At 38.9% G+C, this 57,671-nt stretch carries 46 protein-coding genes and 2 pseudogenes (2 of these 48 running past the window's edge); 4 read left to right on the top strand and 44 right to left on the bottom strand.

Annotation, left to right across the window (positions count from 1 at the left end):
* Nucleotides 1–247, top strand: the final stretch of a protein-coding gene (locus tag ACYP5M_RS01880; protein WP_459734892.1) for a divergent PAP2 family protein. 278 nt of this gene lie to the left of the window's left edge; only the last 247 of its 525 coding nucleotides appear in the window; the start codon falls outside the window, past its left edge; it ends in the stop codon at nucleotides 245–247.
* A gap of 172 nt (nucleotides 248–419) precedes the next feature.
* Here the strand turns inward: ACYP5M_RS01880 and ACYP5M_RS01875 are convergent, their stop codons facing one another.
* The 12 genes from ACYP5M_RS01875 to ACYP5M_RS01820 all read right to left on the bottom strand — a co-directional run bounded on the left by ACYP5M_RS01875 (nucleotide 420) and on the right by ACYP5M_RS01820 (nucleotide 14,149).
* Entirely contained in the window at nucleotides 420–1,127 is a 708-nt protein-coding gene (locus ACYP5M_RS01875; RefSeq protein WP_101221797.1) for a GntR family transcriptional regulator, read from the bottom strand.
* Nucleotides 1,128–1,406: 279 nt separating this feature from the next.
* The gene (locus tag ACYP5M_RS01870) at nucleotides 1,407–2,459 is read right to left on the bottom strand and encodes a YeiH family protein (RefSeq protein WP_101221796.1); all 1,053 of its coding nucleotides are present in this window, start codon (nucleotides 2,457–2,459) and stop codon (nucleotides 1,407–1,409) included.
* Between the two features lie 45 nt (nucleotides 2,460–2,504).
* Complete coding sequence (locus ACYP5M_RS01865; protein ID WP_459734564.1) at nucleotides 2,505–3,254, bottom strand: PIG-L family deacetylase; 750 nt, start codon at nucleotides 3,252–3,254, stop codon at nucleotides 2,505–2,507.
* A 150-nt stretch (nucleotides 3,255–3,404) separates the two neighbouring features.
* On the bottom strand, nucleotides 3,405–4,757 hold the full coding sequence (locus ACYP5M_RS01860) for an aminotransferase (RefSeq protein WP_260357971.1): 1,353 nt from the start codon (nucleotides 4,755–4,757) through the stop codon (nucleotides 3,405–3,407).
* Nucleotides 4,758–4,905: 148 nt separating this feature from the next.
* Nucleotides 4,906–6,669 (bottom strand): sulfoacetaldehyde acetyltransferase, encoded by a 1,764-nt coding sequence (gene xsc / locus ACYP5M_RS01855; RefSeq protein ID WP_101221794.1) that lies wholly within the window; start codon nucleotides 6,667–6,669, stop codon nucleotides 4,906–4,908.
* A 173-nt stretch (nucleotides 6,670–6,842) separates the two neighbouring features.
* Entirely contained in the window at nucleotides 6,843–7,673 is an 831-nt protein-coding gene (gene phnX, locus ACYP5M_RS01850; protein WP_459734563.1) for a phosphonoacetaldehyde hydrolase, read from the bottom strand.
* Between the two features lie 71 nt (nucleotides 7,674–7,744).
* The gene (locus ACYP5M_RS01845; RefSeq protein WP_459734562.1) at nucleotides 7,745–8,191 is read right to left on the bottom strand and encodes a hypothetical protein; all 447 of its coding nucleotides are present in this window, start codon (nucleotides 8,189–8,191) and stop codon (nucleotides 7,745–7,747) included.
* A gap of 168 nt (nucleotides 8,192–8,359) precedes the next feature.
* On the bottom strand, nucleotides 8,360–9,772 hold the full coding sequence (locus ACYP5M_RS01840; RefSeq protein WP_101221791.1) for an amino acid permease: 1,413 nt from the start codon (nucleotides 9,770–9,772) through the stop codon (nucleotides 8,360–8,362).
* A 371-nt stretch (nucleotides 9,773–10,143) separates the two neighbouring features.
* Entirely contained in the window at nucleotides 10,144–10,776 is a 633-nt protein-coding gene (locus ACYP5M_RS01835; RefSeq protein WP_202190545.1) for a YitT family protein, read from the bottom strand.
* A gap of 498 nt (nucleotides 10,777–11,274) precedes the next feature.
* A complete protein-coding gene (tatC, locus tag ACYP5M_RS01830; RefSeq protein ID WP_402903739.1) occupies nucleotides 11,275–11,976 on the bottom strand; it encodes a twin-arginine translocase subunit TatC in 702 nt (233 codons plus the stop codon).
* A gap of 147 nt (nucleotides 11,977–12,123) precedes the next feature.
* Entirely contained in the window at nucleotides 12,124–12,336 is a 213-nt protein-coding gene (locus ACYP5M_RS01825; RefSeq protein WP_096338675.1) for a twin-arginine translocase TatA/TatE family subunit, read from the bottom strand.
* A gap of 70 nt (nucleotides 12,337–12,406) precedes the next feature.
* Nucleotides 12,407–14,149, bottom strand: coding sequence for an alkaline phosphatase D family protein (locus tag ACYP5M_RS01820; protein ID WP_434169379.1), 1,743 nt, complete (start codon nucleotides 14,147–14,149; stop codon nucleotides 12,407–12,409).
* A 487-nt stretch (nucleotides 14,150–14,636) separates the two neighbouring features.
* Between ACYP5M_RS01820 and ACYP5M_RS01815 the strand changes: the two genes are divergently transcribed.
* Nucleotides 14,637–14,789, top strand: a complete 153-nt coding sequence (locus tag ACYP5M_RS01815) for an aspartyl-phosphate phosphatase Spo0E family protein (RefSeq protein ID WP_098371763.1) — start codon at nucleotides 14,637–14,639, stop codon at nucleotides 14,787–14,789.
* 477 nt (nucleotides 14,790–15,266) lie between these two features.
* Here ACYP5M_RS01815 and ACYP5M_RS01810 read toward each other — a convergent pair whose 3' ends face one another.
* The 3 genes from ACYP5M_RS01810 to ACYP5M_RS01800 all read right to left on the bottom strand — a co-directional run bounded on the left by ACYP5M_RS01810 (nucleotide 15,267) and on the right by ACYP5M_RS01800 (nucleotide 19,558).
* The gene (locus tag ACYP5M_RS01810; protein ID WP_434169378.1) at nucleotides 15,267–16,253 is read right to left on the bottom strand and encodes a 2-hydroxyacid dehydrogenase; all 987 of its coding nucleotides are present in this window, start codon (nucleotides 16,251–16,253) and stop codon (nucleotides 15,267–15,269) included.
* Between the two features lie 21 nt (nucleotides 16,254–16,274).
* Nucleotides 16,275–17,573: an MFS transporter gene (locus ACYP5M_RS01805; RefSeq protein WP_098371761.1), complete on the bottom strand. Its 1,299-nt coding sequence runs from the start codon at nucleotides 17,571–17,573 to the stop codon at nucleotides 16,275–16,277.
* 1,064 nt (nucleotides 17,574–18,637) lie between these two features.
* Entirely contained in the window at nucleotides 18,638–19,558 is a 921-nt protein-coding gene (locus ACYP5M_RS01800; protein WP_459734561.1) for a patatin-like phospholipase family protein, read from the bottom strand.
* Nucleotides 19,559–20,523: 965 nt separating this feature from the next.
* Between ACYP5M_RS01800 and ACYP5M_RS01795 the strand changes: the two genes are divergently transcribed.
* Entirely contained in the window at nucleotides 20,524–21,027 is a 504-nt protein-coding gene (locus ACYP5M_RS01795) for a DinB family protein (protein WP_434169375.1), read from the top strand.
* Between the two features lie 179 nt (nucleotides 21,028–21,206).
* Here the strand turns inward: ACYP5M_RS01795 and ACYP5M_RS01790 are convergent, their stop codons facing one another.
* The 27 genes and pseudogenes from ACYP5M_RS01790 to ACYP5M_RS01660 all read right to left on the bottom strand — a co-directional run bounded on the left by ACYP5M_RS01790 (nucleotide 21,207) and on the right by ACYP5M_RS01660 (nucleotide 53,599).
* On the bottom strand, nucleotides 21,207–23,594 hold the full coding sequence (locus ACYP5M_RS01790; RefSeq protein ID WP_434169651.1) for a heavy metal translocating P-type ATPase: 2,388 nt from the start codon (nucleotides 23,592–23,594) through the stop codon (nucleotides 21,207–21,209).
* Nucleotides 23,595–23,696: 102 nt separating this feature from the next.
* Nucleotides 23,697–23,903 (bottom strand): copper chaperone CopZ, encoded by a 207-nt coding sequence (copZ, locus tag ACYP5M_RS01785; protein WP_076368959.1) that lies wholly within the window; start codon nucleotides 23,901–23,903, stop codon nucleotides 23,697–23,699.
* 16 nt (nucleotides 23,904–23,919) lie between these two features.
* Complete coding sequence (locus ACYP5M_RS01780; RefSeq protein WP_230176591.1) at nucleotides 23,920–24,258, bottom strand: metal-sensitive transcriptional regulator; 339 nt, start codon at nucleotides 24,256–24,258, stop codon at nucleotides 23,920–23,922.
* Between the two features lie 436 nt (nucleotides 24,259–24,694).
* Nucleotides 24,695–24,885 (bottom strand): annotated as a pseudogene (locus ACYP5M_RS01775) (nucleoside transporter C-terminal domain-containing protein); the annotation flags it as partial.
* A 272-nt stretch (nucleotides 24,886–25,157) separates the two neighbouring features.
* The gene (locus ACYP5M_RS01770; RefSeq protein ID WP_434169374.1) at nucleotides 25,158–26,045 is read right to left on the bottom strand and encodes a S8 family peptidase; all 888 of its coding nucleotides are present in this window, start codon (nucleotides 26,043–26,045) and stop codon (nucleotides 25,158–25,160) included.
* A 748-nt stretch (nucleotides 26,046–26,793) separates the two neighbouring features.
* Nucleotides 26,794–27,978, bottom strand: a pseudogene (locus tag ACYP5M_RS01765) (FMN-binding glutamate synthase family protein); the annotation flags it as partial.
* A gap of 320 nt (nucleotides 27,979–28,298) precedes the next feature.
* Nucleotides 28,299–28,451: a YfhD family protein gene (locus ACYP5M_RS01760; RefSeq protein WP_098373080.1), complete on the bottom strand. Its 153-nt coding sequence runs from the start codon at nucleotides 28,449–28,451 to the stop codon at nucleotides 28,299–28,301.
* A 147-nt stretch (nucleotides 28,452–28,598) separates the two neighbouring features.
* Nucleotides 28,599–29,021 (bottom strand): hypothetical protein, encoded by a 423-nt coding sequence (locus tag ACYP5M_RS01755; RefSeq protein ID WP_459734560.1) that lies wholly within the window; start codon nucleotides 29,019–29,021, stop codon nucleotides 28,599–28,601.
* 243 nt (nucleotides 29,022–29,264) lie between these two features.
* Nucleotides 29,265–29,423 (bottom strand): hypothetical protein, encoded by a 159-nt coding sequence (locus ACYP5M_RS01750; protein WP_260357422.1) that lies wholly within the window; start codon nucleotides 29,421–29,423, stop codon nucleotides 29,265–29,267.
* Nucleotides 29,424–29,701: 278 nt separating this feature from the next.
* Nucleotides 29,702–30,004 carry a hypothetical protein gene (locus tag ACYP5M_RS01745; protein ID WP_459734559.1) on the bottom strand — a complete coding sequence of 101 codons (303 nt, stop codon included), beginning with the start codon at nucleotides 30,002–30,004 and terminating at the stop codon, nucleotides 29,702–29,704.
* A gap of 133 nt (nucleotides 30,005–30,137) precedes the next feature.
* Nucleotides 30,138–31,388 carry an ABC transporter permease gene (locus ACYP5M_RS01740; protein WP_459734558.1) on the bottom strand — a complete coding sequence of 417 codons (1,251 nt, stop codon included), beginning with the start codon at nucleotides 31,386–31,388 and terminating at the stop codon, nucleotides 30,138–30,140.
* Nucleotides 31,381–32,280, bottom strand: a complete 900-nt coding sequence (locus ACYP5M_RS01735) for an ABC transporter ATP-binding protein (protein ID WP_459734557.1) — start codon at nucleotides 32,278–32,280, stop codon at nucleotides 31,381–31,383. Before ACYP5M_RS01735 ends, ACYP5M_RS01740 begins: the two co-directional genes overlap by 8 nt.
* A gap of 404 nt (nucleotides 32,281–32,684) precedes the next feature.
* Entirely contained in the window at nucleotides 32,685–33,446 is a 762-nt protein-coding gene (locus ACYP5M_RS01730) for a DeoR/GlpR family DNA-binding transcription regulator (RefSeq protein ID WP_101221779.1), read from the bottom strand.
* A gap of 119 nt (nucleotides 33,447–33,565) precedes the next feature.
* Nucleotides 33,566–34,861, bottom strand: coding sequence for a class II aldolase/adducin family protein (locus ACYP5M_RS01725; protein ID WP_459734556.1), 1,296 nt, complete (start codon nucleotides 34,859–34,861; stop codon nucleotides 33,566–33,568).
* Nucleotides 34,862–34,876: 15 nt separating this feature from the next.
* Nucleotides 34,877–36,340, bottom strand: a complete 1,464-nt coding sequence (gene rhaB / locus ACYP5M_RS01720; RefSeq protein WP_434169369.1) for a rhamnulokinase — start codon at nucleotides 36,338–36,340, stop codon at nucleotides 34,877–34,879.
* Entirely contained in the window at nucleotides 36,340–38,004 is a 1,665-nt protein-coding gene (locus ACYP5M_RS01715; protein WP_434169368.1) for a ribulokinase, read from the bottom strand. Before ACYP5M_RS01715 ends, rhaB begins: the two co-directional genes overlap by 1 nt.
* Before the next feature lie 95 nt (nucleotides 38,005–38,099).
* Nucleotides 38,100–39,137 carry an autoinducer 2 ABC transporter substrate-binding protein gene (locus tag ACYP5M_RS01710; protein ID WP_048677830.1) on the bottom strand — a complete coding sequence of 346 codons (1,038 nt, stop codon included), beginning with the start codon at nucleotides 39,135–39,137 and terminating at the stop codon, nucleotides 38,100–38,102.
* 68 nt (nucleotides 39,138–39,205) lie between these two features.
* Complete coding sequence (locus ACYP5M_RS01705) at nucleotides 39,206–40,180, bottom strand: ABC transporter permease (RefSeq protein ID WP_434169367.1); 975 nt, start codon at nucleotides 40,178–40,180, stop codon at nucleotides 39,206–39,208.
* 15 nt (nucleotides 40,181–40,195) lie between these two features.
* Nucleotides 40,196–41,179 (bottom strand): ABC transporter permease, encoded by a 984-nt coding sequence (locus ACYP5M_RS01700; RefSeq protein ID WP_098186552.1) that lies wholly within the window; start codon nucleotides 41,177–41,179, stop codon nucleotides 40,196–40,198.
* Entirely contained in the window at nucleotides 41,176–42,723 is a 1,548-nt protein-coding gene (locus tag ACYP5M_RS01695; protein WP_459734555.1) for a sugar ABC transporter ATP-binding protein, read from the bottom strand. Before ACYP5M_RS01695 ends, ACYP5M_RS01700 begins: the two co-directional genes overlap by 4 nt.
* Nucleotides 42,724–42,746: 23 nt before the next feature.
* Nucleotides 42,747–43,718, bottom strand: a complete 972-nt coding sequence (gene rbsK / locus ACYP5M_RS01690; RefSeq protein ID WP_459734554.1) for a ribokinase — start codon at nucleotides 43,716–43,718, stop codon at nucleotides 42,747–42,749.
* A complete protein-coding gene (rpe, locus tag ACYP5M_RS01685; protein WP_459734553.1) occupies nucleotides 43,715–44,404 on the bottom strand; it encodes a ribulose-phosphate 3-epimerase in 690 nt (229 codons plus the stop codon). Before rpe ends, rbsK begins: the two co-directional genes overlap by 4 nt.
* 191 nt (nucleotides 44,405–44,595) lie before the next feature.
* Nucleotides 44,596–46,209, bottom strand: coding sequence for a response regulator (locus ACYP5M_RS01680; protein WP_459734552.1), 1,614 nt, complete (start codon nucleotides 46,207–46,209; stop codon nucleotides 44,596–44,598).
* Nucleotides 46,175–48,046, bottom strand: a complete 1,872-nt coding sequence (locus ACYP5M_RS01675) for a cache domain-containing sensor histidine kinase (protein WP_459734551.1) — start codon at nucleotides 48,044–48,046, stop codon at nucleotides 46,175–46,177. The genes ACYP5M_RS01680 and ACYP5M_RS01675 overlap by 35 nt, the downstream gene beginning before the upstream one ends.
* Nucleotides 48,036–49,073, bottom strand: a complete 1,038-nt coding sequence (locus tag ACYP5M_RS01670) for an autoinducer 2 ABC transporter substrate-binding protein (RefSeq protein ID WP_459734550.1) — start codon at nucleotides 49,071–49,073, stop codon at nucleotides 48,036–48,038. The genes ACYP5M_RS01675 and ACYP5M_RS01670 overlap by 11 nt, the downstream gene beginning before the upstream one ends.
* Before the next feature lie 1,019 nt (nucleotides 49,074–50,092).
* Nucleotides 50,093–51,346, bottom strand: a complete 1,254-nt coding sequence (gene rhaA / locus ACYP5M_RS01665; protein WP_459734549.1) for an L-rhamnose isomerase — start codon at nucleotides 51,344–51,346, stop codon at nucleotides 50,093–50,095.
* 183 nt (nucleotides 51,347–51,529) lie between these two features.
* Entirely contained in the window at nucleotides 51,530–53,599 is a 2,070-nt protein-coding gene (locus ACYP5M_RS01660) for a bifunctional aldolase/short-chain dehydrogenase (RefSeq protein WP_459734548.1), read from the bottom strand.
* A 662-nt stretch (nucleotides 53,600–54,261) separates the two neighbouring features.
* Between ACYP5M_RS01660 and ACYP5M_RS01655 the strand changes: the two genes are divergently transcribed.
* Nucleotides 54,262–55,020, top strand: a complete 759-nt coding sequence (locus tag ACYP5M_RS01655; protein WP_101221767.1) for a GTP cyclohydrolase II — start codon at nucleotides 54,262–54,264, stop codon at nucleotides 55,018–55,020.
* 823 nt (nucleotides 55,021–55,843) lie between these two features.
* On the opposite strand, the gene ACYP5M_RS01650 is transcribed toward ACYP5M_RS01655, so the two are convergent.
* The gene (locus ACYP5M_RS01650; protein ID WP_459734547.1) at nucleotides 55,844–56,071 is read right to left on the bottom strand and encodes a hypothetical protein; all 228 of its coding nucleotides are present in this window, start codon (nucleotides 56,069–56,071) and stop codon (nucleotides 55,844–55,846) included.
* Between the two features lie 995 nt (nucleotides 56,072–57,066).
* Nucleotides 57,067–57,671: the 3' portion of a bifunctional metallophosphatase/5'-nucleotidase gene (locus ACYP5M_RS01645; protein WP_459734546.1), read on the bottom strand. The gene runs 409 nt beyond the window's last position; 605 of the gene's 1,014 nt are visible here — the last part of the coding sequence; the start codon falls outside the window, past its right edge; it ends in the stop codon at nucleotides 57,067–57,069.

Raw genomic sequence — 57,671 nt, 5'->3', positions numbered from 1 at the left:
AATTGCTAAGCTTGTGAATGACCTTGAAGATAATATGGCGAAATTTTCGGGAGAGTTTCCGAGCTTTGAGTTTGTGGAGCGTGAGAAGGAACTGAATGAACTGCTCGGACATCAGCCTGTGGAAGTGGGAGCAGGTGCGTTGCTTGGAGTGGTACTTGGGCTTATCTCAGCTAAATTGGAGGATGACAAGCCCTCAAAAACCAAACGACTGAAAACGTTGGTCAAGCATAGATATTCTAGATCTTGAAATAAGGTATGTAATTTGATCATAACAATAGATTATATTAAAACATGCCTTTGTTATAAACATAGACAAACTCTCCATTAAAAGTCGTATCATAGTATATACTGGTAGGATTTAAAATAACCTAAGCCTCTCTACTTCTTAGAAAGGCTTAGGTTATATCATGTCCCCAAAATCAATTCTTCCGGGACATTTTCATTGCGAATGAGTACATATCAGATCGGAATAATCCTTTGTAATACTCTACTAAATTACCATCAGAATCAAAAATCATTCGTTCTGTAATCAACAAGCACATCGTTTCGGCTATACCTAAATGTTCTGCATCTTCTTTTGTTGGAAAGCCGCAGGTTATGATTTGTTCCGCCTCACAAAAGTCAATGTTTAGATCACCTTCGAGTGCATCATACAATACGGTTGTACTTAAATCGAATTTCGTCAATTTTTTTCCTAGGTCCAAAGAATAATAATGCAATTCAATGGCTATGGGGACATCTCCCTGTAACCGCAGCCTTTTAATATGGTAAGATTCATCTTCGAACCCATTTGCATCAGCAATATTTTCAGGTGTCATTACACGGCCATGATCTAGTAATTTAATTCCCATGCTTTTAGTTGTTTCAGTGAAACTTATCATCTTTAGCCATTCTTGTACAGGTTTAAGGGAAACGAACGTTCCCTTTCCATGCCTCTTTTCCAATATTCCCTCACGAACCAGGATGGATACGGCTTCCCGTACAGTACTCCTGCTGACAGAATACATATCCATGAGTTCCCTTTCACTAGGGATTTTGTCTTTATAATAACCTTCCAAAATCTGATTTTCCAATATGGTTTTCAATTGAGCATGTAAAGGGATTGGATTTTTAAAGTCTAACTCCATAAAATTTCCTCCAAACAGAAAAAGACATCGTAATGTTCGTATCAGTTCTTATATTTCTTATATTGTAAACCAAATAGTTATAATATTCAAACATGTCAACACTTATTTTTTTCCTTAAATTAGGATTTGATCAAATTTCCACTCCTACATTTCCAAAAACGTTTTCTTCGAACGAATAAAAAAAACCTGAATAGATTAATATATTCAGGGCTATCCATATGCATTATTCATCACATTTTTAGGCTTATCTAACTGGGACATCAATGGAAAGCTTATATATTAAACGATAAAGTACGAGATGATGGAAAGCAGCAAAGAGGTAATGGTCATGGCTAAAAGAGGACGCATGGCTTTTGTCCGCAGTGCCTGCAGGCTTACATTCAGTCCAAGACCGATCATGGCCATTGTCAATATAAATGTAGTCGTTTTGGAAATGCCATCCATTACAAGAGGAGACACCGTAATATAAGTTCCAAACACATAACTTCCTATTAAACTCATGATTATAAAACCAACGAGGAACCATGGAAAATCAATTTTAGCATCATGCCCCATCTTCCCGGATGTGCGTTTTTTCATCCAATACATAAAAATGAAACATAATGGGATAAGTAAAAAGACACGGCCTAATTTTGCGAGTAGTGCAATCGCTAGCGCATCTTCACCAGCCGGTGCACCTGCCAATGCAACATGGGCGATTTCATGAAGGCTGATCCCAGACCAGATTCCATAATCCAAAGCAGACAGCGGAAGAATCGGACGTAAAAGGGTATATATAATCGAGAAAAGTGTTCCCATTAAAGCTATTATCCCAACGCCGATGGCTGTATCCTCTTCCTTCGCTTTCACGATTGGAGATATGGCTGCGATGGCTGCTGCCCCGCATATACCGGTTCCTACAGCAAGAAGAAGCGAAATGGAAGCATCTGCCTTAAACCACTTTGCAATCAGGACCATCACGACTATGGCAAATGTTACTGTCCCTATGTCACGTACCAACAATGGCAGTCCTTGATTGAAAATAACATCGATATTTAATTTCAACCCGTATAAAATGATGGCAAAACGCAAAAGTTTTTTTGCGGAAAATTCAATTCCCGTCCGGAACTTTTCTGGATATCCCGCAATTTGACGATAAATCACGGCAATGATGATCGAGCATGCAAGAGGGCCGATTCGATTGAATCCCGAAATCTTGGACAGCCCCAAGCCTAAGAGGGCAATAAAAAAGGTGAAAGCGATACCGCTCAGCCACAAAAGCACCTTATTTTGAAGCGGTTTTTGCTGTGCCTGAGGTATTTCTTCCAGTGGCTCATATTTTTCTAATTCCATACATTCCTTCCCCCTTTCCAGATAAACTAATGCCCAAATTACGAATCATCCCAACCTTTCAATCGTTTGAAAAAAATTGATTTCTTCTATATTGGTAGGCGAATTCCCTTTGATAAAATACTCGGATTCCTTTAAAAAAGGCAAGCTTGGATTTTGATTCCCCCATAATTCAGGAACTGCTAGAGTCTGGGAGCGATGGGCCCTTAAGGCACGGATCTTTTTCTGTAAAGTCCCTGCTATATCCACTTCTGTGATCATGCTCAGCCCGTATTCCTTAAACCATTCATCATAAAAAGCATGCCAAAGGACAAAGTACAGACTATGAACCTTAAAAGCTGGAAATACTGGATCTGGATAAAAATCGGGATCACCGGAATTTAGATAAGCAAATTCGGCAGCACGGCCAATCGCACAATGGTCTGGATGCCCCCCATATTTCTCATGGAATGTTACTAGTGCCTCTGGCTGAACTTCACGTATCACCTTTACGATTCTCTCCGCCAATAGATCGAAGCTCTCAAATTCTATCGTTTTATCCCTCACGTTTAAAAATCGCAGGTCGCTGATCCCCAATTCTTCACAAGCGTTTTTTAACTCCTTTACCCTTAGTCCAGGCAATGCCTCCCTTGTTGTAAGAATGGGATTTCCCATGCGCCTGCCCATTTCGCCTTTTGTCGCACATAGTAAGGTTATATGAACACCTTGCTCAGACATTTTAGCAATGGTTCCGCCACACAGGAATGACTCATCATCGGGATGTGCCAGAACCACCAATAATCTTTGTTGTGATTGCATATTTCCTCCTACTCCGGATTCTCCAGTTTTCCCACACTTTTAGACCCAATATGAAAAAATGGACATGGATGTCAAAGCTGCTAGACATATCATGCCCATCTTCATTTTTCGTCTATAAATATAGCACCCTAAAGTTAATCATCTTTTTTGTTAGCATAATTCATATAAAACGGATTTAACGGTTTCTATGACAAAGCGTAAATCTTCAACGGTCGAAGATAAAGGCGGCGCAATGATCAGTACATTACCATATCCAGGAACTGTATCACCATTCCGGCCGATGATAAGGCCCTTTTCCTTGCAAGCTCCGATTATTTTACCCATGAACTCATCGGAAACTGGTGTTTTTGCCTTTTTATCTTCCACTAATTCAATGCCGTATAAAAACCCTACTCCCCGAACTTCCCCTACTTTATCAAGGGCTGTCAATTCAAATAGCTCACTTAGTGTCGACTCACTAAGTTCAGATACTCGCTGAACGATTTTTTCATTTTCCAAGATTTCAATGTTCTTAAGGGCAACTGCGCAAGATGCAGGGTGACCTCCATATGTTGACACATGCCTGAAATGATTTAAATTTCCGTTCTCTTTGAATTTCTCATAAATCCTCGAATTCACTGCCGTTGCTCCAAGTGGAAGATAACCGCTGGTCAAACCCTTTGCCATTGTTACAATATCCGGTTGAACGCCATCGGAGTGCATGAACCCAAACATTTTTCCGGTTCTTCCAAAACCTGAAACCACTTCATCCACAATTAAAAGAACATCATGCTTCTTACAGATTTCCGAAACCCTCGTTAAGTATTCTTTTGAAGGAATAAGGACCCCGCCACCAGAGATGAATGGTTCAAGAATAACACCCGCTACCGTTTCAGCTCCTTCAAAATTAATGACCTGATCGATATATTCAGCTGCAAGCAAATCGGAGTTTTCAACGTTTTCCCCAAATGGGCTTCGATAATTGTACGGCGGTGGCACATGCAGGAAACCTGGAACCGCCGGATCATATTTCACTCTCCGGTTTGCCTGTGCGGTCGCGCTTAGCGCGCCAAAAGTATTGCCATGATAAGCTCTGTACCTAGAGATGAATTTGTATTTACCCTGATTGCCATTTTGGGAATGATATTGCCTGGCTATTTTAAAAGCTGTTTCATTCGCCTCAGAGCCGCTGTTCGTAAAAAACGTTGTATAGGAGCCCTTTAAATGCTCACTTATTTTTGCAGATAATTCGATTGCCGGCTTATGGCTTAACGTTAAAGGGAAGTAAGATAAGTTAACCATTTGTTCATACGCTGCCTGGGCAATCTCTTTTCTTCCATGACCCAGGTTCAAGCACCACAAACCGGAAACCCCATCTAAATATTTATCCCCTTTAGCATCTGTGAACCATGAGCCGGATCCTTCTGTAGCCATCATGGGAGCATCCTTTTCATTATAGCGATGCATCGCATGCCATAAATGGTCTTTATCCATTTGAACAAGGTCTTTCGTTTCAGTTTCCATCTTCACTTTTGAAACCCCCTTATTATTCATCGAATGCAATTAAGTTGAGTTCCCATGTTGTTACTGACCTTTTAGAGCGAATGGGTGATGGTGCAATGACCCAAAATTCAAGTCATAGCACCTGTCATATCACTCTAGTTTCATACAATTATTTATCCCAGTTTTTATGATCTAAATGAGAATACTTTTCTAATAATCTAGTAGGCATTTTTAATGCATCTTTTCTAAATGGCGGAGCTAATTGTGTTCCATCTACTTGTATATCAATGACAGTCGGTTTATTTGATTTTATTGCTTCTTCAATGACAGCCCCTAACTCGTCAGCTTTTTCGACTCTTATACCAACAGCACCCATTGATCGGGCAACTTCTGCGAAATCAGGATTTTGGATATCCGCCCCTACAAAACGGTTATTATAAAAATCGACCTGATTCTTTTTCTCTGCACACCATGCATTATTATTGAAGACACATGCTATGACCGGTATATTTTCTTCAACGGCCGTACTCACTTCATGTAAGCTCATGCCCCACGCTCCATCTCCAACAATGGCTAAAACAGGCGTATTCGGCTCAGCTAACTTGGCACCAAGTGCGGATGGGTAAGCAAATCCCGTGTTCCCGAATGTAAGGGCAGCGATATGCCTGCGGCTCTGGTTGAACTTTAAGTAAGCGTTTGCAGTTGACGATACATTACCGATATCTGTAGTAACGATGGCATTTTCAGGCAACACTTTAGTCAATTCCAATAGGGCTCGACGCGGATTGATTGGCGTTCCATCGATCATCGCAAGTCTCACCAATTCTTCTTCCCATTTTTGTTTTTCATTCGTTACTTCGACCATCCGCTTTTTTTCTTGTTTCAGGTTAGGTTTACTAGCCTTCAACCGTTTCAAGATTTCATGGCTAGCTTCACGGGCATCTCCGATGATCCCAACTTCCACAGGGTGCGTCCTCGCTATTTGCCTCGGGTTAATATCTATTTGGATGATTTGCGCATCTTTAGGGAAATAATCAATGTCATAGCATGGTAGCGTTCCAAATACCGATAATCTAGTACCGACCGCCAATATGACGTCCGCCTTCTTAAGCGTATTCATGGCAGCCTTTGAACCCATGTAACCGATTGGGCCGACTGATAATGGATGATCAGCAGGAAAGGCATCATTATGCATATAGGAGACAGCTACTGGAGCTGTTAAATATTCTGCAATATTCTTAATTTCTTCAATGCCATCCGAATCAACTGTTCCCCTACCGGAAATGATGACAGGATACTCAGCTTCAGCTAAAATTTCAGCTGCTCTATCCAATGATGCAGATGATCCGCATCCCCGTTCATCTACGCGATATTGATGTGGTTGAAGTATTTGATCTTCCACTTCACCATAGAAGTAATCACGGGGAATATCGAATAAAACCGGCCCCCTCTCGGCATAGGCAATCCGAAATGCTGTCCTGAGGCAATCAGCGACCCGGCCAGGGTGTGTCACTCTAACCGTTTCTTTCGTGATGGCCTTGAAGATGGAAACCTGATCACATTCTTGAAAACCATCCCATCCAACCGTTGGTGTACCAGCTGAAGGTGATATGACCACCATAGGAGTATGAGCTTGATTGGCCGCTGCAACAGAGGTGACCATATTCGTCATTCCAGGCCCGTTTTGCCCGATGACAACTCCTGCAACCCCGGAGACACGACAATATGCATCTTCCATATGTGCTGCACTTTGTTCATGGCGGACACCAATGAAACGAATGCCTGCAGTTGGCAATAAATCAAGCATATCCATGAAAGCAGATCCCAGAATTCCCGAGATATGTTTAACTCCCTCGGCCACTAATGTCTCAACGATGGCTTCACTTGGTGTCATTTTAACTTTCGTACCTCTTAACATTTTTGTTTCGACCATAGCACATTCTCCTTAATTATAGTTATTTCTGATAATGACGTTGCGACGTCCGTACCAGTTACAAGATGTATAATACTACCATTGAATGAAACAGTCAATAAATAAATTGAATATTTTGAATTTATTTAAAGTATCTTATCATTATAGTCACTAACTCATATATAAGAATCTTTTTAACCAATGAATGTATCCTTTTTTTCTGTCAATCTGTAGTTGATCCTATCGATGATTTCCAATAAATCACCTATTTCATCAATTACGAAATCGGCACCTGCATTCCAAAAACGATTTTCTGCATGCTTCATCCGTTTTTGCAGATCATATGGGTCCATTTCGTTGATTTCTGCTTCTGAAAGGCCGATTTCACTGCCGCCCTTCAATACGGCAACAGTCCACATTCCCGCAGAAATGCCTTCTTTGATGTCACTGATCGTATCGCCGACTTTAACGATTTTGCTGAGTGGATACACTTGGAGATTCATCGCCGTCTTAAAGCACATCCATGGGGCAGGCCTTCCTGCCGGCACTTCGGTAGACGCAACGATGGAATCTGGTTGATAGCCCCATTTTTCTGCCTCTTCTTTAACAACATCAATCATTTCACTAGTATACCCTGTTGTCGAACCGATTTTTATTCCTTGCTTCCTTAATCGGCTGACTAATTCAATTACGCCTGGTATTGGCTTGGCGTTCTCCTTGAGAACCTTAAAAAGCAAAGCCTCAAAGTCCTTATATAATGATTTTAGATCTCTTTCGTCCGGTTCTTTCCCGAATTTAGCAATCCATAAATTGGAGATTCGTTTCATTTTCAGGAGTTCCATTATATGATCCATTTTCAATAAACCCATAGGTTCCCTTGCTTCCCTAATGGTAATATCTATCCCCCTTATCCTGAATATCTCGACAAATGCTTGGACCGGCGCAAAACAACCATAATCCACCGTCGTTCCTGCCCAATCAAATATGACTGCCTGAACCTCTTTGCATTCTTTTGCATTTTCCAATCTATGCTCCCCTCCTTATCCTTACCTCCTCAAAAATCACCAAACATGCTAAACCCGGCTATAGAAAAAATTCAGTTAACTTCTTCCAAAAATAACTGAAGATCTTTTTTAGTAGCTTCAGAGAGTCTTTTCATCTTTTCAAGGTCCTTATCCGGATTCCCTGACTCCCCAATTAATGGGTAAAGGTTTTTCTCAATCCGTTCATACCAATTTGGGTATTCATCCTCCACTTGCTTTTCTATCGAATCCCAATTAGAACTGATCTCTTTTCCCAATTCTTGAATTTTCTCTGAACCCGCCTCCATACTTATTTCTGAATCCAATCCTTTTATGGATCGAATCACATCGCCGACACCTTTTTTAATAACCTGGGTTTCACCCGTATTTGAATCGGGATTTTCATTCATGACTGGACTATTTTCCTGTTGAGCCTCGTCCGGTTCAGCTGAATTGTTGCAGCCTGACAGCAATAGGGCTCCAAGGACAGCCCCATAAGTTATTACACGGAAACCATTCAACATAATCCCTCCTTCATGATTTAAAAGACAGATGGCACCAAGCACTTAATGGCACAACTCTCTTTTTCTATGGGAATCATATTCTAGCTGATTAGTGATTGAAGAATTCTGTCTGAGGAGTTCCTTAGAAGCAAAAGAAGAATTGCCTTATAATGTATAGAGCCAAATCTATAACTTTTCAGAATTAGGGGAACCAGAAACAATATTCAATTCATTCTCCATGGACTTCGCTTTTTTTCTTCGAATGAAAAAGAATGAACAGATAACGATCAAGCTAAATAGCATGGTAAAGATAAACTGTGGGCGCTGCGAATCGATAAAGGCCATTAATATCAACACAGAGATCATGGAAATTATGGTTGCATAAGTCAAATAAGGGAATAACCACATCTTGATCTTGAAAATTCCGGGATTCTCTTTCTCCATTCTCTTCCTTAATCGGAGATGGGAAACCGCAATGGCCAGATAAACAAGAATTCCGACTCCACCTGAGGAATTCACTAAAAAGAAAAAGATTTTATCAGGTGAAACATAACTGAAAATGGTGCTGATAAAGGCAAATAAAGTAGAGCCGACTACAGCAAATATAGGAACGCCGTTCTTGCTCACTTTTGAAAATACCTTTGGAGCGTCACCCTTTTGTGCAAGTGAAAATAACATGCGTGAACTCGTATATAATCCCGAATTCAAACAGGATAGCAATGCAATGAGAATCACTATATTCATGATCAGTGCAGCAGAAGGGATTCCCAATAATTCAAGGACGGCAACAAATGGACTTTTCAGCAGAGAAGCCGAATTCCAGGGTAATAGCGTCACTAGTATCGCGATGGATCCAATATAGAAAATCAGAATTCGCCAAACGACACTATTCAATGCACTTCTAACTGATTTTACCGGGTCACTGGTCTCACCCGCGGCAATCGCTGGAATCTCCACTCCAACAAATGCATGAAAAACAATGGCGACGCCAACAAGCACAGAACTTAGCCCGTTCGGAATAAAACCGCCAAAATTTAAAAGATTCGAAGTGCCAGGTGGTTTTATCGTTGGGATAAACCCTAATATCACTGCCACACCCAGGCACAAAAATAGTATAATACTGATTATTTTAATGATTGAAAACCAGTATTCGAATTCACCAAACGATTTTACGGAAAAAATATTCGTCATTTTCAATAGGATGATCAATGATAGACTTATGACCCAGACGGGGACGGAAGGAAGCCAGCTGTGTATGATTGCTGCTCCAGCTGTTGCTTCCAAAGCAATTACGATAACCCAAAAGAACCAATATAACCAACCTGTTGTAAAACCGGCCCATTCACCTATCCCCTCTCTTGCATAAACGGCAAAAGATCCAGTATTGGGATTAACTGTGGCCATTTCCCCAAGCATCCTCATGACTAAAACAACGATCAAGCCCGCCAAAACATATGATAATATCGCCCCGGGGCCCGTTTGACCAATTATGATACCGCTTCCTACGAATAAACCAGCGCCTATGACTCCACTCAAAGATATCATCGTTAAATGTCTTTGTTTCAGACCTGGTTTCAGTTCTTCCTGTTGATGTTTCATACCCTCCACCAACTTTCAATATTTTGGGGAATCAACTAACATAATCGCTACTTGAATGTAAAAACAGGACTTTTCTACCGCCTGTCCTTTACAATTTCACAAAGATAGTGGGAACTTGGAAACATGGCATTTTAAAAACAACACAGGAGATGACTATGAAATTAAGATTCTATATCACTGTTCCTCCTTCCTAAGTGCTATTTTGAAATTCGAAGCAGATATAACATCACTACGTCATGATGTTAGTACCACTTTCTATGTGTATAATACACTCTCATTTTTTTAAAGTCAATTTAAAAATCAGAATATTTAGATAACAAAATGAAAATTATTAAATACAACAAACGGTCTCCAGTTAGTCGGCAATTTGTTCATTTTAATTCTTTAACCTTGGAGGTTTCATCCAACACACTTTCCACTGCTGACTTTACGGCCTTCTGCTTTCTATCCAGCATTTTCTTTAGAAGAAATGAAAAAAACAATGTAAACGCTATTCCCTTAACAATCGAAGTAAATCCGTAAACAAGAAGGCCCAGTATGAGTACTATAAGATTAATGATCCTGATTGTAGCTGCAATATCAATTTTTTCATTTTTATGATGCAAAATTAAGGCGATCACGTCAAAACCAACAGTGGAGGCATTTGCTGTTATACATAAATAATATCCTATAGCTATCAAAATCGACGAAATGATAATCACTAAAGCGATATTCATATCGAAATTAATCTTCAATGAATAAAAAAAATTAAAAAAAACCATATAGCTAAGGGAACTTACGATTGACTTAAAAAAGTACTCTTTCCCTAGAAAAACTAAACAAATGATTAACAGTAGCCCTGTAACGAAATTGGCTAGCATGGCAATGTTATAACCCGATAATGCATTCAATAATAATGCCGAACTAGTTACCCCGCCATTGATAATTTCATTTGGAACGATTAAATAAGCATAGGCAAAGGTCATGGAAATGTTTCCTGCGATGATTTTCATCAAATCCTTCATAAACTTCTCACCATCCCAATTGTTTTTTGATAATGCTTTCCCCCCTAAATATATATTTATACTTGAACATAAGATACACATTCATCTCTTACACCAATTTGTTCGACCCTTATCCCTTTCGATATTTTTTGAATGATTTTACGTAGGGTGCATATTTTTGTTCAAGTGATTAGAAGAATTCGCTAACCAGAATCCTCTCTCCTTCTAATAAATAAAATAAAACATCCCCCTTAAAAGTTGAAGATTTCCTTGTTCACCACAAAATCATTTAGACATTGTAGAGGTTCTGTACAAAGTTATCTGAATGAATGAACTAAATTTCCACAGGTAGTACATCGAGAAGTCATCTAATAATGCTCGCTTCAAAAAATTTCCCGATTATTTCCAACAAATATTATTCCGCAATAAAAAAGTTGAGGGATATGCCCCTCAACTTTTTAGTGTTCCATTAACTATTTCCTAAGAAATGATTTATTCAATAGGTCGTGATTATCATTTTCATGTTACAGGTAATGCTGACTCATCTTTCATAAGCCTTTTTCGATAAACCATATTGGACAGCTGTACACTCACTTCATAAAGCACAAGCAAAGGGACGATAACCAAAATGTCCGAAATTATATCTGGAGGCGTAATCAGGATCGAGATTATGACCAGGACGAAATAAGAAATCTTACGAGACTTTTTCAACACGGCTGGATTGATGATCCCTAATCTGGTCAGGAACATGACCACAAGCGGCATCTCGAATAAAATTCCGAAAGGTAAGATCAAATTAATCATGAACCGAAAGTACTTTTCCGCAGTGAACATCATCTCGAACTGCCCGGCCGATAGGGAAGTGAGGAAACCCAACACTATTGGAAACAACACAAAATATCCAAATGAGATACCTGTGATGAATAAAATGAACAGCCCAGGTATGAAACGAAATGTAACTCTTCTTTCTTCCGGTTTCAAAGCTGGAGCCACAAAGCGCCATAACTGATAGGCTGCCAGCGGAATCGTTGCAGCTATTGCGCAAACCCCAGCGATTATCATATAAACCCATAGGATCTCACTCGGACCGAGCACGGCAAGCTTTCCTTCCAAATCCTTAATGAGCAGTTCATAAATATCCTGTACGAATATGAAACTCACTATGAAAAAAGCCACAAAACCTATCAGTGTTTTAATGATTCTGCTTCGGAGTTCCTCCATATGCTCAATAACGTGTAAATCCTTACTCTCCACTTTCACTCCTCCTTCTAAGACATTTTCTTGCACTATAGCAAAAGGCACTTCCCCTCGAACTCTTTTCATGAAAAGAAGCAGGCGAGTCTTTCCGCCCGCTATATCTCATTTACTTCATCCCTCTTTTTTAACAGCTCTTAACGCAGCTTTATTCTCGTTTTCATCCTCTTTTTCTGTATCATTCACTAATCCTTTTGTTGCACTTTTGAATTCGGACAATGTCCGGCCAAATGCACGGCCTATTTCCGGCAGTTTGGACGGTCCAAAAATAATCAGTGCAATCACGAGTACAATCACCAAACCAGGTATTCCTATATTTGAAAGCATTCTTATTCACTCCTCTGATCTTCTCATTTTTCTTCGCTATATCCTTGTCAAGCATCATAATGGTTCCCTATCAATTGGTCACTTTCCCCTGACTTTTCATTCTTTGTTTTTCATGTGCGCGATTATGGGCACGTGTCCGATCTTCCTCGACTTCGTTCGTTTTTTGTACACCTTCCATAACCGCTGCTGATGCAACCTTTCGCAACCCTGATTGATCCTTATCAAAAACAAAGGATGCTCTTGTCGATATATCCGCACCTGGTTCTGTCACGAATGGGACTACACGATAGTCAGCCTTCCATTGTTCTGGTGTTACTTTGCATCGGACATATCCCCGGTAATCATTAAAGAACTTTATATGTGGATTCTGACTTAGAATTTTATCCGTATCCGCACGCTTATCCGCTCCATTTCCACCAGATGTGATGGATGTGCCGACAAACTCCACACCGAAAATCTTTGAATTTGGATCATCGAAATCCGCCTTTAAATTGGCTGCCCAGCTTGCGTGTACATCACCAGTCAACACAACTAGATTTTCCAGATTGTTTCTTTTGATTACTTCAATTAAACGATCGCGTGCAGCCGGGTAACCATCCCAGGAATCCATGCTGAATTTGGGAGCTGCTGGTGTTCCATAATTCCTTTGTGCAAAGAAAATCTGCTGAGGCAGAACGTTCCACTTCGTTTTTGATTTTGATAGATTGTCAGTTAACCACAGTTCCTGCTCTGGACCTAGCAATGTCCTTTTCGGATCAAGTGACTCAGGCGTTTGCGGGGAACTTCCATCGCCGTTTGCCTGATCATCCCGGTATTGACGGGAATCCAATACAAAGAAAGAGGCCAGATCGCCATATGTGAAATTTCTGTATAACCGCATATCCGCTCCCTTAGGCAAAGATGATTTACGAAGGGGCATATGCTCATAGTAAGCTTGATAGGCGGCGGCCCTTCTCTTGATGAATGCTTCTACCGATTGTCCTTTTTCCGGAATGACATTTGCATAATTGTTTTCAACTTCATGATCATCCCAAGTCACGACCCATGGGAAAGCTGCGTGTGCCGCTTTTAAATGGGTATCGGAGCGGTATTGTGCGTACCTATTTCGATAATCCTCAAGCGTGATGATCTCCGGACCACTATGTACACGGACATTACCTGAAGAAGAAACATATTCATTTGGGCCATATTCATATATGTAATCGCCTAGGTGAAAGACAATATCCAGATCTTCTTTTGCCAAATGTTTATAGGCCGTATAATAACCATGCTCAAATTGCTGGCATGAAACAAACGCGAATGACAAGCTAGATACACTTGAACCTATTGGCGGAAGTGTTTTCGTTTTCCCAGTCTGACTTACTTCCCCTCCGCTTTTAAAACGGTAAAAATAGACCTTATCAGGTTTTAACCCGCTTACTTCCACATGAACGGAGTGGCCAAGTTCCGGCCTGGCTATTTCCTTGCCTTGCTGGACAATCTTTCTGAAATTCTCATCCTTTGCCACTTCCCATTTAACGGAAATGGCTTCTTTTGGCATTCCTCCGCCATTCAACGGATCAGGTGCCAACCTTGTCCATAAAACTACACTGTCCGAGAGCGGATCACCTGAAGCTACTCCGAGAGTAAATGGATAATCACTGAATTTCGGGGCAGCATTCACTTCAATCCCGCCCATTGATTGGGCAAGGGCAAGACCTAATGAAAGTCCGGCAAGCTTACTTGCTCCCTGGATAAAGTTTCGGCGGTCCATATTCTTACCTAATTCGCTCCAATTCTTAATTAAATCATCCATTGCTCTTTCATTATTCATTGATCTTTCCCTCCTATTATTTGAATCTGGTTCAAGTATAGAAGGGCATTTTTAAAGGTGTATGAAGAAGTGTAAATCAATAAATTTCCAATTAGGAATTTTCATTCAGGACTAATAGTCCCCATGGAACACAAAAAGAGTTTTGATTCACTCATGCATTTACATAGACCTACAAACATTAACATATAACGACAGTCTTTCGACCTAGTTCTCTTCATGAATCATTTATTTAATCGTTACAAATAACTTCCATGGGCTATTTTAACAATGAAAAATTTTTAATAAACTTATAGTATTTCATCTGTTTATGTAAGCCTAATGAAGTCTGCGGGAAAGTAGAATAAAAGCAAGATACAAAATCGGACTAATGAATGTCCAAATAATTAATGAGTAGTCACTCACTTTTTATTTAAAAACATCCTAATTTATGTAATAATGGTTTCATAATAAAAAATGAAAGTACTTGAGGGATTCTGCATTGGAGAGTATGGAAGAATTAAATGAAAAAATTGAGATATTGAGGAAAGAATTAATAACTATAGGAATGATATATGGTTTTACAGCCCCAACAACATTATATAAAAGCCAGGAACTAGATAAACTATTGAATTTACTTAGGAAAAGAAAAAGAACCAAATGATTTAAAATATGTCTAATTCTACTAATACTTCTTGGAATCATTACAACTGCACACATGGAGTTATTTTAGAATTATTTTTAATAGTCACTATGCAGTTCATGCAGCATATTTCTCTTCTTAACCACCTCGTATTCTTTTCTTGGACCCGTGGACTATTCTTTCTGTAATATATCTAATGAATGATCATCCCTTCTAACCTAATGCTTCCTAGTCAAGTCTTCTACGTCTTATTTTGTTGGTTGGAATTGTGCCGTAGAACAAATTGTTTAGGGTCATTTTGAACACATACTTTCTCCCCATTAAAAAGGCATCCAAATTGAATGGATGCCTTTTTAACGAATTTTTCTTTTATGTCCTGCATTTAATAAAAAACTATCTATCTCATCTAAATTTATGAATGGTGTGAGTTTTAAATATCAACGATTCTTTTAATTTGTCATGGCCAACCTAATATTTCCGCTGTGTTAATAATTTTTACTATTTTTGTGACTGAAGTCCTTTCAATTCAGGGACAACATTGCTTACCTCCCTTCCAGTAACCGCTGCAACGAGGTTCTTCGCCGCAAGCATGGCCATATCAAATCGTGTTTGATGAGTAGCTGAACCTATATGCGGCAAGGTAACCACGTTCGGCATGGCTAAAAGCGGATTGTCAGGCGATACGGGTTCCTGTTCAAATACATCCAAACCAGCTGCAAGGATTTCCTTATTTCGCAGTGCTTCAATGAGGGCCTTTTCGTCCACCGTCTGACCGCGGGATGTATTGATAAAGATCGCAGATTTTTTCATCAGCGCGAATTGCTCCCGTCCCATAAGATGCCTCGTCTCCGGAGAATAAGGGACCATTAAAAGAACGAAATCGGATTCCCGTAAAAGGTGCTCTAAAGAGGAGTAGGTTGTACTTAGCGTTTCCTCCACTTCGGATTTTCTTCGCCGATTATGATACAAAACTTCCATGTTAAAACCGAATTTGCCTCGTCTTGCAATAGATTCCCCAATTCTCCCCATACCGATGATGCCCAATGTTTTCCCATGAACATCAACGCCAAAGAGGGGTTCATCGCCTTTATTTCCCCACTTGCCATCCTTTACAAGCTTGTCCAGTTCCGGAATACGGCGGGCTGCTGAGAGCATTAAGGCTAAAGCTAAATCAGCCACGGTTTCATTGAGAACATCAGGTGTATTTGTACCGATTATGCTTCTCTTTTTCATTGCCTCTAGATCAAAGTTGTTGTAGCCTACCGAGATATTGCTGACAGCCTTTAGACATGGTGCATGGTCCAGAAATTCATCATTTATTTTTTCTCCTGTGATGAGCAGTCCCTCCACATCGGAAATTTCCTTTAACAGCTGGCTTCTGGTGATTGGTTCAGGGCCTTTCCATTTTTCATACTGACAATATTTCGAAATAAATGCCTCTACCTCGGCCGGTACTGGTCTTGCTATATACACTTTTGGCATCAATTTATGTCCTCCTCGATTACCCTATTCTTGAATAGGATGTTTTACAATAAACCAATAACAGATTGCGGCGCATCCGGCGATTAAACCGCCAGATATAAAGGCAAGAGAGTAAGAACCAGTTGCATCCACTATCATGCCTGCCACAACAGGGGAAAAGGCTCCACCAAAATAACCGCCAAAATTCTGAATTGCACCTACGGAAGCAACCATGGAAGGAGGAGCAATGTCACCGGCAAGTGCCCACGCGCTGCCTGTAATGGCAGAAATAAAACAAAGGGCAAGGGTCAGTAATGTTAAGGTAATAGCGAGCCCTTTGGCAAGTGGAACTGCACATACAACAATAGCGGCCGAGATGGCACATATACTAATTAAGGCACGCTTTGCTTTAATAGGTGTAGTAATTCCTTTGTCGACCCATTTTTTAGTAAGATATCCTCCGAAAATATTGCCAAAGATTCCGCCAAGCCAAGGAATACCAGCATATATACCCATTTCTTTAAGTGAGACATGATGGACATCAAACAAATAAAGGGGAAGGAAGACAAGGAAAATGTTCCAAATCCAAATGGTACAGAAGAAGCCCAGAATCATCCCCCACACGCTTCGATATTTAAATAACGAACCCCATTTTATTTTTGATGATTGAATACCTTGCTCCACTCCACCACCTTCCGACTTAATGTAATCAAATTCCTCCTTGGAAAGTTTTTGGCTTTTTTCAGGATTTTTATAAAAAATAACAAAACCGATCGCGAAGATGATGCCGATCACACCCGTTATATAAAACAGCGCTCTCCATCCAAACGTCACCATGATGAAAACGAGAATTGGCGGTGCAATGGCTGGTCCCCATTTGGACGAAGAATCCCAAATTCCAGTTGCCAAGCCTCGTTCCTTTTTAGGAAACCAATACGAAGTGATCTTAGCCATCGTCGGAAAACACGGTGCTTCTCCCACTCCAAGTAAAATCCGTGCAGCAATAAATGAACTCATTTTATGAACGGCTCCGGTTAAAATGGTCGCACCGCTCCACCAAATAAGCGCAATTGTATACACCTTTTTGGTCCCGAACCGATCAATCAGCCAGCCGGAAGGAAGCTGCATTAATGCATAACTCCAAGAAAAAAAGGTTCCCAATAACCCGATTTCGGTCACGCTCAGTCCGAGATCCTTCATCATTTCGGGAGCCGCAATGGAGAGGTTGGCCCGATCTAGATAGTTGATTATTCCCCCAATCAATAACCAGATGACGACGGTCCAGCGAAATTTCCGGCCAATATTTAATGGCTTTTCTTGCTTTGTTTCCATTCTTGCTTCCATACCTTATTCCCCCTTGTTATATAAAACGCCGTAATTGGCAGCGCTTCCAAAATTAGAAAAAGTCAAAGTTCACGCTTGGAGAATATGTATATACAAGGAGGTTATTGTTTTATAATATAAAACTCGGTTTTTGTTTTGTGACAAAAAATAAAAAGAAAATTCTATTTATTCTGTAAAGTATCGTATTATGAGGATGTGTGATTGTCAATCTTTATTCTTATTTTTAGGATTATATTCCTAGCAAACGTTTTATGCCAAGTGGGGAAAAATTGATAGACCGTTTTTTTGAGAGTAAAATCATAACAAACTTTAGCCCACGATCCATTTCCATCTCTGGCTTTGCTACCGGAAAGGCTTAGAGACGTTTTTTATTACTTTTCTATAATATAAGCAAGCGCTCCTGATACATGCGGGACATCCATAGACGTACCTGATAAAGCAGTATGTAGTTTACCAGATAAGTGGGACATTAATTGTTCGCTTGGCGCTGCTGAATCCACTTTTCTATTGGTATTACAATATCTTAATGGAAGCTGGGATGGTTAACGGAGCTTCCACTACTTCCTGATAAGCACCCGGAATACTGTTTTCATTTATTGTGAAGATTCCATCTCTATGCACATTTACTACTACTATATTTTTTAACAGCATTTTTAAAAGAGGACTGAAAGACTGGCTCATCATCCGTTCCTTACAGTGACATTAGGTTACACCTATCTCTTCTCCTTTTAGGATCTTTTGAATTTCATAATTTATTGCGGAAACGATTTATTCGATTGATCCATCTCCTGAATCTGGTAAGGGAATTCATTTATGGTATATATTTCTTCCAACGTTGTTTTCTTTTTTCAATCTTTTATTTCCGTTTATCCATTTAAAAAATTCTAAAATAATATCTCTGGTTAATTTTTTATGATTTCGCATTTCCATTTATTGCTTTTAAGCTCAAGACAACTATGCCTCATATTAAACTATTGATCGTTAGTTCAATAAGAAAAAGAGCCGTTGTAACAGCTCCTTGTCCCACTCTTTCACCCTTTTGAAACGATAGGGTAATGTTTCTCCTACTTATTTTTTACTCTTAGCATCCGTTTGTGCTTATATTGTTCAAAATCCCACTCAGACAAAAATTCTTTTGCAGAAGTATAGCCTGATTTATAGAGAAAGTCGATTTCATCCTCATTCAGTTCAAAGTCCGTTGCGTTGATGCCGCCAGTAGGAATTTGAATCGTGCGTTCAATCGTTTCTTCGTTCATATGTCGTAAATCATGGGCTTGAAGCATCGTTTTAAATATATTTTTGAAAAGGTGGATTGGCGTTGGTATTACCGGATCTATGTTAACTTCATCTTTCACAAAATGGAATCCGAATGTTGGAAAGCGAGGATTGTCTGTATCGAAAATCCATATTGGGAAGTTACTAAGTAAACCACCATCTAAAATGTAGGATTTTTTCCGGTCTTTTGATTTCCAAATAACAGGACGGAAGAAAAATGGTAGAGAGGCACTCATCATTACGGCAGTTGAAACTTTTAAATCAGCAGGAGACATCCCATAGCGTTCCAAATCATCTGGCAAAATAAGCATCTGACCATTCGAAACATCAGACGCAATTATCTTCAACTTTCCATCTGGAAGATCCGCGAATGTCCTAATCCCTTTTTCTGAAAGAAGAGAATCCACCCACGTTTCCAAATAGTCGTTTTTATAAATCCCAAGGTGAACCATAAGTTCCAAAAAGGAGCCAAAAACGGGAATTCGATTTAGAATTGTCCTGCCTCGCATCTTTGAGTAGTTGATTTCACTATACCGTTCTCTAATTTCATGGCTTTTATAGCCACTAGCCAATAGAGCTGCGATTACTGCTCCTGCTGATGTCCCAGCGAGTCTTTCCCATTCTACTTTTTCCTCTTCCATTGCTTGAATCGCTCCAATAAAAGCAATTCCCCTGACCCCCCCACCTTCAAAAACGGCATCTGCTTTCATTTTTTTCCACCCCTCGATAAGAGTTATTATAATTATTAACAATACTTTCAAATAAAGCGAATTTTCACACTCTTGAAATCCAAAAATCAGCCCCGTCAGTTGAAGAATAAAACCGCTTGACATCGATGATTGGAATTAATGACGGTTCTATTTTTCTAACAAATTAGTTCGCTAACAGGATCTAGATTCTCATGGTTGTGTTTTTTTCTAACACAACTTCTGTAATATCATGTTCTTTGACCTTGCCAGCTTTTCAGGTTGTTCGCATGATTAACCGCACTTCTAATCTCTGTTTATGCTTTCCATCCCTGATTGACAATTGGTTGCATATCCATCCATTTTTCCTTTTTTATTTTTTAAAACCTTTATCAAAACTACATGTCTGTTGATTCCCTATTTGAGAAACCCTTCATCTACTATGGCTCTACTATTATATTAAAAGTGGATAGACCCCCTTAACATGGGTGAACGCAAAAGTGATGGTAATCAAACATAATAACTGTAGTAGGATGGCATCTTTTATCATGGTATGTATAAAACGAGGCAATTGCATGGACAAATTATCAGATACCTTCTAAAAAACTTTATCGAATCAAAATAATGTTTATATTGTTGAACTAATGCCTCAAAGTGGGTAAGGTCATTTATGTAAACTAACAGAATTTAATTATTTATCTTTCTTCCAAAATAGTAAAGTATCTACCCCACTTCTTCTTTTATTTAGGCTCTACTAAACTTTAAGTTATCTCAATAGAAAATTATTGGATTAATTATTCAAAAAGAATAAGGACACTAAGATTAGTATTGGGAACTAAGAGGAACGTTCAGCAGTTCTTTTTTGGTGAAAAACCAATTTATTCACTTATCAAAAAAGTAATTTTCTTTACAGGATGACCGTTATTTTTTATAGAGGTATTTTTTTAATTATGTCGAAAAGGATATGTAACAATTGAAGGAGTGAAAAAATGGAAATGAACCGTGCAAGGAAAATGTATGATTACCACGTGTGGGCTAATCAGCAAGTGTTCCAAAACCTAAAACAATTACCGGACGGAGTCTATGGCGACACGATAAAAAGTGTCTTTCCATCCATCAAGGAAGTCCTTGTTCACCTTTACGCAACAGATATTACCTGGTTGGAAATAATGAAAGGATGCACCATTCAAGATACTTTTAAGAAAGTTGAACAACGGCGGAAAGAAGTGGACGGAGTCTCAATAAGTGAACTTGAATCCTCCTATGATGAACTTGCAAAGGATTATGATATTTTTTTTACTTCACAGCCTGATTTTGAACGGACCATTGTAACCGAACATCCCAAAATGGGGGCTTGTGAGTTTGTACTTGCCGACCTCATCCATCATGTAGTGAATCATGGGACCTATCATCGCGGTAACGTATCAGCGATGCTCCATCAACAAGGCGAGCATGGCGCACCAACGGATTATGTATTTTACTGTTTAAAATAAGCGGTTTGGCAACCGAAAGTATGAAGGAACATCATTTAGGGGTCGCTTTAAACATCCAGATGAAAGCCGATGATTCACTTGCCAAGGAATCATCGGCTTTTATTTGTTGGGAATGAAAATCCAAACGCTCGTGGCATGGTTAGTCAGTACAAATGCCTTCATTATATGTTAAATGATTTTTAGAGCTTTACCCGTTGAAGGCGAAGTGCATTCAATACGACTGATACAGAACTGAAAGCCATGGCAGCACCAGCTAACCATGGTGCAAGCAGTCCGATTGCCGCAATTGGTATTCCGATTACATTATAGGCAAAAGCCCAAAATAGGTTTTGTTTGATATTTCTCATCGTTTTCCTGCTCATGAGGATTGCATCAGCAATACTGTTCAAATCACCCCGGATCAAAGTGATATCGGCAGCTTCCATGGCTACGTCCGTCCCGGTTCCTATGGCCATTCCTATATCGGCTAGTGCCAGCGCGGGAGCATCATTTATACCATCTCCGACCATTGCCACTCTTTTACCGGCTGCCTGCAGTTTTTTCACTTCTTCCGCTTTCCCTTCAGGAAGGACTTCTGCAATCACTTGGTCAATGCCCACTTGATTGCCGATGGCATTTGCTGTCCTTTGATTATCCCCGGTTATCATGATGACCTGGATATCCATTGCTTTCAACCTTTTAATCGCCGTTAGCGAGGTATCTTTTATCGTATCGGCAACGGCAATGAGGCCTGCATATTCACCTTCAATGCTAGCGAGCATTGCTGTCTTCCCTTGCTCTTCAAAAGCTTCCATCGCTGTTAGGGCATTAGTAATATCCACGTTATTTTGCTTCATCAATTTACGCGTTCCGACGTATAACACTTTTTGATCCACTACAGCTCTCACGCCGTATCCAGGAATCGCTTCAAATTCCTCAATCGCAGCAAGTGATATCTGTCTTGCTTGAATTCCTTGAACGATTGATTGCGCAAGAGGGTGTTCAGATTGTTTTTCAGCTGCGCCGATTAGAGATAAAAACTGTTCTTCTTCCATACCGTTCTCGATGAGGACATCGGTCAACACTGGGGTACCATTTGTCACTGTTCCCGTTTTATCCAAAATGACCGTATCTATATGGTGTGTGGTTTCCAAGTGTTCCCCGCCTTTAAATAAAATACCGAATTCAGCGGCCCGACCTGATCCTGCCATGATGGATGTTGGAGTGGCCAGACCTAAAGCACATGGACAGGCTATGACTAGCACTGCAATCATCGCTTCAAAAGCTGGTGTGAATTCTCCAGGGTTAACCCATATCATCCAAACCAGAAAAGTTAAAAGGGCGATTCCGACAACAATGGGAACGAAGACACCGGAAATTTGGTCAGCAAGACGTTGAATCGGGGCTTTGGACCCTTGAGCATCTTCAACCACTTTTATGATTTGAGAAAGAGCTGTATCCCTTCCGATCTTTGTCGCTTTCATTTTGAGAAAACCATTCTTATTCAATGTTGAACCGATCACAGTATCCCCGTTTGTTTTATCCACCGGAATGCTCTCACCCGTTAACATGGATTCATCAACGGCAGAGTTCCCTTCGACTACTTCTCCATCGACAGGGATCTTTTCACCCGGCTTCACCAATATCGTATCTCCCACGATGACTTCCTCAAGTGGTATTTCGAGTTCTTCCCCGTTCCTTAACACCAGTGCCGTTTTGGCCTGAAGCCCCATTAATTTTTTGATGGCCTCGGAAGAACGTCCTTTTGCTTTTGCTTCAAAAAGCTTCCCTAATAGAATGAGGGTGATAAGAATCGAACTAGTTTCGAAATAAAGTTGTGCCGTATTGTGATGGGATCCCATCGATATGATCGCCTGATAAACACTGTAAAAATAGGCAGCGGATGTTCCCATTGCGACTAATACATCCATATTGGCACTTTTATTTTTCAAGGCTTTATAAGCCCCAACATAAAACTGCTTTCCAATCAGAAATTGCACTGGGGTGGCGAATGCCATTTGCACCCAAGGATTCATGAGGAAATCAGGCATATAAATAAACGAAGTAAAACTAAAATGACTTACCATCGCCCATAACAATGGAAATGATAATATGACCGAAAGAATGAATGTATTCTTTTGTTTTTGAATTTCTTTTTGACGGAAATCCACGGATTCCGTGTTATCTTCCTTGATGATCGCCCCATACCCTAACTTCTCCACCCGTTGAATGATGTCAACTGGGGAGGCTTCGGAAGGATCATATTCGACTGTCGCATTTTCAAGCGCAAGGTTCACATTGGCCATGCTTACTCCATCCAGCTTATTTAACCCTTTTTCAATTCGGTTTGCACAGGCAGCACAGGTCATGCCCGTAATCGTAAATTCCTTTTTCTCTTTTACTACATCATAGCCAAGATCTTGAATTTTCTTTTCAAAGTCCTTGTTGCTTAATTTTTCCGTATCATATTTAATGACCGATTTCTCAAGAGCCAAATTAACGGTGGCTTCCTCAACGCCTTCCATTCGGTTTAACCCTTTTTCAATCCGGTTTGCACAGGCAGCGCAAGTCATTCCTGTAATCTGCATTGTTGTTTCTTTTATTTGGCCGCTCACATCATCCCCGCCTTCCTATACCGCTATGGGGTATATTTTTTTGTAAAAAAAAGTGCTTAACAGCACTCCCATGACTTATTCGACATCGTAGCCTTGATCATCGATTGTTTCTTTTATTTTCTCAAGTGATACTTTTTCCTTATCAAACGCTACATCTACTTTTCCTGCGTCCAAATGTACTTTTACGCTTTCAACACCTGCAAGTTTTCCTACATTCCCTTCAACTGCATTCACACAATGACCACAAGACATTCCACTTACACTCAATGTTACATTTTCCATTTCAACATCTACTCCTTTATTTTTTCATTAATTTTTGTATCGTTACAAGCACTTCATCTATAACTTCTGTATCCCCTTCATTCAGGCGTTCGACCACACAATTCCTTAGATGGCCTTCCAATAATATCTTGGCTACACTATTCATCGCGCTTTGTGTAGCTGCTATTTGGGTAATCACATCATCACAATACGTATCTTTTTCAATAAGACCCTTTATACCGCGAATTTGACCTTCAATTCGATTTAACCGGGTCGTTAAATTCTTTTTTACTGCTTCTGAGTGATGACTTCTTCGGCCGTGGGAAGAGGTCGTACAGCATTCTTCTTCATTCACAGAATCTTTATCATTCAACATTTCATCCATTTCCCATCCCTCCTTGAAATTAATATACCATACCCTCCTATCCTATGAAAAGAGAAAAGCTATTGTGTCAAATATTTCTTTATTCTTTGCTTTTTATGTATATCTATTCCTTAGTCTGTTTAACAAAACTACACACAAAATACCCCATGCGAAGCTAAACAAAAAAGGATGAACTACATGATCTACTAAGGATGCAAATAAAAACACTCATCTCCGGAGAAATGAGTGTTTTTGGATCTTAATACCCTACGCTGGCATAATCCCGATAAAGTTTAACGGATTTCAATTTTTTAGTTGGTTGTCTGTTTTAAAATTGTATAGTTAACACACCGAAATCAATAGATATGTTTGTTTTCAAATAAAGGATGTTCTTACTCCACACCTTTTAGTTGAATACACAAAAAAGTAATATATTTTTTATTGGTTATCAAACAAATAATCCAACAATCATAGCACTTAACAAGGAGACAGCCATGCCGCTAAGCAACAGCTTCCAAACATTCCTTCCGATAATGTGCGATTTTTCATCACCTAAGATAGAATTGAACGTACCATAAATCAAATCATGCCAACTGTACTGAAATTGGCAAATGAGGTGAGATACGTAACTGCCACTGCGTTCCTTTATTCGATACCAGATTGCCAGAGAAATATAGAAAGTTATAAGTAGGCGGCTACTGCAGAGTTCAAACTTTGAAGAAGCTTTTTAGGTTTAATAATATTTCAGCTTGTTAGACCTAGAGTTTTATTTTCATAGTAGTTTAATAAGCAATAAATTTACAAAAAAAAACCTTTAACTCCCAGAGGGTTTGTATCACTTTGTATCCGAGTTCCTAACACAATATGCAATGAAATTAGGATCATATACTTTTCTGTTCTCTATCTTAAGGCTACCTAAACTCCCTTAAAACTTTTTTTATATTTTCTAATTTCTGGTGATTTAGTTTCAGCATTCCATGCCCTTCTTGAGTCTTTGGTTTGCCCAGCGAAACTGTATTATTTATGAGTTCATTAAATTCTTCTAACTCTGTTAATTTACGGCCAAGTATTGTTTCAAATTTATTTATCAAAAGCGCAACAGCCCCTGACACATGTGGGGCAGCCATGGATGTACCTGATAAGACGGCAAATTGGTTACCAGGAAAGGTTGATACAACTTTCTCCCCAGGGGCTACTAAATCCACCTCACCATTAGAATTACTAAATCTGGAAATTCGTTCACGCCGGTCAACTGAGCCTACTGCCACAACTTCCGGATATGCAGCTGGATAACTGTACTCGTTTGTTTCGGCCTTACCATCGCCTTCATTTCCCGCGGCACACACGACCATTATATTAGATTGAACGGCGTTTATAATCGACGAATGTAAGGCCGGATCATTATCCGGTCCCCCTAATGACATCGAGATAACCCGTACTTTTTCGCCATTAGGACCTGTCCAATTGACAGCGTAATTAATAGCTGACGTAATGTTTTCTGTTGTTCCTTCTCCTGATCCATTTAAAACCTTAAGTACCAGCAACTTCGCTTTAGGTGCTGCACCTACAACTCCAAAACCATTTTCTGCTGATGCAATGGTTCCGCAAACATGAGTCCCGTGTCCGTTATTATCGGCAAATTTGACAGGATCACCATAATAATCGTCCGTGAAATTATATCCACCAATAATTTGATCAATCAAATCAGGGTGATCTGACTGGCATCCTGTATCGATTACGGCTACTACTATGTTCTCACCCTTAAACCCTTCTCTCCAAATAGAGCGTGCACGAATCATTCTAATACCTCGTGGAACTTCCAAGGTATTTTCTGTTATTCCTTCTACTTGGAAGGGTACTAATTGAACATTTGGCAATTCTAGCCTCTCCCTTCATATTAACCCTAAGACGGGCAGAAACACCTCCTTTTGTAATAACCATTGAGGGGAATCCACACTTAAAACCCGTTTAGGAACACTGAATCCAATAACATTGATTACAGCCTTTCTTTATCCTATGAATGGAGACAAGCTTTTGCTATAAACCTTAGTCTAATTTGATATTTTAGTTTACTAAAACAAAATACATTTAATTGAGATGGAATAGATATATCACCGTTTACAAATCCTTAGTAAAAAGAAGAAATGGAAATCTATAATCATCAGAACCTTAGCAAAAATAGTAATTACATAAACGACCTTATTGGAAAGGAAAAAAAGCTACCTCCTCGGCAGCTTTTGCACTTCCATTATAATAACCAATATAGACTTACATTTATTATGCATATATTCAAATATGGACTAGGTAAAGGGTAAATAATTGATGACTAAACGAACCCTTTTTAAAGGAACTACAATTTTCATTATAAAGATATCGAGATTCGCCAAGGGATTAGTAAACTTAGCATCTCCCTCTAACAGGTTGGGTGGATATCCATCCATCAAGGTCATTCATTCTTTAGTTAATTTTTCAACTATTTTATATTGTATATATGATTCTGTTCCTGTTTTTCGTAAATTTGCTGATAGCTGCGTACACACTCAATTATTACTCTTTTTGTATGTCTTCCCAAGGTACAAATGAAAAGGGAATTCTAATCATTTTAGCAGTCAATTCATCATAGGAAACTAAATCTTTTTTTGACAACTCCTTTAAGGAACGTTTCCCCATCGCTCTTAATGCCATTTTCATTTCTTCTATACTTGCTGTAAAGAATTTCTCTGCTGCTTTTACTCCATCTTCTATCTTAAATTGATCCTTGAATTTATCTTGATTCCAAACAACTTGTGTAGGTGGTTCAAAGGGTAGAGCATTCAATGCTTGACTATGTGAGACAGTAAATAATATGGCAGATCCTACATAAACAGCATCAGCACCGAGTGCAAGTACTTTTAAAAAGTGCCCAGGTACTATTAGCCCTTCTGAGACAATTAAACTAATTTGACCCTTCATTTTTCTCGTTTCTAAATGATTAACAGCCCAGACAACTGCATGTAATGTCGGTATTCCCATGTCATCGGATAAAATGGGTAGTAGTGCACCGTTTTGTGGCTGCTTGGCCGCCGTCAATCGTAATGATATCAACACCGAGTTCAATTAAATGGTCTATATCTTCTTCAATTTTTCCCCCTGCCCCCATTTTCACACCAATGGGAACACCACCAGTTATGCTCCGAAGTTCATTAACAATTTTTTTAATATCTTTCAATGTTTGATTTTCAAAAAAATGTTCAAAAAGACTCCATTCTCATTCTCTTTAAGCACCACCACTTCATGAGCCCGACCTGTTAAATTTTTGGGTAAAATTTTTCCACCCATCCCAGCTAGTGCGCCTTGTCCGAACTTAATTTCTATCATGTCGGCACGTTTAATAAGATCTTCTTCCTTTGACCATACTGTTTTTGAAAACTGTAAAATATATTTTCCTGCTTTATCTAATTCTTCAGGTATTACTCCGCCTTCTCCGGAATTAATCGCGGTTCCTACATTTTTTGCTGCTTCCGCCAAAGAAAGCCTTGTTTGTTCACTAAGTGTGATACCATAGGTCATCCCTGTAATCATAAGAGGAATTTGGGTTTTTTTGCTTTTTGGTCCAATGGTTACCTTAACATCAACGTCTTCTTCACCATCAATAGGAAATGGTGTCGTTTAAGCAGGGATAAAGGTAATTGGATCCAAATGCGGCCATTTTTTTGAAGAGCCTAGTGGTCGATGCAGGACGTCGCCTGCTTCAGAACTAGTTTGTTTTTTTAAACGAATACTACAGTTATGTAATTTTATTAGGTACAAAAAGTCTAGCTTCAAAGCATAAAACCGTGTTTTTTGCTCTGATCTTATACTATTGCCACATTTTTTTATTTAAAGGCACTGGTTAAATGCTGTTGATTTTTCACAAAGAAAAAAGGACCATATTAATAGGGTCCTTGTGAAACATCTTCTTCAACAAACGCAAGGTTGGTTATATAGAAATTATTAAAAAACAGCGCGATTTGTTTTACTAAAATTTTTAAAAAGAGTGTAATCAATCCGTATCTTTCACTTTTTTTGTAGTATCATTTAGGTCTTGTAGCTCTTATTTTCGCACTTTCACCTAGCTCACGTGAAAACTCTTCATTCACACGATCCGGTTCGATTTTTAAGTTATTGGGAGTTTGAGCTAATGATTTTTTTCTGCTAGATGATTTTTGATTGTTTGATCTTCCCATAATATTGCCTCCTAACTATATTTTAATCTTTATTAGTATGGCTAAGAATCACATTTATATATCTTTAGATTTGTTCATGAACGACTTTTTTCCTTATAAAATTTTTTTGGGACTGCTCCTTCTTTTACTACTACGCACCTGATAGTTCTATAAGAAAAATTCAAATTTAAGCTGAAGAGTTTTCAGTAATGACTTTTTCATTGCCTCTACAAAGTTCTTCAGTGTTTCATCAGATAATTCTAACAAGGAAAGATAGGGATTTAAATCTTCTAATTCAACTAATAAAAGTTCACCTTGTTCATTCCGACAAGCATCAACTCGTTGAATCCCCCAATCAAGATTATTCCATTCAATAAATTTGTTAGCAAAAGTTAAATCTTCTTCAGTAGGTGAATATTCTTTTAATTCCCATCTTTGCTCTTTATCTGGTGCATAAAGAGCATACTGAAATTCTTTATCGATAAAATAAAATGAAACCTCATACTCAAAGTTGATAAATGGTTGTACTAATGTGTTTTTTGATTCTGGATCAAATTTATCTATCAATTCATCTTTCGTTACAAATTCCAAACCGATTGAATCTGCACCATCTTTCGGCTTTACAATATACGTCTCTACATTAGGGAGTTTATCTAAAGAATCAAGAGTTTCTATAGCTGGAATAACAGGAAATTGAGCATTCGTTAGTTCAATTAAGTATTCCTTCCCGTTAAATGAATTGTATGTTTTCAGAATATCCAGAAACTACTCTATTGCGGAATGCTTGATACGTATCCTTAAAATTCGCTACTGGACCAGCATTTCGAAATACTATTAAGTCAAAATCTTTTTCAAACGTTTCAGTGTCTTCAGGATGACAAATGCCCAACTTAAAATCTTCTCTAAGCTTCGAAGTAAGGAACAAACCTCCTCATAATAATTTCTTCCTTTTGCTTCATAGTATAAATCTGTTACGAACAATAGTGTGTTCATTAACCCTCACCTGCTTTACATTTATTTTCATTGATTTAAAAAGGATTTAAAAACAAAAAAAGGGGTTGCCCCTAAAAGTCAGTAAAATGACTTTTAGGGGCAACCCTTTTTCGTATTGGCTTGGTGATACTTCTTTAAGGGGTACCTCCATATTTTTAAGTCATTACCATGATCGAGAAGTTTGGACTCCACTCTTAAGAACGTAAATGTGGAACCCATATATCCTCAAATCCAAAAAAGCTAATTTAAAACCGGAACTTGATTGGATAATGGGAATATTACTGTTCTTTTGAAATATTATTATTCCTTTTCTTTTTCACTAAAAGAATGATGGCAATGATAAAGGCTACTGCACTATATATCCAGGTAAACATAAAGGCAAGGCCCAATCCGATATTTGCATCCATATAGTCGTTTTTCACATGATCTATGGCTAAATATAAAAGCGGTGCAGCTCCAATGATGAACAGGATGACCCAGAGAACATTTCTTTTCGGTTTCTTGGTTGATAAAATAATAATGATGAAGGATAGCAAGAGAAACGCTTCTGAAGCTATTGTCAACGTTACCAGATTGCTCATAATAATTCACTCCTAATCGCGGTTGCATAAATGGAATATATTTATGTTCCCTTATATCTATGCTACTTTTCGTTCCTATATTATTATCTTAAAAAAACCTGAATGCCTCCAAATGAAGGATCCAGGTTTCATGTTAATTTTTCTTGGATAATTGCAAGGCATTCTTGATGCTTTTCAGTGATTTTGAGCTTCCATACATCAAGACTCCACCCCGATAGATTTTTGCTCCGATTATTCCAAGTAAAACAATCGTTAAGATCAAGACTGCAATGCTGATGGCGATTTCCCAGAATGGAACTTCAAGCATCCCTACACGCAAGAACATGATCATCGGCGTGAAAAATGGAATGAATGATGTGATCGTAATATAACTGGCTGATGGATTCCCCAGTCCAAACATCGCAATCATGAAGGCGATGACAACCAACATGGTCATCGGTGAAATCATTTGCTGGACATCTTCAATTTTGCTGACAACGGACCCAAGGCATGCCGCAAGAGTCGCGTACAGAAAATACCCAAGCAAAGCGAAGATGATTGCATAAATGATCGTTGAGATATCGGTACTGCCGAAACCGAAAAATGAAAAGAATCCTTCGTCCATACCCGTCAAGTTTTGTTTAATCGAGAAATAGCCCACCCCAAAAAATAAAATCATTTGAGTAAGACTAAGTAAAGCAACACCCATTATTTTGGCAAACATCTGTGTGACTGGCGGGACACTTGAAATCAGGATTTCCATGACTCGTGATGTTTTCTCAGTAGCTACTTCCATTGCAATCATCGTTGCATACATCAACACACCGAAGTAAATCACAAATAGGAGAACATACACGAGACCTCGTGCTTGATTGAGATCCTCTTCCGTCTTTGCATTTTTCTGAAGCGCAATCGTATCAAATGCTGGCGGCGTATTCAATTGAGCGATTTGCTGCTCTGTCAAATTCAATTCCTTCGCGGTTATTTGACCCTTCAATTGGGTTAGCGCTAAAAGCAAATCATTACTTACCGCAGAATCTGAAATTTGATTCGCTTTATACGTTCCCTTGAAGCCGAGAGTTTCATCCTTTTCGATTAACAAATACCCAACGATTTTTTCCGCGCTGACCATTTCCTCCGCTTCCTTTTCATCCTGGGCGGATATTATCGATAGGTCATCGTTCACACCTGCTATCGCTTTTTTATAAGGATCAAATAAGCTGCCTTCAGTCTGATCGATAACGGCAACCTTTTCCTGTTCATCACTGTCGAATTTATCAATAAGATTCGAAAGATTCGAAAGAACGAGAATCAGTGCCATCATAATGATTGTAGAAATGATAAAGGATTTCGTCTTTAATTTTGATAGATATGTATGGGAAAGGACAATCCAAAATTTATTCATAGACGGCACCTACTTTTTCAATGAAAATATCCGTCAGCGATGGTTCTTCCAATTCGAATTTCCGGACGAAACCTCTTGGAACAAGATCACGTAGCACGTTCTCAGCCACATCTTCACCAGTTACTTGAAGAATTTTCCCTTCCATCGTGTTCTTGACTTTTGTTACACCTGAATAATTATCCAAGAAAGATAGATCAAAATCTGCTTTAATTGAGACATTCTTTTTACCAAAAGAACGCTTGATTTCTTTTAATTTTCCAGCCACAACAGGGGAACCTTTATGCATGATGCAAAGATGCTCGCACATCTCCTCGACATGCTCCATGCGATGGCTCGAGAAAACGATCGTCGTGCCGCTGTCCTTTAAGTCAATGACAGCTTTCTTCAAGATTTCCACATTCACTGGATCCAGTCCGCTGAAGGGTTCGTCAAGGATAAGTAATTCAGGTTTATGGATCATCGAGGCGATCAGCTGGATTTTTTGCTGATTTCCCTTTGAAAGCTCTTCAACTCGCTTATCGATATACTCGGGTACCATAAAGCGGTCTAGCCAATACTCCAATTCTTTCAAAGCATCACGTTTGTTCATCCCTCTTAATCTAGCCAAATACACAATTTGATCGCGCACCTTCAGTTTTGGATATAGTCCGCGTTCCTCAGGAAGATAGCCAATCATTGAACTGGTCGTATAATCGATTTTCTTACCATCCCAGACAACTTCCCCTTCAGTGGGGTCAAGCAGGCCAAGTATCATCCGGAACGTGGTCGTTTTCCCCGCCCCGTTCCCGCCTAAAAAGCCGAACATTTCCTTCTCGGGGATAGTTAAATCAAGCTGGTTTACAGCTGTGAATTCCCCGAACTTTTTCGTAACTTCTTTAATTTGCAAAGCCAATGCACAACCTCCTAAAATATGATTCTTATTATATGTTAACGGAAAGGTTTTCCAATTTCAACTATCACCAAAGACCAAATAAATCTACTTCTCTGCGATTATATGCAAATTTCCAGAAAAAATTAACGTTTCACGTTTGCCCTTTACCCTAATAGTATTTTTTCTGCGAAACTTAAGACAAAACCCCCTTTCCCTTCCTATTGGTAATGACATGGTTAACATTTTCACATCCCCGTACGTCTCCTGCATTTCCCTAACGCAAGCATGTTACTAAACTGAAAGCCCTTTTTTTTGGAAACGAGGCAATAATAAAAATAGATTGGGTACCGTAAAGATACCCAACCTCTATAATAGATTGCTCGCTTTAAAGGACACATTTCCCAACTGTCGCTAATGATTCTATTTTATTTTACAATCGTTACTTTTACATTTCTTTTTTCAAGCAATTTTCTTGATGCTTCATCTATTTCTCTATCCGTAATGACCTCATCCACTTCACTAGGCGGAACGATTAATGAAAACGCCTTTTTTCCAAACTTTGAGGAATCCACCATCAGGATCACTGCATCCGACCTCTCGATCATTTTCTTTTTTAATAAAGCCTGCCCTTCATTAGAATCACTGAGTCCTTCTTCTAAGTGAATCCCCTTACAAGACAAAAACGTTTTGTTGACATGATACATCGTTAATGATTTCTCTGCTATCGGACCAACAAATGATAAAGACTTTGACAGTAATCTTCCCCCGGTTGAAATAACCTCTATTTTTTCTTTTTTACTCAATTCCATCACCACTTTGGTGGAATTGGTAATAACCGTTAGCGGTATGTTTGGTAAGGCTTTTGACATATACCAGGCAGTTGTACTTGCATCTAAAATAATCCTGTCACCTTCCACTATCCGCTTTGCCGCTTCATATGCTATCACTTTTTTTTCGTTGACATTTGTTATCACTCTTTCGGAAAAATGGATTTCCGAATCATCTTCTTGCAGGCTAACGGCACCGCCGTGGCTGCGTTTTAGTTTTGTTTCTTTCTCAAGCTTTTCGAGATCACGTCGGATTGTTTCCTCTGTTACTGAAAAGATTTCACTTAATTCTGTAACACGAATACTCGAACGTTCATTTACGAGTTCGACAATTTTTTGGTGTCTTTGAGCTACAAGCATACCAACTTTCTCCTATCTATGTAATCTTTGTTTACTTTTGTTTGTTTTTGTATTGTAACATATATAAAGCCCTCTATATAAATAGAGAGCTTAGGAACTGCCTTTTTTCATTGATATGGTTATTTGGCAATTAGCTTAAAACCTTCAATAATTTCTTCAATATCTTCATCACTAATATCGATTACTTCGCCAATACTTTTAGCGTACACCAATGCTTTTGCACTATATTCAGCTACTTCTAGCCTATCAAATACACTCAGTAAACTTTTTCCTGAGACAACTGCATACCCATTTTCAATTAATAGGACAGGATTATCCTCAGCTAGTTTATCTGCAATCATTCTATTATGATCTTCACCCATTCCAAAAGGCACTTTATCTATATCCCGAAGAACAATGTAGGCCTCTGGAATTATATGTGTATTATATTTAACATCTGTCACTGCATAGGCCATTAAAAATCTTGGGTTCGCAATGATTACGGATGTAAGCTCCGGGTTTAACTCATATATTTTTTGATGAAGCTCAAAAAACTCACATGGTTCCTTTCCAGCTTCACTAAACTCCTGATGAATCAGAACCAATTCATCTTCCTTAATATATTTACGGTCCTGTTGAGAAGGCGTGATTAAAATAGATCCATCTTTAAGGCGGGTTGAAAAGCTGCCTGAGATACTTGTAAAAAGCTGACGATCATATAACCGTTCCAATAAACTGATCATTTCTTGACGGCAAGAAACCTCTTCGACAGAATGGTGCTTCATTTCTATCTGTGTTAATTTATCCGCTTTATATAAATCTATTTCTTGTAAATTTTGTTCGGTCAGTTCAAATGGTTTCCCTATATTCCTTGCATTTATTTCCATACAAGCAGTATCTTCAAGTGTTTCAAACAACATAAAGGCATCAAATATAGTGGGTTTCCCTACCACAATACCATGATTCTCCAATATTACCGCATCCCCTCCTTTTGCAAATTCAGCCGAAATATTTTCCTTTAATTTGTCGCTTCCAGGGATCGCATAGGGTGCAACCTGAAGGGAATCTGCTACACTCTTATATGCATGTAAAAGCAACTTTGGGTTTGGTCCTTTACGAGCCATGCTAAAGGAAACCAAAGCCGGGGGATGTGCATGTACGATAGCTTTTATATCGGGCCTTGCTTCATAAATTCCTTGATGAAAAGGAAGCTCTACCGATGGTTTATGTTTCCCTATGAATGTACCGTCCTTTTTGACGCACATGATATCATCCATGGTTAATGTCCCTTTATCAATGCCCGATGGAGTAATCCAAAGGTCACCATTTTCATCTAGAATAGAAAGGTTTCCTCCTGAAATTGTTGTCATGCCATATTTATAGACACGTTCCATGATCATAACAATTTGTTCGGCTGGATGCAGATTTTCATTCATACTTTATCACTCCTATTATTTACATTCTTCTTTCATGGAAATTGCTTGTTTGAATTTTTCAATCAGGGATGATGATTCAATTTTTTCTTTTGGCTCATATTTTTTTATAAGGAACGAGTGTTCTATTAACTGACGTGCCGTTTGTAAATCGCTTATTTCATTGCCTGAAATCATTTGTACTAGTATATTCCCAATCGCCGTAGCCTCTGTTGGTCCAGCGTATATGGTTTTCCCGCTAAGGTCTGCCGTAAGTTGATTAACGAATTCATTTTTCGCCCCTCCTCCGACAATATGAAGTTGCTCGATTCTTTTCCCGGTTATCTCTTCTATTTGCCGAATGGACATCGCATAAATAATAGACATATTTGTAAATATACAGTTCGCTAATTCGCCCACTGTATGTGGAATCTCCTGATTCGTCTCCCGACAATACTGCTGAATTTCTTGAATCATATTTTCTGGATTTAAAAATCGTTTATCATTAAAGTTGATGAACTGCCTGCACACCTTTATTTTCTCTGCCTCATATACAAACTGCTCGAAGTTATAGTCTTCCTTTAAATGTCTTCTGACCTCTTGAATAACCCACATACCAATGATATTTTTCAGAAAGCGGTAGGTTCCGTATGCACCCCATTCATTTGTATAATTGTTTTTAAGAGCTAACTCATTCACTATCGGTTTATCGCTTTCAATCCCAAGCAACGACCACGTTCCGCTACTAATATATGCCCATTTCTCTCCATTACCAGGTGAACCGACTATGGCGGAAGCAGTATCATGTGAAGCAACGATAATCACTTCTGTATTGGGAAGATCGAAAGTAGAAAAACGTTCTTTCATCAGTTTCCCTAATCGTTCTCCTGGATTAGCAAAAGGCGGGAATTGATCTTTTGACAATGCAATCAGGTTTAGTAACTCTTCATCAAACTTCTTCGTGTTTACATTCAATAATTGCATCGAAGAAGCACTTGTAACTTCTGTGACCTTTTTCCCCGTTAGGCAGTAACCTAAATAATCTGGCACAGTCATGACATTCCTAGTGACTTTCAGGTTCTTTATATCTTCTTCGTACAATTGGTATAACGTGTTAAATGATAAGAATTGAATCCCCGTTTTTTGATAAATGATTTCTTTAGGTAGTGTTCTTGTGACCTTTTCGATTGTATTTTCGGTGCGCTTATCACGATAAGAGATAACTTCTTGCACTCTGTGTCCATCATCATCCAACAATACGTAATCCGTTCCCCACGTATCAATTCCAAGTGTACAGTGGTCGTATCCAAGCTTTTTAGCTGATTCTAACCCCTTTAAGATTTCATTCAATAAATGATCAATATCCCAAAAACATGTTTCATTTTGGGTTGTGAAACCATTCGCAAATCGATGGATTTCTTCAATTACTAATTTCCCGTTCTCCATTTTCCCTAAGACCAGCCGGCCACTTGAAGCACCAATATCCACCGCAATATGTATCATTAGTCCACACTCCTCAATTTCTTTAAACCATGCATTATGGAAATATGATCGCGGCCAAAGAAGTCATGCAGTTCTAAATAATAAGCATACAGTTGTTGATAAATACTTACATTTTCTTTAACCGGTATAAAAGTATCTTCTTTTACTTTTGCCATCTTAGAGGATGCCTCCTCTATGGAATCATACCCACCATTTATACGGCCGGCAGCCGTGGCAGCGTATATGGCTGCTCCTAATGCAACCACTTGTTCCCCATCCGCGATTTTAATTTCACGATTTAAAATATCGGCATATATCTGCATTAACAGTTTATTTTTTTGAGGTAATCCGCCACAGGCAAACAAATCGTTTATCTCTATACCATCATTCTCAAAGGTTTCAAGGATTTTCCTTGTTCCAAAGGCTGTTGATTCTAAAAGTGCACGGTATATTTCTTCCGGCTTCGTAGAAAGAGTAATCCCTGCTATCACACCTGACAAGTTCGCATCTACAAGGACTGTTCGATTGCCATTCCACCAATCTAACGCCACTAACCCAGATTGACCAGGCCTTAAGCAAGAAGCCTTTTTTTCCAGTAAGCTATGTAGATTGATACCTTCTTGCTCAGCTTCTTTCTTTACATACTCAGGAGCAGTTTGCTCAATATACCATGCAAACGAATCGCCAACAGCCACCTGTCCCGTTTCATAACTGAATGATCCGGGAATTATTCCATCCTCCACTACTCCACAAATACCTTCTACTGTTTGTTTTTTCTCAGAAATTAACATGTGGCAAGTAGAGGTTCCCATCGTCATCACAAATTGGCCTGGATGGACAGCTCCTACAGCTGGAACACCTGCATGGGCATCGATTATGGATACAGAAACAGCCGTACCAGATTTCAACCCCATCTTCTTAGCCATCCCTTCTGTTAAGCCACCCGACCGTCCAGCGATGGGTAATACTTCACCACGCATTTTTGTATCCAGTATATCCAGAAGACGTTCATCAATAGCCGCTAAAAAAGCAGGGTCCGGATATCCATCTTTTTTATCCCAAAATGCTTTATAACCGCTCATATTACTGCTGCGTACCAGCTCATTCGTCAGACGGAAGGTAATCCAATCTCCGGCTTCCATAAATAGATCCGTTTCTTCATAGATATCAGGTGATTCACGTAACACTTGTAAAATCTTAGGGAACATCCATTCAGAAGAAATTTTCCCGCCATATCGTTGCAGGAATGGTTGATTCGTTGCCTGTGCAATGCGTGTAATATCATCCGCTTCTTTTTGTGCGGCATGATGCTTCCATAATTTGACCCAACTGTGAGGGTCCCTTTTCCACTTCTCATCAAAACAAAGGGGATTTCCTTTCTTATCAACAGGCAAAATGGTACATGAGGTAAAATCGATTCCAATGCCTATCACATCATTCGCATCTACTCCGCTTAACCGAATCACTTCAGGAACAGAAGTGTATAAAACGTCCAAATAATCACCTGGATGCTGGAGAGCCCAATCTTTTTCAAGTTTACATCCGTCTGGAAGCCTATTAGACAATACTCCATGACGATAAGGTGTAACATGTGTAGCCATTTCATTTCCGTTCTCTATATCTACTAGCAGCACTCTTCCTGATTCAGTGCCAAAATCAATTCCGATTGTATATCTCTCATTCATCCCTTCATCATCTCCTAACATGCAAGTCACGCAATGATATTTAATAAAAAGGCCCCTCTAGATAGTTGAGAGGGGACTTTTCGGTCTATCTAACCTTAAAAATTAAAATCAGCTGCATTGTCTTTCGTAAAATCTGTCGGTGGTCCCATGATGATTGTTTTTCCATCCTCCCACACGTCAATTTCACCTACATTTTCAACTTTCAAACCATCTTCTGGTTTCTCCCCTTCAGCTAGACGTTTGGCGAGGGCAACTGTTAAATAACCTAGTTTGTCTGGCTCCCAAAGAATGGCTACATCTAGAGATCCATCATTTAAATATGGTGAAGAGTCTTTCGGTAGAGCAGTTCCAACGACTGTTATATCATCTTGCAGTCCTTTTTCCTGAACAGCTTGGGCTGCCCCAAGAGGTGCCGGAGTAGAAAAAGCCATGATTCCTTTTAGTTCAGGATTTGATTTTATTAAATCCAGTGTTTTTTGGTATGCCACCTGTTGTTTTTCATCTGTCGCGATTTTATCCGATACTAATTCAATACCTGGATAATTCTCTTCCAGTTCTTTTTTTGCTGCATCTATCCAGGTGTTTAAGTTTGCAGCTGAAAGCCCTCCAGTTAATATAGCGATTTGCCCTTTTTCAACACCCATTTGTTTTACGAGGGATTTAGCGATATGGCGACCGTATGCTTCATCGTCTATTTGGTGGACGGATAATTCTACAAGGGATTGATCAGCTGGTGTATCCCAATCCATTACAATTATTCCTTCATCCTTCGCCTTTTGAAGGACTGGTGAGAGTGATGCAGCGTCATTTGGTGCTACTGCGATTACATCCACATCTTGACTAATTAAGTCTTCAATGACTTTTACTTGCTGTGCAGCATCCGGTTCCGTAGGTCCTGTGTAAATGGTTTCCACACCAAGATCTTTACCTGCTTGAATCGCTCCTTTTTCAGAAGCATTGAAATATGGTATCCCCATTAATTTTGGAACTACGGCAATTTTCAACTTCTCATTACCACCTCCGCCACTTGTTTCTTTTTCACTGTTCCCCGATGCTCCTTCTTGTGATACACAGCCTGCTAACAGTCCCCCAGCCAAAATAGCTGTTGCCAATATCCCCGTCATTTTCTTCATAATGATCCCCCTTACAATTTTTCTGATTTTTCACTAAAGTATTTCCAGAGATTACATGGTCATGTAAATTACGCTACAGAGTTTGAAGGTAACTTCTTTTGATTTTTTTCGTCTAATTTCGTTTTCACGAAGTTTATGACCAATACCGTGATTAAAATAACCCCCATCATTACAGTTACGATTGATCGTGGTACACCCATTAAGTTCAATCCACTTGATAACATTTGGAAAATGACCACTGCGTAAACAGTGCCGATAACTTTGCCATAACCACCTTGAATTTCAGTTCCGCCAAGCACGGCTGCCGCTACACTTTGTAATAAATAAGAAGATCCCAGATCCACTTTTGCAGTATTATAACGGGATGTCATAATAATGGAAGCAATTGTGGCAAGAAGTGCCGCATATAAGTAAACCCTCATTAATACCTTGCTATTATTTATACCTGAAAATAATGTGGCGATCGGATTGCTACCCACCATATAAACACTTCTGCCCCATTTGGTTTTTGACAGCAATATAGCTGTTATTATTGCAAATAGTACAAAAATAATGATGGAAAGAGGAACGATCCCCATATAGTAGCCGTTTCCAATTAAGCTATAACCCTCACTGAATCCTGAAATTGAATTTCCTTTCGTAATGCTTAAGATCAAACCTTCAAAAAGCACCATCGTTCCGAGTGTTACCAGTATTGGCGAAACACCGATTTTTGAGATGAGTACGCCGTTAATCAATCCGCAGCTCAGCCCGACTAAAACACCGATTAAGATTGCGCCTAGCATTGGGTATCCGCTGCTTGCCATAAGTGCGATTGTCACGCCAGACAAGGCAGCTGTATACGTAATCGATAGGTCAATCCCTCCAGTTACAATCACCACCATCATTGCTAATGCGATTAAACCAAACTCCGGGAGCTGGAACATCATATTGGTTAAATTATTTGAAGAAAAGAATCCAGGTATTGAAAAACTCATTAACACAAACAAGCCTGCTGTAATTACACCTAAAGTATTTTCTTTTGATATTGAAAGCCGTTTCATTTTTTCACCTCTTTCTTACGCTTCCACTTCAATTTTCGCTAACTTATCTTTTGAGCGTTTATATTGAATGTGGTCGTATGACACAGCCAGTAATATAATCAATCCAGTGAATACTTTTTGCCAGAAGGTATCAATTTTTGCCAAGATAAGTCCATTTTGTACAATGCCTAGCAGAAGAACGCCCAAAACCGTTCCCAAAATGGTACCGCGCCCCCCCATGATGTTCGCACCGCCCAAAACAACGGCTGCTATGACCATCAGCTCCAGACCAAGCATTCCATTAGGATCCACAGCCTTTGTATATGCTGTTTGAGCAATGGCTGCTATTCCTGCAAGAAACCCCATATAGGAGAAAACAAATATTTGAACTTTGTCAAAATTTATCCCAACCCGAATGGCTGAATCTTTATTACCGCCAATCGCCAATACTTCGCGACCGATTAATGTGTATTTCAAAATATACCAAGTAAACAGTGCTACGGCGATAAAAATTAGAATGATGATAGATATACCAAACATCTCAAAACTGGCAAACTTGATGAATACGGTTGGAAAACTGCTGCTGTTCAAATACTGTCCATTCGTAATGTACAACACGAGCCCATTAATGATACTCATCATTCCAAGTGTCACGACAATAGCTGGAATTTGAACCTTTGCAACAAGCAGTCCATTCAGTGCACCTAAACAAACCCCAAGAAATGGCCCAATCAAAAAGAGTAATAGTATAGAGATGGGATGGTCAGGCATGAGCATCATTACTTTTCCAACGATGACACAGACAGCGCTTGTAACAGCGGCCACCGATACGTCAATCCCGCCAGTGATGATTACAAGTGTCATACCCACCGCCAGAATTCCAAGGACAGCATTCCCTTTTAGTACATCCAGCAAATTGTCTACAGTTAAAAAATACGGGCTTAAGAATGTCAATGTAATACATAGAAGCAAAACAATCATTGCGATGCTGATTTCCTTCGACTTCAAAATGGCGTTCATGCACGTACCTCCTCTTTTAGCGGAAGCCCTTTTTTGGAAGGAGATTGAGAACCAAGCAGAGCATAATTCATGATATTTTCCTGTGTCGCTTCTTCTATACCAAGCTCTCCGGCTATTCTTCCATGTCTCATGACCAAAATCCGATCACTGACAGCAAGTACTTCTGGAAGCTCTGAAGAAATCACAATAATGCCCATTCCTTCAGCTGCCAGTTCCCTCATTAACTTATGAATTTCTGACTTCGCCCCAATATCAATCCCATTCGTCGGTTCATCAATAATTAGGATTTGTGGTTTAGTAGAAAGCCACTTGCCGATCACGACTTTCTGTTGATTTCCGCCTGACAGGTCACCAGCTGCCCTTTTAGGCAAAGCGGGTCTAACATCTAGCGTTTTCATATAATGATCAGCCAGCTTAACTTCTTCCTTTCGCTTAATCAATTTGAATTTATTTCTCAATTGTTTCAAAACAGGTAATGAAATATTATTGATTATGGACTGGCGAAGGATGAGTCCTTGCGTTTTTCTGCTTTCTGGAATATATGCAATCCCTTGCTTTACAGCATGTTCAGAAGACTTGATTTTAGTAGAAACCCCATTTATTTTCATACTTCCATCGTAGGGCATGTTGACCCCGAATATCGCTTGTGCAAGCTCTGTTCTTCCTGATCCGACAAGTCCTGTAATCCCAAGGACTTCTCCAGCTTTCAATTCAAAGGAAATATCTTTAAAGTTACCTTCTTTTGATAAACCATTCAGTTCCAAAAGAGTTTTTCCTGTTTTTCCTTTTACCATATTCTTGTTATATAAAATCTGACGTCCCACCATTAGTGTGATTAATTTATCTTCATCAAGTTCTTCAGTTTCATAAGTGCCTACATATTTCCCATCTCGCAATATTGTAAATCGATCGGAAACAGTAAATAACTCTTTTAACTTGTGGCTGACAAAGATTATGGAAATTCCGCGATCCTTTAATTTTTTTATAACTTTATAAAGCTTTTCAACTTCCCCTGCGGATAGGGATGAAGTCGGTTCGTCCATTACAATCAACTTGGAATCAAAAGCGAGGGCTCTGGCGATTTCAATCAGCTGCTGTTGAGCAATGCTTAATTTTTCAACGGGTGTATGAACATCAATCTCAAATTCTAGTTCTTTAAGTGCCCGTTTTGCTGTATCCTCCATCTCCTTCCATCTAATCTTTTTCCATGGTTTTTTGTCACTATCCCGGCCAATATAGATATTTTCAGCTACAGATAGGTTTGAAAATAAACTTAAATCCTGATAAATGATTGAAATGCCTTTTAGCGTAGCATCAATCGGTTTTTGAATTTCGGCTTCTTTTCCTTCAAAGTAAAACTTGGCGCCTGGGTCCGGTCGATAAATGCCAGCTAATATTTTAATGAGCGTTGATTTCCCGGCACCATTCTCACCTATTAACGCATGAACTTCTCCTTTTTTCACTTCAAGCTGAACGCTATCCAGTGCTTTTACACCTGGGAAGGTTTTACTGACATTCGTCATTTGCAATAAGAAATCAGACATGTTTCTCTCCTTTCCAACCTTAATCAGTCATAAATTTGATTCAACTTTTGTTTTTTACCATAATAATTAATGTTATTGGTTTCACAAAAATGTTCCACTTCTGCTAGCCTCGGCACACCATCTTGGGCCCCCATTTTCGTTACCTTCATCGCCGCTACAATTGAAGCAAACTCGGCTGCTGATTCGATCGTCTCCCCATCTGCAATGGCACAAGCAAGGGCTCCTGCGAACGAGTCTCCTGCCCCCACTGTATCAACAGCTTTTACAGCAATGGGCTCGATAAAGTTTGTTTCACCGTTTTGATAAACCAATGCTCCTTGATGGCCCAACTTAATAATGCTATTCTCCACGCCAAAATGATTCTCAAAGAAAACACCCGCTTTGCATGCACTTTCCTTCGAGTTGACGTCGATCCCAGTCAACACTTTTGTTTCCTGCCAATTCGGCGTAATCAAATTGGCATACGTCAGTGCTTCAGTCGTTACCCCTTCTGCCGGAGCAGGGTCCAGGATAATAAACATATTTTTTTCTTTAGCCCTTTTCATGGCTTGTAGCACAGCCTCATTAGGAATTTCCATCTGTACAAGTAAAACAGCATAGTCATCACTGATGGTAGAAAAACAAATGTCAATATCACTTCCTGTCAAATGTTCATTGGCCCCTTTAATGACAAGCATGGTGTTTTCTGCTGTAGCATCTACTGTAATGACTGCGCATCCAGTTGGATGTTCTGCAACATGTTTCAAGGAGGATATGTTCACGTTATTTTGAAGAAGAGAACGTTCTATTTCATGCCCGAATGCGTCGTCGCCAACCGCACCGATCAGTTTTACTGGTTTTCCAAGTTTAGCGCACGTCGTTGCTTGATTTGCGCCTTTTCCACCACTTAATAGTTTCATATTTTCTCCGAAAATCGTTTCCCCATGCGCTGGATACTGATTAGTGACTGCGACAATATCCATATTAATACTCCCTACCACTACAACCCCTTTCATGCACAACCCTCGTTTTTCATTTTCATTTGCTCTAAGAATGCCCGGAGTTGGCCAACGGCATCTTCCAGTAATACATCGTTTTTAAATAAACAGGACGTCCCGCAAACCAACATGCCGGCTCCATTTTTCAATACACCCGGAATGGTTTCGAACCCAATGTTTCCATCTACCTGAATATCAATTTGGTAGCCTTCCGATTGAATTAATTCTTTTATCTTTTTTATTTTCTTATACATAAGCGGTACAAAGGACTGCCCGGCAAAACCAGGATTCACCGTCATCACCGTTACATAATCGACTACATCCAATACATGTTCAAGCTCTGTGATGGGGGTTGATGGATTTAAGGCTACCCCTGCCTTAATCCCATCATTCTTCAGCTTTTGTAGTGATCTCTGTAAATGGGCAGTTGCCTCTGCATGAATGGAAATCATATCTGCCCCCGACTGAATGAAAAGATCTAAATGGTCTTCCGGTCTTTCAACCATTAAGTGAACATCAAATGGTTTATCCGAGAATTGCCTAATGCGTTTAATTAGATCCGGGCCCATTGTAAAATTAGGAACAAACGATCCATCCATTATATCCAGATGAAAGAAATCAACACCTGCACGGTCTAATCTCATTACTGATTCTTGTAAATTCCCCATATCTGCACACATAAGTGAGGGTCCAATTAAGGTCATATAAACACTCCCGTTCCATTTCGTCTTTTATCAAGAAAGCGTTTTCCTCATAAAGGAAGCGCTTTCTTTTCTGATACTTTCACTATAAAGGGAATTGGCATAAGCTGGTAGGTGATAAAATTCGGGTAGGGGGGATTTTCTTCGGGACATTTTAATGTAGACATAAAAAAAAAGCTCCGGAATGGAAGCTTCTACTTTTTCACAAAAAACTCATGAGTATCTCGATATTGAGACGGAAGTTGTCCTGTCCATTGCTTAAACAGCCGACTAAAATATTTGGTATCTTGATAGCCTACTTTTGAAGCGATATCGTAAATCTTTAAATCTGTATGACTTAATAATTCCTTCGCCACTTTTAACCGTTCATTGGTTACATAGTCAAGCACGGTTTCACCTGTCTGATTTTTAAAATACTCACAAAAATAGGTTGAATTTAAATGGACATGATTGGCGATTTTTTTTATTGTGATGTTATCGCCTATATGTTTTAAAATCCATTCTTTTGCCTGGCGTATGGGATCTGTTTGGTCATTTTGAAATGCAGCTTGCTTTTTTAACATATTCATGACCCAGCGCTCCGTCTCCTTTTTTAAATGATTAAAATGAGAAGAATCTTCGGCAATGCTAAATGCTTCCTCAAGTAAAAGCGGAAGGTCTTTAAAACCATCACTTTTAATCCATTTATTAATAATTCTAATAGACAAATAGCGAACCGATTCTTGTATTATGAAAGGGGAAGTGACATCTTTCAGTTCGTTAAAAAATTGCCTGAGAGAACGAATGGCAGCTTCTTCACCATGCTCCATCGCCTCCACTGTCTCTTCTGCCCATTTATAGATGGATGGCGGCACTTCAATCACTTTATTATATGATACATGTTTAAGCATTTCAGTTCTGAAAATTTTATTGCCTCCTTGTATCATTCGATATTGCAAGGTAGATCGTAATTCATCTTTAATATTTACTAAAAGGGTAAGGTCATTAAACTCATTCCCAAGGGCAATGGAAACCGTAAAAGGGGTTTGCCGTTGGACACTTGTTTTTAATGTTATACACAATTGCTCCAAAGCTGTAGGGGTAGTATCCTTAATCAATAACCAACTGGCATGTAGACTATCTTTCCACATCCAATGCGTTGAATGATCATCTAGTAAGTCTGTTATAAGTTTTTTTATTACATCATTCCATCCACCCCAATCTTCTGGTGAAAAACTTTGGGTTTTGGCAGATGTATGATCGATTCCAATATGGATCAGGGAATAGGTTCCTTCTGGAAATTGCCGCGTCCATTCAAGTAATGATAAGTCCATTGCATCTTTCCACGTAATTTCCATCAGCAATTGAAGCTGCTTTTCATGGGTTAATATCATGGCTCTTTCTTCTATTTCTCCTACCTTTTCCCTTTCCTTTCGTGCCTCAATTACTTTTTCCTGCACAGTCTTCAACTGCAGTTTAAACTTTTCTCGATCAATCGGTTTCAATATATAATCGACAGCTCCTTCCCTTAGGGCAGTCTGTACATAGAGAAAATCATCATACCCGCTTATAATGAATGGAAATAGCCTTGGTTTAGTTTTTTTCAAATGTTGAATTAACGTTAACCCGTCCATGACAGGCATTTGTACATCTGTTATTAATACATCAACTTCTTCTACTTGATTGATAATTGCATCGTATGCCTCTTGACCATCGGAGTAAACACCTACAACATGCCACTCTTCCCCACAAGATTGTACTAGTCTTTCTATGCCTCTTCTTATCCTTGGTTCATCATCTACAATGACCGTCCTGACCCTTTGTATCATCTCTGTTCTTCTCCTCTCCTTGAACATACATGCTTACTTGTTGGGCATTTATTTTGGGAAGTCTAATAATCACACTCGTTCCCTTTCCGTATTCGCTATTAATTTGAAGATTATATTGTTCTCCGAACATCATGCCAATTCTTGCATTTACATTGATAATCCCAAAGCCAGAGTCCCGTTTCATCATTGGATCCAAACGTAACTTTTCATTTAATTCAATTAATTTGCTTTCTGTCATCCCTGGTCCGTTATCACTGACTATCAGCAAAAGATATTCCTCACCTGTCTGAGTTTCCTCTTCAGAAATATGTATTTGAATGTCTATTTCCTTTCTTTTTTCCAAACCATATTTAATGGAATTTTCAACGATTGGCTGTAAAACAAACTTGGGTATATAATAATTAACTACATCTGCTCCTTTTTCTATCATAAAATGCAAACGATCTTCAAAACGGAATTGTTGGATGCTTAAATAATCTTCAATGTGCTGAACCTCACTGTTTATAGGAACCAAGCTTTCTTTATTACTGATTGAAAAGCGCATCATTCTACCAAGCAGAGTCACCATCTTCACGACTTCATCGCTCTCTCCTTCTTCCACAGCCATGCCTATGGTTTCCAGCGTATTATACATAAAGTGAGGATTTATTTGAGATTGAAGGGCGTATAATTCAGCTGTTTTTTTTCGCAGTTCAATGTGGTAGTTTTTATGAATCAGCTCTCTTATCTCTGCAAGCATTGATCGAAAACTGTTCGCGAGCATCCCGACTTCATCCTCGGAATGTATAGGTATATCTACTAATAAATCACCTTTTTCCACCCGCTTCATTATATCTCCTAATTCGTTTAGTGGACGTGTAACGGTCCAGGCAAAAAAGATAGAGATCAATGTAGTAATGAGTGTAAAAAGGATAAAAACGAAAATTGTCACATTTCGGATAACATCCGTTTTTTCTGTCATGTTTTTGATAGGCATGCTATGAACGAGTACCCATGGCAGCTCATTTGATTCACTTATACTGATTAAATTCCGTTTTCCATCGATTTCTGTACGAAAACTACCATTCAGTAATGGGTAATCATGTATCCCTTTTTCCACTGTACCAATTTTTGAATGATCCTTATGATAAATTATCTTCCCCTGCTTATTCATGATCCACATCGTAACATTCTCTTCCTTTTGCAAATCCTGAAGTGATTGCTCAAAAAAGGCTACATCGATGGCTATATAGAGCGTTCCTAAATTTTTTCTATTATCGAAATCAGTAATTGTTTTGACCAGCATAAAATAGGAGGGATCCCCTTCAAACGTTAAATTAGTCTGATTAGGAAGGAGCAACTGCATCTCGCCTAGCAATCCTAGGTCATCTGCATATGGCAAGGAACCATCTTCAAAACCAAAACTGTCATAATGCAGACTTGTACTTGCAAATGTACGATTCTTGGAAACAAGAAACGCCCCCAAAATATGAGATGAATTGTTATTTAAATAGGTTCTTGTCAAGTAACTCTTCATGATATATTCATCGTGTAGCAAAACCGATTTTTTTTTTGATTGGCTGTCTCTTAAAATAGCCATAACATCACCGGAATTATAAATTAAATCAGGTAAGGTCTCTAGTTTTTGAATGTCATTTTCAATGTTGCCATTAACCTGTTTGACAAGACGGGGAATATATTCGCCTACTTCTTCTTCTATTGATTTTGTGTATTGCCAGTATGCAATGAACCCAAGGAAGGCCATAGGTAGAACCGTTAATAATGTATAGGTTGTAACTAGTTTTGTCGTTAAACGCAAGTTTTTTATCAGGATAGGCTTTTTTCCTTTAAAAATCATACTGGTTCACATTTCCCTTTGTAAAATCGATGGGTTCTCCCATAATGACCATATCACCGTTGAATTTAATCCTACCTATGTTCTTAATGTTCTGTCCTTCATACGGAAATTCATCATTCAATAAGTTTTTTGCTAAGCTAACAGTCAAGTAACCTAACTTTTGTGGACTCCATAACGTAATGGTCTGGGCAGCCCCTTCCTGTAAATACTCATTCATTAAATTAGGAGTCGATGTACCGACTACAGCAACCTTGCCGATTTTCCCTGCATCTTTCACAGCCTGAGCCGCAGCAGGAGGATTAACCGTTGAAATACCAATAATTCCTTTTAGGTCCGGGTATTTTTTAAATAAATTTTGTGTTACCTTATACGCTTTATGAATATCTTCGTTTGTATATTCCACTTCAACTAGTTTCATAGTTGGATAATATTCTTTTTGTTGGATTTGAATCCAATCAATCCATGTATTAAGATTGGCAGCGGTAGGAGATCCCGTCATAATCGCAAACTCCCCTTTTTCTTCCATTTCAATAGCGAGAGTATCCATTACATGCCTGCCAATTATCTCAGGATCTATCATGTTCACAAAAAAGCTTCTGTATGATGCATTAGTATCAGAATCCCAGGTGATCACCTTGATTCCTTTACGCTTTGCTTTTTTCAGCACCCTGCCTAATTTATATGGATCATTTGCAGATACCGCAATTACGTCCACTTTTTTTTCAATTAATTTTGTTATAATCTCTTCCTGCTTTTCAGAGCTGGGGGTAGGTGGGCCTGTATATATGACCTTAACACCTAAGTCTTTTCCAGCCTCCAACGCCCCCTCCTCTACCGCTTTAAAATAAGGTATTCCGTCAATTTTAGGTATAACAGCTATCGTATACGAATCTTTTTTATTCTCGACAGGTTTTGTATTGACGTCGATACTTTCTTCATCATTGTAAATAATCTCGTATTCTGCAGAATGAGCACAGCCGCTTAGTATAAATAAAAACAAAATAAAAAAGATGGGCATCCTTAACATGATTAGCTACCTTCTTTCTTAAATTCTAAACATTAGCACGTATCATGGATATTGTAATAAGGAATGACTTAAGAAGTGCTTTTCTCATCCGGTTACATTCACCGCTGCTTCTTTCTAAGTAAACGGTTTCATAAATGATGGATTTTACCGGGAGTATAACCTTAATTTCTTTACTAAAATAGGAAACCTTTATATACTTTCAGGTTTCCCTATAATTTATTGTCCAGCCATGTCCTTCTCTGTTATGTTCAACCACTAACTTACACCAAAAGCGAGATGGAAACTGGAAAAATCGTATTTTAGCAACAAGAGTGAGCGACTTTCTCATTCTCTTCTATATGTATTAAAAATATCTCTATTGTACATTTGAACCCCATCATTTTTTTCTTTTTATTATTGATTTTTACTGTTTTTGAAAGGTTTGTCAATTTAAATTTCACAAACATTTTTAAAATTCAAATAATATTTTTATATAGTTTCACTTGCTCATTGTGTTTCATTTTTAGTTGTATTGGAAAATTACAAAGCAGTCTACGTCATTACATTTTCTATATCCTTTTTTCATAGTGCTTTTATTATCTTAAACTGTAGATTGATACCTTCAATCCAAATCCTCCCCTTTTAGAAAAAGTTACTTTAACGATTCCTCCTCAATCCTCAGTCTAATTTTCAACTGGTTAAATCAATTTGTTGCACGAGACTCTCATTCCGGATTTAACACAAATTGACTAGCTTTCATGTCTATTTATTAACGTGCAAACAAAAAAAATATACCCATAGAAAGACCTGTGTCATAGTCGTTATAGGTATATTTTATAAAGGAATTACCTTTCTAATAAGTTTTCCTTTTTAACTATATTAATTTTCTAATTTAAACAAAAACTTTTTTACTTTTTCTCCACTTCTTCGTTATATTTCGGTAATTCCAGACCATTCACTCGGGACGAATCGGTAGACCCCATATTAATTCAGCGGAATTAGTCGCACATCGGTTTGCGGTTTCAGGACAACCTGTTATTTTAACGCTTTGCTAAGACATCACGTTCATATTCTTTCACTTGCGTCAGCCATCTTTCCTTTACCGGCACATTCATTTTTTCACAATAATAATCCCAAATTGCACCAAATGGATAGGTTTTAAATTCCTCCATTAATGCCAGTCGCTCAGTAAAATCGCCTTTTTCTTGCAGTTCTTTCAAATGATCGTTCGGTACAAGTAAGGCATATAAGAGGGCCTTAATCATATTACGCGTACCAATCGTCCAGGCAGCAACACGGTTGATGCTGGCATCAAAGAAATCAAGACCAATGATCACCTGGTTTAATGCATCATTGCGAACAATTTCAAGCGCAATTTCACGAAGCTCATCGTCTAAAATTACGACGTGGTCACTGTCCCATCGAACCGGGCGCGAAACATGAAGTGCTAGTTTATCACTGTATAATAGCATCGAAGAAATTTTGTTCGATACAGTTTCAGTCGGATGATAATGACCTGTATCCACTAAGCAAATCTTGTTATTTTTCAGTGCGTAGCCAAGGTAGAATTCATGCGATCCTACGACATATGACTCGGAGCCAATACCGAATACTTTACTTTCCACAGCATCCCAATTACATGTTTCATCCACTTCTGCTGTAAAAATTCGATCAAGGGATTCTTTTAATCTCTTTCTCGGTGTCAAACGGTCGCTTGGAATATCTTTGTAGCCGTCTGGAATCCATATATTTGTTAAGCAGGGATTGCCTAGTTCACGGCCAAAGTACTCTCCGATTTTTCGGCTGGCGATGCAATGATCAATCCAGAATTCACGAATTTCTTCATTTGGATGAGAAAGGGTCAAGCCGTCTGCTGCTTTTTCATGGGAAAATAGTGTCGGGTTAAAATCCAAACCAAGACCGTTTTCTTTAGCCCAATTCAACCAGTTTTCGAAGTGCTTTGGCTCAAGCTGATCGCGTTCGACTGCTTCTCCATTTGTTTCCGCATAAATGGCATGCAAATTGACCCGATGTTTCCCCGGAATAAGAGATAGCGCTTTTTCAAGATCCATGCGCAGCTCTTCCGGAGTAGTGGCTTTTCCTGGATAATTTCCCGTTATATCAATACCGCCAGATAATTCACTTTTGTTCACTTCAAATCCACCAATATCATCACCCTGCCAGCAATGAATCGAAATGGGCACTTTTTTCAGTGTTTCGAGTGCCGCATCAACATCAATTCCCCAATTCGCATACGCTTGTTTCGCTGCTACGTACTGTTCTTTAATTGTCATATCGTCCCATCCTTTTAACGGATTGAATTGATTACTCCATGATTCCTACTACCTTTTCACATATTCTTCACTTATCATAATGGGCAGTACATACTTAATCTATTATTTTTCGATAGATTGATTCCACCTATGACAAACCCTCCACTTAAAGCAACAAAATCCAAGAAAACAGGCAAAACCTATTCAGCGATTAAAAGCTCCAGGTACACCGCCGTCTACAGTGACCATGCAACCCGTTGTTTTGTCTGCTTTTGATGAAGCGAAAAACGCTATGGACTCAGCAATGTCTTCCGGGAATATGTTTACTAGCAATGTCGTACGTTTTTTGTAATGATCTTCAAGCTGGTCTGGTTCTATTCCGTATGCAGCGGCACGCTCTTGACGCCAACCCGATCCCCAAATGGAAGATCCTTGTAATACGGCGTCTGGCAAAACAGAATTAACACGGATTCCGAAATCCCCGCCTTCCACTGCAATGCATCGTGCTAGATGTGTTTCAAGTGCTTTGACTGAACTGTAAGCAGAAGCATTTTTTCCAGCGTAAACAGAGTTTTTCGATCCCACAAATACCATATTTCCTCCTGTTCCCTGTTGTTTCATTTGCTTAAAAGCTTCACGCGCTACAAGGAAATAGCCTGTACCCAGTACATTCATGTTTAGGTTCCATTCTTGTAAGGTTGTTTCATCAAACGGGCTGGATGTGGCAAGGCCGGCATTGTTGACGATAATATCAATTCCCCCAAATGTAAGAGCTGATTTCTCAAAGGCATCCTGTACCTGCTCTTCACTGGTAACATCCATTTTAAAAGCTGCAGCACGTATTTCCCCGTATTCTTTATTGATTTCATCCGCAACTTTTTCAGCACCTTCAATATTTAAATCAGCTAGAACTACATGGGCACCTTCAGAAACTAAACGCCGTGCTGTTGCGCTGCCAATTCCGCCCGCACCGCCTGTAATGAAGGCTACTTTGCGTGAGAACTCCGCTTCTGCCGGTGAAAGAGACAATTTATAAAGCTCAAGTGGCCAGTATTCAACGTTATATGACTCATTTTCACTGAGAGATACGAACTCGCCAAGTGCTGTTGCCCCTTTCATAACCGCAATCGCTCGATGGTAAAGTGCTCCGCTCACGTTTGCCATGGCTACGTTTCTGCCTGTGTTGACCATTCCTACACCTGGAATCAAAATAACTCGTGGTGCCGCCTCAAACATCACATCTCCTTCGTGTTTATTGCGCTCGAAGTATTGCTTATACTCTTCCTTATATTGTTGAATACCCGTTTTAACTTTTTCCACCAAGGATTCAGTCCGTTCATTTTGAGGATCCCAGTTAATGAAAAGCGGCTTCATTTTTGTATGTACAAGATGATCCGGGCAAGCGGCACCGACTTGTGATAAGGCTGCCGCATTTTTGCTGTTCAAAAATTGCAGGACATCATCTGCATCGTCAAAGGTTAAAAGCATTTTTTTCTCCTCGCCCACAGCACCGCGGATAACCGGCATAATCGAAGCAAGTACCTTTTTGCGCTCTGCTTCAGGTAAAGAGTCAAATGCCTGTCCACCAAATGCATCTTCTTCATGCTGGCGGCTTTTAATAAACTCTTCTGCTTCCGTTATGATCGAAATGGTTTTTTCATAGGCTTCTTTCGATGTTTCACCCCAAGTAACCAATCCGTGTTTTTCCATTAAAACAAGCTCGGCTTGCGGGTTATTTTTCACACCTTTTGCGATCATTTTAGACAAAGTGAAGCCAGGGCGCTCATATGGTACCCAGACAAAACGATCACCGAAAATTTCATTGGCGACTTCTTTTCCATTGTCTGCACAGCAAAGACTAATAATTGCATCTGGATGTGTGTGGTCAACATGTTTAAAGGGAAGGAAGGCATGAAGTAAAGTTTCAATCGACATACGTGGATGCTTACTGTCGATCATGCAGTGTGACAAATATTCAACCATATCTGCATCAGGCATGTCATCACGCTCGATTAAAGGGTGAATATCCGCTAGATTCAAACCTGTGAAATTGCCCGCTTTCATTGTTGCAAGGTCGGAACCGCTTCCTTTAACCCACATGACTTCAATTTCCCGGCCACGAAAATCCTTTTCCATTGTTTTCATGGATGTATTGCCGCCTCCCCAGTTGCAGACGGCTCGATCTGTACCGATTAAATTAGACCGATATACCAGTTCTTCTACTCCAGATGCCACTTTTGACGCTTCTTTATCATTCCATAAATTATTAACCATTTTGTTTTACCCCCGTTTATCTTTATTTGTGTTTGTTTTATTGTATAACACTTTTGTTTTCATTTGAAGAAGTTTTTTTAATTGTTTCCAATTTTACGAAAACAAGGAAAACCGTTGAGCGTGAAAGACAATGGATGTATCCGCATTTTCAACAATCCAAATCATTCTGCAAGGTAATATCATCTAAAAAATCACCATTTTCCTTAGATGAAGTCTGTAAAATAAACGTAAATACAACAAATGACCAGGAATGTAAACACCATGTCCCTTCCATCTTAGAAAAAGAAAGATGCAAAACTTCCCAAAGACTTCGCAGGACATTTCTAATTATCACGGGTAAACAGGCAGCTAGACAAACTTCTTTCTAATCCAAATACCATCGATGCAATAATGCTTCTCAATCCTTTTTACTGAAATTAAGAGATACAGTGTTTTTAATCGAATTCCATTTGAAAAATCGGTGCTTTGGTTCAAATAAGAAATGGTCTTGGGCTTTCACACCAAAGATGGGGTTAACCTTTTGATATTGTCTTTCGTTTTAGTACATTTGAAGCTTTTTTTTCTATTTAAAATCAAAGATTCACAAAAGAGTGGATTGGGTACAATATGAAATGAACTAGTAAACGTTATCGTAGTATTAGAAGTTTCGGGAGGAAGTTTATATGATTAATGAAAAAGTGGCTTTGATATTAGAAGATAAAATTAACGTTATTAAAAGTGATGAAACATCCATTTATTTAGTCGGCCCAATCAAATTACCCGTTAACTTAGAGGGCGAAACAATTATATTCCAGTGGTATTGCTGGTTAAGATGTGAGAATATGGCGGGTCATTTTTGTGGTGACGGCACTTATAATATAGAAAAGATCATTGAAACTTTAGCCTCTTCCAACTTAGCGGAAATGCAGCAATCAAGTGTGTTACTGTATGGAGATTTCCAACATTCAGCTGAAGCCCTTATTCGGATGCATAGTATTTGTCATACTGGGGATATATTTGGCAGCAAACGCTGTGATTGTGGCTTTCAATTAAAGCAGGCTATGAAAATGATTGCAGCTCAAGGATCCGGAGCTTTATTTTATTTAGCGAATCACGAAGGAAGAGGCATCGGATTATTTAGTAAAGCCATGGCTTATGTTCTGCAAGAAAAAGGATTGGATACGGTTGAAGCGAATTTGGAGCTTGGATTTGTGGATGATGCACGTAACTATGATGACGCCATTCGGGTGTTAAAAAAACTGCGCTCTAATCCAGTGACTCTTATCACCAACAATCCGAAAAAATTAGAAGCCCTTCAAAACTCAGGTGCCAATGTTGCAGGCAGAGTTCCGTTATGGGGTGATATTTCCGAGTTTAATGAAAAATATTTAAAAACTAAAGTGGTTCGTTCCGGTCATTTAAAAGATAGTAAAAATGAATGACTTATTTGTTTTATATGAAATTGTTTATACCCCTGAATAGGTTTGAATTTTTGGAATAATCGTGGGACCTCTAGAATCGATGAATGTATTATCCTGTAGATATGCTTTAAAAAATCATTTGTCATGGAAATCAAATGTGTTATTAAAAGATTATTTGATAAAAAGGTAAAAAAGATTTTCGATTCGACCAAACTATTTGTTGAAAAGGGAATTTATTCCAAAAAAACATATTCAATACTGAGTTTCTCACAATGTCATTCAATACAATCGCAGATTTTTTGATAAAAAAAAAGAGGGGATATCCCCCCTCTTTCTATATCATATTATCGTTGTTATATACCCTATGTCCCCAAAGCTACAAGTTTGATGACCTTCCCTTCCTTATTGCTTTTGCTGCTCGTGCAGAACACAATCATTCTTCCCGATGATATGGTTAATCAGGAGGATAACAAGGGTGTAACCGCACCGATATAAATATTTTCTATTTCCTCATGGATTACCGATAGATACCAGACAGTTGTCGTAACTATTGCAAAGAGCATTCCCAATACCGCACCTCGGCCACTGCTAAAAGGCGGGAAATAAATCAGCAAAACAACAATGACGTCTAAAGTGGTTCTTATTGCCCTAGCAAAGCAGACCGTGCTTAATATAGCTGGAGCAAAGAGAGTAATGTAATGGGAATCGGCCCTATAACAATTGTAGCAGTCCTGGCAAATCGCAGTGATTTCTATTCATTATTTCTTTAATAAAAATTGGTTATAGAAGAGTACTGGAGTTAAATCACCAAAAATCACTTATTGTTTTCCATCACCCTTCTCAGTTAATCTTGGATTTTTCCATTAATGACAACACACTTGCCATTTGTAGGTTGCTTTTTCATCCTTCCATCCTTGATGTATACAGTGTAAGTATTATTGACTTTAGCATCTAATCTTGCTAGGTCTCCCATTCCTGCTATGATATTTTTAACCGCTTCCCTCTTCAGGTTATTCATAACTTGCTTTTTCCATTGTTCCCGTTTGTTTTTTTGTATATTTTCATCAACCATCAGGATCCCATCCTTCTTGTTTGATTTATGTCTTTTCAATAATATTGTATTATTTTTTTATCATCTTGTTACACGTATGCTTTTCCTTATTAAGTTCTTTTATGTATAACATAACAGGTTACCGTAAAATGAAAACACATACGAGTATAAGGGATATAAATAAAATGGCTCACGCTAGGATAACAAGAAAATACATAAAAACAGGATGCAACGGAACGTTGCACCCTGCCTGAAAAAGGGGTTTGCTTCATTTCGAATCAGCATAAATACTCTGCGATAAACACCTCATCTACATTAGAGTAAGAACTGGTATCTGACTAGAGTTTACCATCCAAAGCAACCATCCCCTATATCTTAAAAAGTTTCATCAACTTTCAAAGCATAAATGACAATTATTGAATGAGTTTTCTGCTTTTACGTGCAAGAGAACCATCTCCTTGCTCGAATCGATTTTTTAATGAAGCTACCTGTAGTTAAGTTAAACGTCTTTAACTAACACCTCATTTACTATATGATGTGAATCATACGTAATCAGTAGCCCCTTCTTCTTTATTTATAATAACCATTAGCGGTAAAAAAATAACTGGTTGTTTATGGATATCGAGAATTGTTTAAAATCAATTATAGCTATATAATGAAAAACTCATTAGTACTCTTTCTAACGATTATCAGTAAACAAAAAAAGGCATTTAATGGTGATTTAAGTGAAAATCTTCGCAATCTCAATGACATAACAAATGCTTTGTTCCCTAACTATTTTTTTTGCACATTAATTAGTGGTATTAAAGCTAAACTAAACAGACAAACTCTACACTAAGCTCAACTCTGTCAGTTGAAATGGCGGGAAATGAGCAAAAATAAAAAGGCCGCAAGTCAGTTAGTTTTCAACGACTTTCTGGGACAGGCCCTTGCATTCTTTACTTTATCATTAATATAGAAAGGACAAAGCAAATAACCTCGCTTTGTCCTTACCTCATAGCATTATGAAGATTTGATTATTGCGCTTTCAAATCTGCACGATAATCGTCTATAATCGCTTGTATCTCCGGATTTGCCGGAACATTTGTGACGTCGTAGAGGAATCCATTGGATTCGACCAAAGTCATTTTGGCGTCAACGACTTCAAAAGTCAAATTCAGGCGGCCCAAATAATGTTCTTGTTCTCCGCCAGCTTGAGTAATTGGCACCATCACCTCTCCGTTGAATTCGTATTCGGGAGTTTCGATGACCTTGTGTGTATCTGCCCCGATTACCGCTGAAACTCCGGAAACCTGAGCCAGCTTATGGTCTTCAGGATTTCCGGCATGCGAAAGGACAATGTTAACGTCTGACTTTTCACTCACTTCAGGAAGCAACGCATTCAAGGCTTGAACCGGTTCGATGAAATCGAGGTCTGCAACATCATCCCAACCGCGAATTTCCGGCTTCATCGATGTGAGGCCGATCATGCCGACTTTAACGCCATTGAAAGCAAATACCTTCCAAGGTTTTACATTCTGAATGTACTTTCCTGTTTCCCTGTCAATTACATTACCAGTTAGGATGGGGAAATTCACGTTGCGGTGGTAATCTTTTAACTGTTCATAACGGCTGTCCGGTG

The sequence above is a fragment of the Peribacillus sp. N1 genome (assembly GCF_054600815.1).
This window is presented reverse-complemented; position numbering and strand designations above follow the sequence as displayed.

Bases quoted from the DNA above. Each gene is read 5' to 3' on its own strand.
- ACYP5M_RS01790 (WP_434169651.1), bottom strand. From the start codon at position 23,594: ATGCAGATTACAGGAATGACTTGCGCTGCCTGTGCAAACCGGATTGAA.
- ACYP5M_RS01655 (WP_101221767.1), top strand. From the start codon at position 54,262: ATGATTAATGAAAAAGTGGCTTTGATATTAGAAGATAAAATTAACGTT.
- ACYP5M_RS01760 (WP_098373080.1), bottom strand. From the start codon at position 28,451: ATGGGAAGATCAAACAATCAAAAATCATCTAGCAGAAAAAAATCATTA.
- ACYP5M_RS01660 (WP_459734548.1), bottom strand. From the start codon at position 53,599: ATGGTTAATAATTTATGGAATGATAAAGAAGCGTCAAAAGTGGCATCT.
- ACYP5M_RS01770 (WP_434169374.1), bottom strand. From the start codon at position 26,045: ATGATTCGTGCACGCTCTATTTGGAGAGAAGGGTTTAAGGGTGAGAAC.
- ACYP5M_RS01670 (WP_459734550.1), bottom strand. From the start codon at position 49,073: ATGTTAAGGATGCCCATCTTTTTTATTTTGTTTTTATTTATACTAAGC.
- ACYP5M_RS01820 (WP_434169379.1), bottom strand. From the start codon at position 14,149: ATGAATAATGAAAGAGCAATGGATGATTTAATTAAGAATTGGAGCGAA.
- rbsK (WP_459734554.1), bottom strand. From the start codon at position 43,718: ATGAAAGGGGTTGTAGTGGTAGGGAGTATTAATATGGATATTGTCGCA.
- ACYP5M_RS01680 (WP_459734552.1), bottom strand. From the start codon at position 46,209: ATGATACAAAGGGTCAGGACGGTCATTGTAGATGATGAACCAAGGATA.
- ACYP5M_RS01870 (WP_101221796.1), bottom strand. From the start codon at position 2,459: ATGGAATTAGAAAAATATGAGCCACTGGAAGAAATACCTCAGGCACAG.
- ACYP5M_RS01865 (WP_459734564.1), bottom strand. From the start codon at position 3,254: ATGCAATCACAACAAAGATTATTGGTGGTTCTGGCACATCCCGATGAT.
- xsc (WP_101221794.1), bottom strand. From the start codon at position 6,669: ATGGTCGAAACAAAAATGTTAAGAGGTACGAAAGTTAAAATGACACCA.
- ACYP5M_RS01825 (WP_096338675.1), bottom strand. From the start codon at position 12,336: ATGCTTTCAAATATAGGAATACCTGGTTTGGTGATTGTACTCGTGATT.
- ACYP5M_RS01795 (WP_434169375.1), top strand. From the start codon at position 20,524: ATGGAAATGAACCGTGCAAGGAAAATGTATGATTACCACGTGTGGGCT.
- ACYP5M_RS01840 (WP_101221791.1), bottom strand. From the start codon at position 9,772: ATGAAACATCAACAGGAAGAACTGAAACCAGGTCTGAAACAAAGACAT.
- ACYP5M_RS01725 (WP_459734556.1), bottom strand. From the start codon at position 34,861: ATGAATGAAAATCTGCATCCAGCCGAACAAATTGTTATGATCATGGAA.
- ACYP5M_RS01730 (WP_101221779.1), bottom strand. From the start codon at position 33,446: ATGCTTGTAGCTCAAAGACACCAAAAAATTGTCGAACTCGTAAATGAA.
- rpe (WP_459734553.1), bottom strand. From the start codon at position 44,404: ATGACCTTAATTGGACCCTCACTTATGTGTGCAGATATGGGGAATTTA.
- ACYP5M_RS01650 (WP_459734547.1), bottom strand. From the start codon at position 56,071: ATGGTTGATGAAAATATACAAAAAAACAAACGGGAACAATGGAAAAAG.
- ACYP5M_RS01705 (WP_434169367.1), bottom strand. From the start codon at position 40,180: ATGAAACGGCTTTCAATATCAAAAGAAAATACTTTAGGTGTAATTACA.
- ACYP5M_RS01875 (WP_101221797.1), bottom strand. From the start codon at position 1,127: ATGGAGTTAGACTTTAAAAATCCAATCCCTTTACATGCTCAATTGAAA.
- ACYP5M_RS01675 (WP_459734551.1), bottom strand. From the start codon at position 48,046: ATGATTTTTAAAGGAAAAAAGCCTATCCTGATAAAAAACTTGCGTTTA.
- tatC (WP_402903739.1), bottom strand. From the start codon at position 11,976: ATGGAGGAACTCCGAAGCAGAATCATTAAAACACTGATAGGTTTTGTG.
- ACYP5M_RS01815 (WP_098371763.1), top strand. From the start codon at position 14,637: ATGGAAGAATTAAATGAAAAAATTGAGATATTGAGGAAAGAATTAATA.
- ACYP5M_RS01740 (WP_459734558.1), bottom strand. From the start codon at position 31,388: ATGAATAAATTTTGGATTGTCCTTTCCCATACATATCTATCAAAATTA.
- ACYP5M_RS01745 (WP_459734559.1), bottom strand. From the start codon at position 30,004: ATGAGCAATCTGGTAACGTTGACAATAGCTTCAGAAGCGTTTCTCTTG.
- ACYP5M_RS01860 (WP_260357971.1), bottom strand. From the start codon at position 4,757: ATGGAAACTGAAACGAAAGACCTTGTTCAAATGGATAAAGACCATTTA.
- ACYP5M_RS01780 (WP_230176591.1), bottom strand. From the start codon at position 24,258: ATGTTGAATGATAAAGATTCTGTGAATGAAGAAGAATGCTGTACGACC.
- ACYP5M_RS01835 (WP_202190545.1), bottom strand. From the start codon at position 10,776: ATGAAGGATTTGATGAAAATCATCGCAGGAAACATTTCCATGACCTTT.
- copZ (WP_076368959.1), bottom strand. From the start codon at position 23,903: ATGGAAAATGTAACATTGAGTGTAAGTGGAATGTCTTGTGGTCATTGT.
- ACYP5M_RS01700 (WP_098186552.1), bottom strand. From the start codon at position 41,179: ATGAACGCCATTTTGAAGTCGAAGGAAATCAGCATCGCAATGATTGTT.
- ACYP5M_RS01805 (WP_098371761.1), bottom strand. From the start codon at position 17,573: ATGGAAGCAAGAATGGAAACAAAGCAAGAAAAGCCATTAAATATTGGC.
- ACYP5M_RS01715 (WP_434169368.1), bottom strand. From the start codon at position 38,004: ATGAATGAGAGATATACAATCGGAATTGATTTTGGCACTGAATCAGGA.
- ACYP5M_RS01695 (WP_459734555.1), bottom strand. From the start codon at position 42,723: ATGTCTGATTTCTTATTGCAAATGACGAATGTCAGTAAAACCTTCCCA.
- ACYP5M_RS01750 (WP_260357422.1), bottom strand. From the start codon at position 29,423: ATGAACACACTATTGTTCGTAACAGATTTATACTATGAAGCAAAAGGA.
- rhaA (WP_459734549.1), bottom strand. From the start codon at position 51,346: ATGACAATTAAAGAACAGTACGTAGCAGCGAAACAAGCGTATGCGAAT.
- ACYP5M_RS01800 (WP_459734561.1), bottom strand. From the start codon at position 19,558: ATGAAAGCAGATGCCGTTTTTGAAGGTGGGGGGGTCAGGGGAATTGCT.
- ACYP5M_RS01710 (WP_048677830.1), bottom strand. From the start codon at position 39,137: ATGAAGAAAATGACGGGGATATTGGCAACAGCTATTTTGGCTGGGGGA.
- rhaB (WP_434169369.1), bottom strand. From the start codon at position 36,340: ATGATACATATTGCGGTGGATATTGGTGCTTCAAGTGGCCGGCTGGTC.